This window comes from uncultured Campylobacter sp. (genome assembly GCF_937981295.1).
Taxonomy (GTDB): Bacteria; Campylobacterota; Campylobacteria; order Campylobacterales; family Campylobacteraceae; genus Campylobacter_B.
Window position 1 is genome coordinate 1 of the sequence record NZ_CALJPC010000077.1, and the last position, 46193, is coordinate 46193.

Genomic DNA, 46193 nt, shown 5'->3' on the forward strand with positions numbered 1-46193 from the left:
AATATCACTGACGATGATGTGCCATTTGGCAAAGATGAGGACGATAACGTCTGCATAAAAACGGTGCTTGAGCCAACTAAATTTGACTTTACGCCAAAGGAGCACTGGGAGCTAGGCGAGAGCCTTGGCTGGCTTGACTTTGAAAGGGGCGCAAAGCTCTCAGGATCTCGCTTTACCGTGCTTCGTGGCATGGGAGCAAGGCTTAGTAGAGCGCTCGTTAATTATATGATCGACTTTAACAGCGCGCGTGGCTTTGAGCTTGTAAATGTCCCTTATCTAGTAAGCTCAAACACACTTTTTGGCACCGGTCAGCTGCCTAAATTTGAAGAGGATCTTTACAAGGTGCGCGACGAGGACCTCTACCTCATCCCAACTAGCGAAGTGCCTGTGACAAATTTATACAACGACACGATCATTGAAGCTGAGCAGCTTCCTATAAAGATGACTTGCTACTCAGCATGCTTCCGCCAAGAGGCAGGCTCAGCAGGACGTGACACAAGGGGCATGATACGCCAGCACCAGTTTGAAAAGGTCGAGCTCGTCGCCATCACGCGCCCAGAGGATAGCGCAAAGATGCTTGAGGAGATGATTTCATGCGCGAGCGATCTACTAGCTAGCCTGGGCCTTCCGCACAGACACATGCTGCTTTGCAGCGGCGATCTTGGCTTTAGCGCCGCAAAGACCGTGGATTTGGAGGTTTGGCTGCCGGGGCAGAACCAATACAGAGAGATCAGCTCGATCAGCAACTGTCGCGATTTTCAGGCGCGCAGAGCCAAAATCCGCTTCAAAGACGGCAAGAAAAACAGCCTCGTTCACACGCTAAACGGCTCCTCGCTCGCAGTCGGCCGCACGCTAATCGCGGTAATGGAAAACTACCAGCGCAAGGACGGCAGCATCGAAATCCCGCGCGTTTTAGAAAAATATATGTAGGCGGCCCGTGCGAAAGCCTTACAAAAACCCAAATTCTAACGCCCGATTCGCAGCCACTGGGTCTTGCGCGGAAAAATTTAAAAAGCGCGGCGTTAAATTTTTCGTGCTGCAAAACACAGGATTTTTTGCAACAAAATTTGGTAGCACGAAATTTTGCGGCGCAGAGCCCAGGGCTCACGATGCCGCGGAATTTACGGCGAAGAGCGAGAAATTTTGCGGCATGAAACGGCGCGGAGCGGGTGCGTGAAAATCGCGCTTTTCGGCGGCAGTTTCGATCCACCGCACGCAGGGCACGACGCCGCGGTAGGGGCGATCTTATCAAGCCTAAAGCCCGATTTGCTGGTCATAATGCCGTCGTTTCTAAACCCGTTTAAAAAGAGCTTTTCGGCGCCACCGCAGCTGCGGCTTAGATGGTGCCGTGCGCTGTGGAGCGACGCCCCGCATGTGGAAGTGAGCGATTATGAAATTTTGCAAAACCGCTCGGTACCCACTATACAAAGCGTAAAATTTCTGCTCGAAAAATACGGCGGAAACGGCAAAATCGCGACGGAGACGACAGGCGGAACGGGTGAAACCCCGGTAGCCGTAACGGATAGAGCTTTACCTAATGGCGCAAATATTGCGAATAAAATTTCTACCAGTGCCTATACTCTAGGCAGTGCAGACGAAATTTTACCCGAGAAGACGAACGGGACTTTGTCGTGCGATATAGGTAAAATTCTAGGCGGCGACGCCTGCTCCGCCGATAGCACGGGTGGGACAAGTATCGCCGCTAACGCAAAAAACGAAGCTCTGCGAGGTGGCACGGCGGATCAAATTTCGGTCGGCAGCGAAAGCGAAACGGGCGGGATTTCACAAAGCAAGGCGGGTGAGATTTCGGCCGACGGTAGAAATAAGGCGGGTAGCGCAAACGATGCGAGTAAAATTTTAAACGCGGACAAAATTTCAAGCGCAAGCGAAATTTCAAGCGGCAATGCAAATTGCATTGCTGATACAGGTGATGTAAATGACGCAAATGGTGTAGGCGGCACAGGCGGCGCAGATGACGCGGATGACGCGAGCGATGTAAGCAGTGCAGATGAAGCAAGCAAAGCAAATAGTGCAAGCGGCACGGATACAGTCTCAAAGTTCTACATCGTCGTGGGTGCCGACAATTTAGCCGAGCTTCATAAATGGCGCGATTTTGGCGAGTTGCAGAAATTAGTGGAGTTTGTAGTGCTTACGAGGCCCGGTTACGAGATCCCGCGGCAGTGGGCGAGCTTAAGGCGGATCGAGGTTGCCGTGGATGCGAGTTCAAGCGGTTTTAGGCGAGATTTCAAAGGCGAAATCCCGCCCAAGATCGCAGCAGAGGTCATAAAATTTTATAAAAGGAAAGATATGCAAGATCCAAAGCAAAGGGCGGAGCGGATCGCCGAAATTTTAAACGAAAAGAAAGCCGAAGACGTCCAGATCATCGATATGGAGGGGCGCGAATACATCGCGAAATTCGTAGTTATTGCCACTATGCTGACCGCCCGCCACGCAGCCTCGCTCATCGAGGAGCTAAAAAGCGTGCTTAAGCCGCTCGGCGAGGAGTTTTTGGCTATCGAAAGCGGCGATGAGTGGAGCGTCGTCGATCTCGGCGACATCATAGTCCATCTCATCAGCGAGACTTACCGCGCCAAATACAATATCGAGGACTTCCTCGACAAGCTCAAAAAAGAGCAATTTTAAGGAGGGAGCGTGCCGAGACAGACCTGGAGCAGCAAGCTCACATATATCTTAACCGTCGCGGGCGCCACGATCGGCTTTGGCTGCACGTGGCGGTTTCCGTATTTAGTTGGCGAAAATGGCGGTGGCGCTTACGTTCTCATATTTTGCATCGCAATGATCGTGCTTGGAATCCCGATGATCTTGGTAGAAAACGTCATCGGACGTCGCGCACTAAGAAACTGCGTCGATGCCTTCACGGCGCCTAAAAAGGACGGCTCGCGCATAAAGCCCGCATGGAAGATCGTAGGCATCATGGGCGTAATCGGCGCGTTTGGAATTTTGGCCTACTATATGGTCCTTGGCGGCTGGGTGCTAACCTACATAGTAAACATCGTAAGCGGCAACTTCGACCTCTCCGCGCGGATCACCGACCCCGCATTTACGCAGAAATTCTACTCAGATCACATCGAAAATAGCCCGCTCGGCGTCGGAGCTTACACGCTCGTTTTCATAGCGATCAACTGGTACATTTTGAAAAACGGCATCATCGAAGGGATCGAAAAATTCGTAAAATTTCTAATGCCCGCGCTATTTTTGTGCTTCATCGCCGTAATTCTTACAAATTTAACGCTTGAGGGCGCAAAGGAAGGCGTGAAATTTTATCTCAGCGTCGATTTTGCCAAGATCACGCCCAAGCTTTTGATCGACGTTTTGGGTCAGGTCTTTTTCGCGCTCTCGCTCGGTTTCGGCGTGATGATCACGCTGTCTAGCTTCCTCAACAAAGACGAGAAGCTGATGCAAACAGCCACCATCACCGCAGTCGTAAATACCCTCATCGCCGTGCTTGCGGGCTTTATGATCTTCCCATCGCTCTTTAGCGCGGGGCTTGAGCCGAGCAGCGGCTCGTCGCTGGTTTTTAAGAGCTTGCCGATCGCGTTTTCGCACATGCCGTTCGGCAACGCCGTCGCGGTGGTCTTTCTCTCGATTTTGCTCATCGCCGCGCTTACGACGTCAATCACGATCTATCAGGTCATCATAAATTTCGTCGAGGAGCGCTTCGGCTTTTCAACGCTAAAGGCGGTAAATTTAACGCTCGGCGGCGTCTTCGTGCTCGGCAACCTGCCCTGCATACTCTCAAGCAGCGTGCTTGCGGACGTTAAAATTCTGGGGCGCTCAGTTTTCGACGCCTTCGACTTCGTAAGCGCGAACGTATTTTTCGTGCTAACGGCGCTTCTGTGCTGCATCTACGTGGGCTGGGTGCTGAAAAAGGACGCGATCTACGAGCTCACCAACGAAGGCGATCTGAGCGCAAGGCTCGCGGGAGTTTGGTTTTTGTATGTCAAATTTATCCTGCCGCTTATCATCGCGGTGATCTTCGGGTACGGGATTTTCGGCTAAATTTAAAGCCGCAAGAGTTTTAAATTTTAAATTTGCCCGCGGCGGTGCGATAGAATTTTAAAATTTCATTCGCTGCCTTACCCACACTGCGGCGTGAGTTTTTACTCGGTGCGACACATTGTATTGAAACTTGCGGCACGGCGGTCTTGCGACTAGGTGCAAGACACTGCACCGCAGTTATAATATAAATTCAGCGCAGGCGTAGCCTGCCCCTTGTAAAGCGTCGTCGGGGGTTAGGTGGGGTTTGGGGCAGGAAGGGGAGCAACCTCGCAATCCAAGCCCCCTTCCCGCCCTATAGAAAGCTTTGACGCGTCTAGCGAAGCGGACGTCAGAATTTTAAAATTTTATCTACGCGCACCGTGCAAGCGTGATGACAAGCGCAAAAGTGCGCGGCGGAATTTTAAAATTTATTCGTTGCCGCGCGATAAAATTTCTGCGGCAGGCGCGCGATAAATTTAAAATTTAGCCGCAATTTAGGGGTTTGCAATGCTTCTGTTTTTCCTTACGATCTTTCCGATATCGCTGATGCCGGGCATCAACATGACCTACGCGCTAAATCTCGGCATCTCGCGCGGTTATCTTAGGGCGCTGCCTGCGTTGCTCGCGCAGGTGCTGGGCGTCGCAGCCGTGGCGCTCGCTTGCATATTCGGCGTCGCAGGCATTCTGCTTGCGCACCCTGCGGCGCTTAGCGCGATTAAAATTTTAGGCGGCGCGTACATTTTCTATCTGGGCGTCGCGACCTTTTTAGCGCGCGGAAATTTTAAGCTGCAAAAACAAAAGCACAGCGAAAATATCTTCCTACAAGGCTTCGTAGTCGCGGTCTCAAACCCCAAAGCGTGGATATTTTTCACCGCTCTCTTTCCGCCGTTTTTGGACGCGGACAACCTTTTCGGCGCGCGCACTTTCGCCCTCGTCGCTACGCTGTGCGTAAGCGAAAGTATATGTCTTAGCATCTACGCGCTGGGCGGAGCGGTGCTAAAAAATCTGCTGAAAACCCACCTGAAATACCTCGAAATTTTCTGCTCGGTGCTGATGTGCGCGATCGGGCTGTGGATGATTTTGAGCTAAAATTTTGATTAAATTTAGCGCCCTGGTTTTAATGAAATTTTAAATTTAAAAGATAGATTGAAAGTGGTATTGCTGCGGCTAATCTCAAGAAAAGCCCTTAAAATTTAGCCGCTAGCTTTGAATTAAAATTTTAAGCGATCGGTCGCGTGCGCTAAACGCGGCGGCTACCTCTGCAGCGGGCCTGCATCTATAGCAAATCCACGGTGCGTCTAAGCGATTTGCGGGCAGCGATTATCATCGGTAGCGAACTCACAGCGAACATACGAGCGCTTAAGAGATTTCAGCTTTGTGTACTGCACGAGCCGTATCTGCTCTACTCGGATTATGCGTTTAAAACGGATTTTAGCTCTGCGGATAGCACCGCTTCCGTTTGTGACGAGCCCGCGCAAATTTAAAATTTACGCAAGCAAATCGCGACGGGCCCAGATTTTATATCGCCGCGTGCGCTTAAATTTTAAAATTAATCTCTGCCGTGAAGCTCGCCCATATAAAATTTCACCGAGCCGAGACCCTCTTTTTTAGCCCATTCGTAGGCGCTTGAGACGAACTCCCAGTTGATGCCTGCGTAGAATTTCTCCAGATATTTCGGGCGCGCGTTGTGCTCGTCGATGTAATACGCGTGCTCCCAAACGTCTACGACTAGAAGCGGCACGAGCCCTTCGGCCACCGGCGTGGCGGCATTTTGGGTCGCTTTAATGCAAAGCTTGCCCGATTTCGGATCGTAAGCGAGCCACACCCAGCCTGAGCCGAAATGCGCCGTAGCCGCAGACAAAAACTCGCTTTTAAAATCCGCAAAATTTTCCGCCAGCGCCGATTTTAGCTCCGTAGACGGCTCGCTAGGCTTTGCGATGCAATCCCAGTAAAAATCGTGGTTGTAAACCTGCGCTGCGTTGTTGAAAAGCCCGCCGCTAGCGGCCGTTACGATCTCGTAAAGCCCCTTGCCCGCGAACTCGCCCGATTCGGTAAGTTTATTTAAATTTGCCACATAGGTCGCGTGGTGCTTGCCGTGGTGATAATCACAGGTTTGCTTGCTTACGACCGCGTTATGCGCCGCATCGAACGGCAACTCTCTAAGTTTAAACATCTTTCTCTCCTTGAAATGATTTAGAACGATTATAGCCAAAAATTTCTAAACAAATAATAAAATTTATTATTTAGGATTAATTTTAAGGCGAATTTCAATCTAAGCCGTCGTAATCGCGCTTTAAATTTAAAATTTAGGCGGTTTATGAACGCCAAAGCTTTGCTTTACCCTCATCGGAGCGCTTTTTGTGTACGACCGGGCGTACGGGCTCAAACGCGCTGCTAGTGCGCACGAGCGGCTACTTGCCGTCATCTGCGCGATTGCGAACTTTTTATATTTATGCTTGCTTTTAAATACATAGCGCTGCGCTCGCATACGTCCTATACACGGGATCGGCACAATCGGCGCCGTGATCCTAGGCGTATTCATCCACCGCGAGAAAATTTCTGCGCGCAAAGCGCCTGTTATTTCTCATAATTTCAAGCGCCGTGATGCTGAAATTAATTTAAAATTTTGGCGAATTTAGCTAAGCTTAGCGCTAAATTTAACGCAAAGGAAAACCATGAAAATCATCGAAGGCTCGCTTGCTCTTAAGGGCAGCGAAAAGATCCTAATCATCAACGCCCGCTTCAACCACATCATCACCGATCGCCTAGTCGAGGGGGCGCACGATGCGTTTTTGCGCCACGGCGGCAAGGAGGAAAATTTAAGCCTGATGCTGGTGCCTGGCGCTTTTGAGATCCCGCTTGCGCTTGAAAAGGCGCTAAGCTCCAAGCTCTACGACGCCGTCGTCTGCCTAGGCGCGGTGATCCGCGGCTCTACTCCGCATTTTGACTACGTAAGCGCCGAAGTAAGCAAAGGTATCGCAAACACTATGCTAAAATACGGCGCACCCGTGACTTTCGGCGTGCTGACTACCGATAATATCGAGCAAGCGATCGAGCGTGCAGGCGCAAAGGCCGGCAACAAGGGCTTTGAAGCAATGAGCGGTGCGATCGAGCTTCTAAGCCTATTTCGCAACATAAAGGCGTAAAATGGCCACCAGACACCAAGCCAGGCTCGCTGCGATCTCGCTGCTCTACTCCCAGGATATGAACGGCGGCGGCGAGGACTTTGCGGACGAGTATTTGGAGGAGAAGCGCATTCGCAACGAGCAGCGCAACTGGACGCTGGCACTTCTGCGCGGCGCTAGCGAAAATCTCGCCGCGGTCGATGCGCTGATAGATGAAAATTTAAAGGAATTCAAGCTTGCCGAAATTTCGGCTCTGGAGCGCGCGATACTGCGGCTCGGGGCGTATGAGCTGCGCTTTACGGACACCGACGCGGGCATTGTCATCAACGAAGCGATCAACTCCGCCAAGGAGCTTGGCATCTCGCCAAGATTTATAAACGGCGTGCTGGATGCGCTAAAAGATAGCCCCGTAAACATCGCGGCGGATAAAATTTCTAAGCCGAATACAACGGCAAGCGTAAATTCCGAGCTATCCACAGCGACAAGCGAAAATTTCAAGCCCGCTGCGGCGGAAAGCTCCGCCGTTTCGGACAGCGACGATACGGCGAAAAATTTCATTCCCACAGGCGCGAACGGCGAGACGAAAAATTTTACGAGAGCAAAGAGGGGCGGCGCGCCGAAAAATTCTACGGCGAGTAGAAGCAGACCGTCTAAAAAGCCCGCTAATATGAAAACTCGCAGCGCATCCGTAAAAAAATCCGAATCTACCGCGAGCAAAAAATTTAAAACGGAGAAAAATTTTAAGACCGGAGATAAATTCAAGACGGAGAAAACGGGCAAAAATTTCAAAGCTGGCGAGCGAGGTAAAAATTTTAAAGCAGGCGAACGAGGCAAAGACGCCGCGCCGAAAAAAGAGGGCGCGGATAGAAATTTCAAAGTCGGCAAAAACGCGGTACCAAAGAAAGGCACTGCGGGTAAAAATACTGCGCCGAAAAGTAGCGCGGGGCGCAAAATCTCTACCGCGCTGAAAAAATCCGCGGGCGGCAGAGGCACCATCTCAAAAAGACCTGCGGACAACAAAGGCGCAGTACGCGGCAAGGATAAACGGTGAAGCTATGCGTCGCGCTTGATCTGGGCTCAAAGCAGCAGTGCTTACAGCTAGCGGGCGAGCTTGCAGACTTTTCGGATAAAATTTGGCTCAAAGTTGGGTTGCGAACTTATTTGCGCGACGGAGCGGGCTTTGTGGAGGAGCTAAAAAAGCTTGGAAATTTTAAAATTTTCCTCGATCTAAAGCTCTACGACATCCCAAACACGATGGCAGACGCCGCCGAGGAGATCGCTAAGCTCGGCGTCGATATGATAAACGTGCATGCAAGCAGCGGCAAGCGCGCGATGGCGACGGTGATGGAGCGACTGGGCAAGCTAGCTTCGCGTCCGCTAGTGCTTGCAGTCTCTGCGCTAACGAGCTTTGACGAGACCGAATTTAGCGCGGTTTACGAGCAAAATTTAAGCGAAGCCGTGCGCAAATTTGGCGTGATGAGCTACGAAGCGGGGCTTGACGGCATGGTCTGCTCGGCGTTCGAGAGCCGCCTGATAAAGGACGCCACGAGTGCAAATTTTATTACGCTCTGCCCGAGCGTAAGGCCGTTTGGCGAGAGTGCAGCAGATCAAAAGCGAGTAGCAAATCTGGATATCGCGCGCGAGGCAAGGGCGGATTTTATCGTGGTAGGTCGGCCGATATATCAGGCACAAAACCCGCGCGAAATTTGCGAGCGAATTTTAGATCAAATTTAGCGCCAAAGCTTGCGTAAAATTTGGTGAAAATCATTTTAAGCGTGGTTTCCGCGCGCAAGAAATTTTAATCAAAATGCGCACAAAGGCGGCTTGGATGACGTCGAAGCGCCGCCGTCATCTTTTTACAAAATCCGTTGGGAATTGAAACTTAGTTACGTAGCTGTCATAGACGTTGTTCCCTGTGAGTAGAATTCCATCCCGTTGGAGTTTGAAACAAACGTATCATATTTTTGCATTTGGCGCAAGGCGGAAGCGTAAATTTACTCCGTTGGGGATTAAAAACGTTCAAACTTTGCCGCGCCCAAGCTTCCCTGCTAGCTTGCGGATAAAATTTCCGATAACGAGCGCGGCGGCGGACGTCTTAACACTAAAAAGCGGCGCGCATAAGCGCGGCAGCTCGGCGGCGAGGTAAAATTTTAAAAATTTTTCGCACCGCGTGGATAAAATTTTAAAACTTGCCTCGCACGAGTGAAATTTTAAAATTCCGCACTCTCAAGGGGCTTTAAAATTTTATCCAAATGGCGAGCCAAGCGAAATTTGAATAAAGATTGGAGTAAAATTTGAGTAAAGGCGCGAGCGATTTTAAGAAAATCCCATATGTCGGCGAGGCGACAGAGGCTGATCTGTTGGCGCTGGGCTACACTGACATCGCTTCGCTAAAGGGCGCAGATCCGGACGAGATGTTTGAACGCACAAAGGCGCTCGGGCGCGGCAGCGACAAGTGCATCCTCTACGTTTACCGCATGGTTTGCTACTACGCAAATACTCCGCACCCAGACAAAGCCAAACTTAAATGGTGGCTTTGGAAGGATTGAATTTACGAATTTGACCCGCGGCAAGTCGTTAAAAGCGGATCCATTTAAATTTGAGCGGATTTACTAACGACCGATAAGGCTGTATTTGCAGCACAAAATAGCGCCGAGTAAAAAGCGTAAATTTAACAAGCGTTTTAATGGCGACGGCACAAATTTTATGCGCGAGCTTTACGGGCGGCGCGTAAAAACGTAAATTTAACGGGCGCGGCGTAACGGCTAGTGCGAAGTACAAACATAGCCGCAATATGAAATTTTGATTTTATTCACAGGCATGCTTTGCGACGAAGCGGTCTGTACGAAATATAAAATCGCCAATTTCTGGCAAGCGCGCGCCGAGCCGTATATGCGTCGTAAATATAAAAGCGGCGACAGTCGGTGTCTTTGGCGAGCAAGGCGGTCTTTCACGACGGTAAGGAGCGGCGGCTGATATTTAATCGCGCTATGGAGAAAATGAAATAGGCGGCGCGAGTTTACTTTTTATGGTAAATTTTACGAACGCGGCGCAGATTCCCGCACGAGCTTTGCGAGCACAATGCGATAAAGCGACGCAAAGAGCGTAAATTTCACGGGCGTCGTATGATGGGGCACCGCAAAGCGAAAGGACGATAGGGATGAAATTTTTTGCTATTTTGATTTTATGCGTGAGCGCGCTTTTCGGCGAGACGATCAGCGCGAAATATGAAATTTCGTTCGGCATTTTCGGCGCGGTCGGCAGCGCAAATACGCGGCTCGTGCGGCAGGGCGATCGCTACGAGATCGTCATGGACGCCATTGCGCAGGGCGTCGCGGGCAGCCTAAGCGGGCAAAGGCGCGAGAGCTTCCGCTCAAAGGGGCGCGTCGTGGCGGGGCTTTTGATGCCCGATCTCTACGTCCACGAAGTCTCGCGCAAAAAGGGCAAAACAGCGAAAAACGAGCGCAAAACCTACACTTTCGACTACGCGCGCAAAACGATAAAATTTCAAAAGTTCAAGGGCACGGGCGGCGAGCTACAGCTCGTAAGCGACGAAATTTTGCCCTATTTTGCGACGAACGACCTGCTGAGTTTGTTTTTCAATTTCTCTAAAATCCCGCACTCGGGCGATAAATTTTTCGTCCGAGCCGCAGGCGCAAAAAGTGCCGACGGAAGGATCGACATTGAAAGGCCGCGCGGAAGCGCCGCCGCAAATATCGCGAGCGAGCTTGGCGTCGCGCCGCCTAGCGATGAGGATACAAACTCCGGCGCAGCGGCAAGCGCGAAACCTAGCGGAGCAGATACGAAAACCGGCACAACGGACGTAAATTTTAAAGGGCGCAGCACGGGCGCGGATAAGCAGGCTGCGGTGATTTACGTGGTTTTCATCAACCAGCCGATATTTTCGAGCAGCCGAGGCGAGCTGCACCTGAGCCTAAACGAACGCGGTTACGCCGATCGCGCCGTTTTGAAGGACGTGCTGCTCTTCGGTGACATCCGCGCGCGGCTCGTGGAATGAGACTTCGTAAATTTACGAGGTAAAATTTTGTTCAAATTTATCCCTGCTCGCTTCAAACGTCATCGTTTTCATGTCGCCGAAAAAGGGCAAATTTAATCGATCATAATTTAAGATAAATTTCAAATAGAGTCCGCTTTTATGATCTATACAAAAATTTGCGGCGGGATTTTATCTAAATTTTTCCCTATTTTTAGTAGAAAATAGGTCTTTAATTCCCTGTATTCTTTGTTGCTTAAAAACGAAACCTCTATAAAAGAACTTTTGTCATATATCAATATGCTGTCATTTATAATATCAAAGCCTAGCCCGTTAAAAAGCCTATATAGCAATAAAGGAAAGAAGCTAATAGGTATAATTACCGCAAAAATTATCCAAAAATTTTCCTCCCTTCCGTCTATCACTACCGCTACGAAAAAAACTAAAAGCAAGTATATAAAAGCAAATAGCAGCATAAGGCATTTTGTCTTTTTTGATATTTCGGGGTATGACGGTCCCGTGGTTCGTTTGATACAAGTTATATCTGAAATTTTGGTCTCGTATAAAACGGCTTCCGTCTTTTTAGAGTATAGAGTTATATCGTCATTTTTAAAGCATATATAGCACTTGCCGAAATTTGAGAATTTATTTAATGCTCTGAGCGGAAAATAGCAATCCAGCAAAACGAGAAATAAAATTTGCTGGGCAGAAAATTTACCGCATATCGCCATCAATATCGTAGTAATGATATAGATCGCGCCGATGATAGCATTTAAAATTATAGCGTGATCTTTTATGATTATCGGCTCTTTGTCGTAATCACGAGTTTTAGCGCCCCGCGATGAAATACCACCCGGGTTTAAATTTTGAAATTTTATCTCATCTTTTGAGTTTAAATTCATGTCGTTTAAATTTTTATCTCGGAAATTTGCGCCGCAAAGATGATCGGGTTGCGATTCGGGGTCTGTTTGATTAAAATTCGCATTTTTAAAGCTTTTACTACTCAAATTTGCATCGTTTAAATTTAATGATCTGCGATCCGTTGCATCGCTTAAATCCGCATCGTCAAAGATGTCAGCGCTAGCGCCTTTTCAAAGCTTTTGCTTGAAAGTCCGACGTCGTTCGTTTAGAGGCTTTTTAGATTCCTCAAGCAGCACTTTATCCAAAAAATATCCTTAAGCTTAAACGCTCGTATTTTATAATTTCAGGCTTAAATCGCAATAAATCGCGCCCATTTCGTGAGCTTTTGATTTTATTAAAATATGTGTTTTTGTGTCGCACCGCATGCAGCGCAATGACGGCGGCAAGGCGCGGCAAAAGAAACGGACCATATTTTCGGATCGATTCATTTCTTAAATTTTCTTATGAAATCGCTCGCGTCCCACGTCGCCATCGCTGAGCTCATAACAGCGATCCTGTCGGTTCCCGCGCGTAGGACGGAAGCGAAATTGCGCGGCGTTATGCCGCCCAGCGCATAGATTTCGCCCGCAAAAAACTCCCGCACGGCGCGGATCAAATTTAGCCCCCTCGGCGCTAGCCCCGCCTTGCAATCGGTCGCAAAGATGTGGCTCAGGCAGATCGCGCTCGCGCCCAGCTCCAGCGCCTCGCGCGCCTCCGCCTCGCTGTGGCAGGAAGCGACCAGTTTTTTGAAATTTGCGCGCAAAAACTCCGCGCCGCGCGCCGCGCTGAAGCTCCGCAAAACCCCGAGCGGCAGCCATAAATTTCTCTCGCCCGCCCGCAGCGCAAAATCTGCAAAATTATGCACAAAGATCGCGGGCAGGTGCCTTGCCCTCTCTGCGCTCTGCGCGCCCTTCGCATTCTCTGTCTCTTTCACGCTCTGTGAATTTTCTACACCCTCTATACTTTCCGTGTACTGCGCGCTCCACGCACTCCCCGCATTTTTTGCACTATGCACATCATTCGCATTTTCTGTACTTTGCGCACCCTGCATACTTTCCGCATTTTCTGCGCTCCGTACGCCTTCAACCGCGAGTTTTGTTTTGCATACGGCGCCGCGAAGCGAAATCTCGCCCGACGCACCATCATTCGCGCAATTTGCAGCGTCGATAAAATTTTCAGGCAAAATTTCATCTAAAACGCAAGCGGAATTTTTAGACCGTATCTCATCTGTAGCGGCACCGTGACTGCGAGCCCCATCCGCACAGGCCGCGCTCGCGTTCAATCCGCCCGCAAAAGCTTGGGTTTCGCCAAATTTAGCGGCACTAGCTTCATTTGCAAAAATTCCGACCGCACGGGCCGCATCCGCGCAAAGCTCGCTCTTGCAGGCGAGTAAAATTTTACCAAACAGCGCCGCATAGGCCGCTTCGTCTAAATCCTTCTCGCGCACGACGATCTCGCCTACGCCCGCCGCAGCAAAATCCGCTATGCGCGCGAGCAGCGCCGCCTCACCGCCGCAGAGCGAGCGATTTGTAATGATCGTAATGCGCGAAGCAAGCTCTAAATCTAGCATGCGCCCGCTCCCTTAAGCCCAAAATCCCTGCCCGTGGACGGCGCCGCGCTCAAATTTAAAATTTCGCCTGCGATGCTAGAGATTAAAATTTTACTTGCTAGGGCGAGCGCCGAAATCCCCGCCATCACGCTATATTTAAAAATTTCGCCCGCCGAAACAAGGTCTAAAATTTCCGCCGCAGCGCTAAGGCTCAAAGCGTTCGCCCAGCTCCTCGATTTTAGCGGCTTTGCGTTGCCGCCGCATAAGAACCTGAAGCTCGTGCCGTTTTTAAATTTAAAATTTATGTCGCCCGCGGGCTCGGAATTTGCGTCGCCTTTAAATTTTAAATCCGCGTATGTGTTCCTAGGTCTTAAATTTACGTACGCATTTTGTATCTCAAAATTTCCCGCGCCAGCTGACACGATATCGAAAATTTTATCATCTGCCATAGCGCCATAAATTTTATCGCCGTGTGCGGCGTTGCAAAATTCCGCGCCGTATTTTACGCTACAAATTTTACTTCTGCGCTGGGCGGCACTAAATCCGCCCTCGAGCCCGACGCTGAAAATCTCGCGTCTAACGCCGTAAATTTCATCCACGCACGCGGTAAAATTTCGCGCCTCACACATAGATATACTCGCTCATCAGCGGCTGCAGCCCGCCGTCGCGGATCGCCTCGCAGACCTCGCTTACGCTACGCGCGTCGCTGATCTCGAACTGCTCGTCGCCCCTCTGCTCGCTGTGCCCGCCGATACCGACGCTTACGCCCGCTGAAATTTTACTCGCCGCGATCCTGATCGCATTGTCGCGGAAGCCCGCCCTCTCGCGCGTGGAGATCGTGATCTGTGCACTTGGCAGCAGCAGCCGATACGCGCACATCACCTGCAGCAACTCGCGCTCGCCGACGTCTTTCGGGTTTATTTTGTCGTTGTTGATAATCGGGCGCAGGCGCGGCACCGAAAAGGCAATCTCGGCGCGCGGGTACTTGCGCTGAAGCAGCCACGCGTGCACGCCCGTGGCAAAGGCATCGCGGCGGAAGTCTCCGAGCCCCAAAAGCGCCGCGAAGCCCACGCCGCGCATACCGCCTCTGATCGCGCGCTCTTGGGCTGCGAAACGATACGCAAAAACGCGCTTGTTGCCCGCAAGATGCAGCTGCGCGTAGCGCGCGGGATCGTAGGTTTCTTGAAAAACGGTGACGAAATCGACGCCGCAAGCGTGCAAATAGGCGTAATCAGCGGAGTTTAGCGGATAAATTTCGACGCCGATCACCTTAAAATACTGCCGCGCGAGCTCGCAGGCGCGCCCGATGTAGCGTACGGGGCTGTTTTTCTCGCTCTCGCCCGTGAGGATCAAAATTTCTTCCAGCCCGCTCGCCGCTATCGCCTCAAACTCCGCCTTTAGCTGCGTCTCATCGAGCCTTGCGCGCGCGATTTTGTTTTTGCAGTTAAAGCCGCAGTAAACGCAGAGATTGTCGCAGTAGTTTGAAATGTAAATCGGCGTGAAAACGGCAACGTTGCTGCCGAAATGCGCCGCTTTTTCGCGCGCCGCAGTACGAGCGATCTGCTCCAAATGCTCGCCCGCGCGCACGCTTAGTAGCGCGGCAAAATCGCGCAGACTTCTGTTTTTCGCGCTGATCGCCCTTTGCACGTCAGCCTCGCTCGCCTCCTCGCAAAAGCCCTCGCGCAGAGCAAGCGTGCGCTCCATCATCTCGCTTCCGATATCCTCCATGCCCGCTAGATAGCCGGTTTTCATCATCTTTAAAATTTTCCTTTTAAATTTTCATTTAAATTTCACACGGCACGTTTTTGCGTGTAAATTTATGCGGCGCAAATTTTAAAATTTCATATTTGCGCCGTGCCGTGCGAAATTTTAAAATTCCACGCCATGTCTATCGGCCGCTATGTCGAGCTTGCGCGATATATAATCCGTACAAACCCAAGAGAGGCAAATTCCGCGCAAAAAACACAACTCGCACAACCAAGCCGCGTTTAAAATTTTAACCGCTAGCGCAAAAATCCCGTTAGCGGCGAGCTTGCGCAGGCCGTTTTGCAAACGGCGCCGAGCCCCGCCAGATAGGCATCGCGCCCCGCCTGCACGCCGAGCGCAAACGCCCGCGCCATCAGCGCCAGATCCCCGCTCGTGGCGATCGCCGTATTTACCATCACCGCAGCGCAGCCCATCTGCATCGCCTCGCAGGCCTCGCTAGGCGCGCCGAGCCCCGCATCTACGATGATCGGCACGTCGATTTCGTCTAGTAAAATTTCGATCATCCCACGCATCATCAGCCCGCGGTTGGAGCCGATCGGCGCGGCCAGAGGCATCACGGCGGCAGCCCCTGCGCTTACCAGATCGCGAGCTACGCACAGATCGGCGTGCATGTAGGCAAGCGGCACGAAACCCTCGCGCGCCAGGGTCTCGCAGGCCTTGATCGTCTCGGCGTTGTCGGGCAGAAGGTATTTACTGTCGCCTATGATCTCGATCTTTACGAAGTCGCCGCAGCCAAGCTCGCGCGCGAGCCGTGCGATCCGCAGCGCCTCCTCGGCGTTTCGCGCGCCGCTGGTGTTTGGCAGCAGCGTGACGCCGCGAGGGATGAAATCCAAGATATTGCGGCTCTTGCTTTCGTTCACGCGGCGCAGCGCAAGCGTGACGATCTCGCAGCCCGCATGCCGCACGCAGGCGTCGATCATCGCGTGATCAAACTTGCCCGAGCCCATTATCAGGCGCGAGCTAAACTCCCTGCCGCCTAAGATCAGTTTATCGTCCATTCTATCCTCTTTAGTTTAAATTTTCGTTTTTATGCGCGCTGCGAATGGCACATATCGGCGCACGCACGGGTGCATTATACACAGCGCGAGATTGCGGCACAGATATGCGCGCCTTGCTTCTATCCGTCGCTTTACGCGCCGCGAGGCGCTGCGCCCGAGCTTTAAAATTTCTCGTCAAATTTTACGCCACGACACAAAATTTTAAAATTTCACGTGCAGACTGCGGCCCACTTCGCTGCACGAAATTTTAAATCCTACGTCCAAAAGTAGCTCGCTTGCGCCGAATAAATTTTAAAATTCTACCTGCCCGCTAGCCAGGCACGGCAAATAGTTTAAATTTCATCGTTTAAATTTAAATCTCGCGGCTAAATTCCGCGGCTAAATTTACGCGGCGCGCGGTAAATTTCACGCCGTCTTAAAAACGCGCTGTATGCCGCCGAAACGCTCTATACTTTTCAAAAATAATCGTGCGAGGCTTAAATTCAGCGACAATACGCAAAGGTGCGTAAATTTAAAAACGCCGAAGCGCGCGATTAGCGCCGAGCCTAGCTTTCCTCGCCCAAAATCAGCCTAAGCGCGACGTTTGCCTGATGAGCGGCGCAGATCGCCACGCGCGGCGCGAGCAGCCCCACGCCCTGAGCCGCGGCGCTTTTGCGGTCGCCGCAGACGAAGACGTTGCTGCCGAGCCGCGTCGTGCGGATCTCGTTGGCGCCGCCGCTGCCTGCCATGCCGCTAGCGCAGATCAAAAAGCGATCCGTGCCGCCGAGCGCGTCGAAAAGCATCGATTTCGCCGCCGCGTCATCGAAGCACTCGCAAATTATACGCTCGTTTTTTAAAATTTCGGCTACGTTTTGCGCGGTAAGTCGCTCGTTTAAGGTTTGCACGCGCACGAACGGGTTTATGCGCGCGATTTTTTCGCTCAAAGCGACCGTTTTGGGCTTGTAAAGATCGCCGATCTCGTACTGCTGGCGGTTCAGGTTGGTCGGCTCGACGACGTCAAAGTCGATCAAAAAGAGCTCGCCCACGCCCGCGCGCGCAAGCAGGATCGTGACGTTGGAGCCGAGCCCGCCGAGCCCGCAGATCGCCACGCGCGAGCCTTGCAGCGCCTCGTTTACGGCGGGGGCGTTGCGAGCAAGCATCAGCTCGCGAAGCTCCTGCGGCGCCAGATCAGCACCGCGCGAGAGTAAAAATAGCTCGTCGCCCGCCTTCAGTTCGCAATTCTGCGTGCTCGCATAGCCGTTTATCACGGCGATCTCGCCGCTAAATTTAACCTCGCGCTTCAGCCCGTCAAGATCGCTCGCGCCCGTTTCGTAAGCTTTGCCGTTTAATTTTATCTGCATTTTGATCCTAAATTTTATCTTTTTGCGCGCCCGAGTCTCGCCGCGCTCAAATTCCAATCCCGCGCCTCTTTTGCGTCGCGCAAAGCCGCAAATTTTAACGATTTTACGAGCTGTAGCGCGCATTGCTTGCTTCGCACCATGGCGATTTATCCTAAGGCGAATTTGCGCGGTCTTGATGGCCGAAGCTTGACCCGCCGCCATGATTGAGCCAAATTAACCAACGCGCCCGCACTCGGGCTCAACGCCAGTACGCTTTAGCTCGCGCCTCGCAAAGAGCGATGATCAATCGCGCGCAAATCCCGAAGCAAGCTTGATCGATAAAATTTTGACGCCGTATCGTGCGCTTTGTTTTGAGCAGCCTTAAGCTTTTTAAATTTATCGCGCCGCGCAAATTTCATCGGCGCAAGCCGCTTGTTTTACCACGCGCCGCACAACCAAGTCGCATTCCCGCTCTTTTTTATGTCGCAGTATCGTAACGCGGCATATCGATATATCTCCGAATCAATCCGTTAATTTTACGCACTGCGGCGTGCCGCCGAACGCGAAATTTTATGTTTAATACAAATAGATCACGCGGCACATACCGTGTTTATGAGCTAATTTAGCGCGCTCGCTGGCAAAATTTGCGCGTCGGGTGCCGTTACTGAGCGCGACGCAGCGAAATTTTAAACCGTACGCTCAAACTTTACAATACCGATACGAAATTTTAAAACTCCTGCGTTCGGCCGCCGCGGGTTCGCTCGCGAAATTTAAAAGCTCTCCGCAGGCGCCGAGCTACCGCGGCTTCCTCATAAATTTAAAAATCCAAACGCTGCCGTGTCGCTACGCCATGTCGCCGTATCGCTTAAAATTTTAACGACGCGTGCGCAAATTTTAAGCCCCGGCCGCTGTGTCGCCGTACCATTTAAAATTTAGCGGCCTCCGCGCGGATTTAAACCTCGGTCGCCGCAATTTTAACATAACCCAAAGCTCCGACCTCAGCCGCCGCCTACGAACTCGACGATCTCATATTTTTTGCCGCTTGAGATCTGCGTGCGCTCCCACGCCTCTTTTTTTAAAATTTCGCCGTCGCGCTCGAGCGCTACTAGGCGCAGATCGTGTCCGCGCCGACGCAAAAACTCGCTCACGCTCATATCCTGCGCCAGCTGCAGCGGCTCGCCGTTTACGCAGATCTCAATCATCGCTCGCTCCCAAGCTCTCGCGATACTCCTCGTAAGTGCCCCTAAAATCGATGATTTCGGCGTCTCCTTTGAGGTGCAAAATTCTATTTGCAAACGCGTCGATAAGCTCGCGGTCGTGGCTCACGCAGATCGCGCAGCCCGCGAAGTTATACAGCGCCTCGCCAAGCGCGATGATCGCCTCAAGATCAAGGTGGTTGTTGGGCTCATCGAGCACTAGCAGGTTCGGGCGTTGCAGCATTAGCTTGCTTAGCATCACGCGGTGTTTCTCCCCGCCGCTTAGGCTGCCCACGCTTTTCTCCTGCTCCGCGCCGCTAAAAAGCATACGTCCAAGGCATTTGCGAATTTCATCAAGATCCCTATTTTGCGGGCTTTGCAGATATTCGTAGAGCTTGAGCTCGCCTGAAATTTTATTATTCGTATCCTGCGCGAAGTACCCGGGCTCGATCGTGGCGCCCATGTGAACCTTGCCGCGCTGCGGCGCGAGCTCGCCCATGATGATCTTGCAAAGCGTACTTTTGCCCACGCCGTTTCGACCGATAATCGCGATCTTATCTCCGTGAGCGAGCTTGAGGTTAAAATTTTTCAGAATTTTAATCTCGCCGAAACTCATATCTACGCCGCTTAGCTCCAAAATTTCATTGCCGATCTCGCGCGCGGGCTTGAATAAAATACTAGGCTCCCTGCGCGAAGAGGTCGCAAGCTCGCTAAGATCGAGCTTGTCGAGCTGTTTTTGACGGCTCGTGGCCTGCTTTGCTTTGCTTGCGTTGGCGCTGAAGCGAGCGATAAATTTTTCAAGCTCAGCCTTTTCTTTGAGCTTTTTCTCGCGCTCGAACTGCGCCTGTTTGGCTATGAGATTGGACGCGATGAACCAGTCGTCGTAATTGCCGCTAAATTCGCGTACCCGCTTAAAATCCACGTCGAGGATGTCCGTGCAGACGCGGTTTAAAAAGTGGCGGTCGTGGCTGATGACTACGAGCGTGCCGGTGTGGCGATTTAGCTCAAACTCAAGCCACGAAATGGCGTCGATATCGAGGTTGTTCGTAGGCTCGTCCAAAAACAGCACATCGGGGCGCGGGAAGAGCACCTGAGCAAGAAGAACCTTAAATTTATCGCTCGTCTCGATCTCGCTCATCTTTTTATCGAAGTCGTTTAGCCCTAGCGAGCTTAAAATTTTCTCGATCCGCGTTTCGTACTCGTAGGCGGGATCCTCCTCCGCACAGATCATCTCAAGCTCGCCGAGGCGCTCGTTTATCTCGTCGTTAAACTCGCCCGCCTCGTAAAGCTGCGTCTTTTCGCGCACGGCGTCATAAAGGCGCTTGTTGCCGTAAAGCACGGCGTCTTTGACGCTGAAGCTTTCAAAGGCGAATTGATCCTGCCCCAAAACGCCGATTTTAAGCCCGCTTTCGATCAAAATTTCGCCGCTGCTTGCTTCGATCTGCCCGCTTAAAATTTTAAGTAGCGTCGATTTACCCGCGCCGTTTGCGCCGATGAGGCCGTAGCGCCTGCCCTTATCGAGGCTTAAATTTACGTTTTCAAAAAGCAGCTGTTTGCCAAAGCGCATCGTTAGATCTTTGATTTCAACCATATTTTTCCTTTTAAATTTCTATTTGCATTGCCTTGCGCGTAGGCTTCTGCTAAGTTTTGCGCGTAAATTTCATCTCGCGGTTTATTGCAGCTTTTGCGCCGCGCGGAGCCGCGATAAATTTCTCCTATTGTAGCTTAAAATTCTGAAATTTCGCCGAAGGAGCGCGGGCGGGCACGATTAAATTTAAACCGCTAGAGCAATTTAAATTTTAGCCGCTGTAATCGCTATCGCGAGTGATGATGAGCGTGTAGTTCGGATACGCCGCGCGCACCTGCTTGCAGACCGCACGAAACGTCGCCTCCATATCGGGTGCTGCGAAATCGACGATAACATCAAAGCTGATTGAGTGTTTTGGCTCGTCGAGATAAAATCCATGTATCTGCGAAACGAACTCGTGCGATAGCGCCATCTGCTTGATATGTTCGCGGATCTCGGCGGCGCGCGGATCGTTCTTGTTAAAAGCGTAAATTCCTACGGTGTCTAGGATGATATTAAATTTCGCAAAAACGGCGTTTTGGATGCGGCGCGTAAGAGCGTCGATCTGCGCTGCGGTCGTATCGCTTGCGACCTCGATGTGGATGCTGCCGACCATCTTATCGGGCCCGTAGTCATGAAACATCAGATCGTATGCGCCGATGACGCCCTCAAAGCCGCGCACGACGTCGTAAATTTCATTCGTCAGCTCCAGACTCGGACGCGAACCCAAAAGCTTGCTGATCGTATCGCGTAGAATTTCATACGCCGTTTTTATCAAAAGCGCCGAAATTATCGCACCCAGATACGCCTCCAAGCTCAGTCCGAAAATAAGCGAAATCAAAGCCGCTACGAGAGTGGCTAGCGATACGAGCGCATCGTATTTGGCGTCCACGCCGCTTGCGATGAGCGAGTCAGAATTTACGCGCTCGCCCGTCTTTTGCGTGTAGAGCCCCAGGCTAAATTTCGCCGCGACCGCTACGGCGATGATGGCGAGCGAAACCGCATTATAATTCGCCGCTTGCGGATGGATGATCTTTTTGATCGATTCTACGAGCGAGACGCCGCCGGTGTAGAGGATGATGACGGCGATTACGATCGCGCTTAGATACTCAATCCTGCCGTGTCCGAAGGGGTGCGCGCGATCGGGCTGCTTGCTAGCAAGATGCACGCCCACGATCGTAATGACGGATGAAAGTGCGTCGCTTAGGTTGTTTACGGCATCAAGCACGATCGCGATCGAGCCCGAAATCAGCCCCACGACGCCCTTAAATGCCGCTAAAATTACATTTGAAACGATACCGATCGCACCGGTGCGAATGATGATTTTATCTCTGCTATACGCCGCTTGAGGCACTTCCATTATCTCTCCTTTGAAATTTTATTCCAAGCCGCAATCGCTGCGCGTGTAGGTCAGATCGGCGATTTTTTCGCCGCTTTGCAGAAATTCTCGTACGCCTATGCGATTTAGACTGCCCGCTTTCATCATCGCGCAGACGTCCTTTTGCCTGTTAGCGCGCAAAATGCTTTCAAAATTTTGCTTGATCTTAGGGTCTACTTTATCCCAAATTTCATTTTTTAGAATCGTGGGAATTACAAATTTATCGCCCTCGCACGCAGCCGCGCTCAACTCTATATTTTTAGTCGCGGGGTGACTGTGCCCATTTACGGCGTCCGCCAAAGCCTTGCAGCGCTCAGCATCGGCATCTCCAGCAAGCGCTGCGCTGCAGATAAATACGCCAAACAGGGCGAGTATAAATTTTTTCATTTTAGCCTCCTAATTTTATTTGAAATCTATCATATTAAAATTTTAAATTCAATCTATTTTTAAAATTTAAAGACTTATTTGCGCGGCACAAATCCGCTAGCCGCCAAAATTACTTGCGTTAAAATAGCGGCGTAAATTCCATAAATCACCGCTAGAAATTTTCTAAATCGCGGCAAAAATTCTTTAAATTCCGCCTAAGATTCTATGAACGGAAATTTTTGCGACAGATCGCGTGCGCTCGCTCAAAGCGGCGTGCGGCGAGATCGTCCGTATCTTTTTCAAACTCGCCGTTTAAGTTATAGATTTAACGCAGTTTAAAAAAAGCTCCAGCCAATCCGCGCCCGCCGTTTAAATTTATAAATTTAATGCAGTTCCGCGTTGAGTTTGATCGCGCGCTTGCTAACGCTTGCCGTAATCTGCCCGCTTTGGCTGTTTTGTCGGAAGTGCAGTCCGCTAAGCCCGGCAAGCTCAAGCCCTTTATAAATTTCACGATCGAACGCAAAGCCTGGATTTAGCGCTGCTAGCGCCTCGCGATCCTTTTGCGCGATGAAAACCTTCGTGCCCTCAAGTACCGCGATGCCGGCATCCACGATGCAGCGGTCGCCTAGCGGAATGCCCGTTACGGAGTTTGCGCCCAGCAGGCAGTGCTTGCCGATGCTCACGGCATTGCCGTTGGTGCCGCTTAACACACCCAAAATCGACGCGCCGCCGCCTATGTCGCTACCCTCGCTCACGACGACCGAGCTGCTGACGCGCCCCTCGATCATAACGCTGCCGATCGTGCCTGCGTTGAAATTTACATACGCAGCACCCGGCATCACGGTCGTACCTGCGGCGATATGCGCACCCAAACGCACCTTCGCATCGTCTAAAATCCGAACGTTTTGCGGCGGTACGACGTGGCTTAGGTAGCGCGGAAATTTATCGACGCTGATGATGCGTGGATAGCGACCTTGCATTTTTAAAGAGATTTCGTTTTCACGCAGCCACCAAAGCTCGATCGGGCGGGCGTTTTCGTCCCATGCGACGTTCGGAGGTACGCTAAATGCGCCGTCTAGATTGAGCGTGCGCGGCTCGCAGAGATTTAGCGAAAGCGCGTAAAGCTTGAGATAGACGCTCTCGACACTTTTTGGCGCGGCGTCCTCGAAGACGAAGCTGGCGCAAAAGCTCGTGTGCTCGTCCGATTTCATCGCCTCTTTAACCGCAAGCAGCACCTGCAGATTTTTGTGCGCGCCCTCTTTGGCGTCTGGCTGTAGAAATTTTAAAGCCTCGATCGCCTTTTTTAGGGCTTTGTGCGTTAGCGGAAGGACGCACTCACTACCGCTAAAATCCACGACCTCACCGCATTCGGCTAGAGCATGGATTAGCACTGCTGCGCTTGTTAGCCCATCTTTAAAATTTACGTGCGCATAATTTACACTTAAGCTTTTGTGCCCCTCTGCACGCCCCTTAAATACGCGCCCGATCGCCCACATGATCGGATCGCGGTAGCCCTTTTTGGCGCGAACTTTATCCGTAAAAGCCTGAAGCTCGCTTAGGCTTTTAATCTCTTTCATATTTAATCCTTGATCGCAAAATTGCGCGGGAGTATAGCTAAATTTAATTTAAAAGGGGATTTGAAAAGGCGCATGAATGGAATTTAAAAGCGAAAACACGCGCTTTTAAATTCTTGATTATTTTGTTTTATATTGCTTGGCTTCTTGTAGTTTTATTTCGGAACACTTGCTTTAGTATTTTTTTAACTTTGGTAATAATGCTAACGTCCTCGCTAGGAACTTTCTTTCTTATAGTTTTAATGCAAGAATCGCCGACATCGCCGCAATTGCTAACCGTGCGGTCAAATTTCACATAAGCATATTTGCCATCGTCAAAAATCAGTTCGCCGTTAATGGATTCATTTTTATCTTTTAGATAAATTTCAACATGATCGGAAGCTAAGTTGATAGACTTTAAAATTTTTTTGTAAATATCATTAAGTAATTCGGGGTATAGAGCTACGATTAGTGGAAATAATATATAAGAGGTACCAATAAATATCGCGCTAAGCGTTGCAAACCATCTTTTGATATCTAAAGCTGTATATGAAATGGCAATTATTAAAATTTCGAAGAAAAGAAAAAAAGAAACAAATAACACGACCTTAAAACCAAATTTTTCAATAAAGCAAATAAACAAGACTATATATACTATTAGAACAAATAAAGCAAGCTTTACTATTTTGCATTTTTGATAAAAGCAAATAATTAATACAATAATAGACAATATAAAAAATGCAATCAAGTTAAATTTCACAAAAATGGTATTATTATATAACTCATGACAATATTTCAAAAATGCAAAAACCATAATAAATGCGTTTGCAATAATGCAAATATGATTCCAAATTTTAGACGATTTATATGTACGTAAATATATACCAACAACATAAAGTCCGTGAATAACTATTAACAATATACCCAGTGATATACCCAGTGATATACCCACAAGTAAGAAAATCCACATAAAATTTATACTAAAAATTTCATAACTAAAAAAGCCATTATCTCTCATATATGTCATAGCAAATGTAAAGCTTATAATACTATAGAATGCGGATGCTATTAAGGAAGTCAATTTTACAATCGGCGAAATTTTCTCATAAAATTCTTTTAGCTCGTCAATAATATTTTTAGAGTTTTCAGGCATATTTCTAGGATTTTCAGATATATCTTTCGTATTATCAGCCATATCTTTCTCCCATAAAATACAAATCAATCAAAAAATTATATAAAATTTTACTCATTTTTTCCTCCAAATTTTAAATTTCATCCTATCTAAACACATCATCCATCGGCGTACTTTCGCATTTCTTGCGGTCCGCTTCTACCGAGAGTAGGCGAGCTTTGCTTTCGTCTAAAATTTTTGGTGTAATAACAAGCCCCGGCAAATCTAAGGAATTTACGGCGTGCTTGCCGGCAAATGCCCCCAGGCCTCTGCCAAATATCCCGTTTACGCGCCCGTTCATATCATAAATCTCGCTGCCGTCGCAGTGAAAGACATTGCCGGAGATGCACTCGCATTTAAGCCCATCCGCAGCCTCTGTGTATCTGTAATCCTCGACGTAAAGCGCACCGCTTACACCACGGACGCTACTAATGGGATTGTAAATTAACACGGCTAGAATTTCATTCTTTTGCGGATTTGAGATCTCCCACTCCACGGCGCGATATGAGCTAAGCAGCAGCACGATGGGCTTATCGGATTTGGCTAAATTTAGCTTGACGCGATTATTCATCTGCGCGCTTTCGTAGATCGCGCCCAGCCACAGGTCGTAGTCCTTATCCGCAGGGATCTTAGCTACGGCGTCCTTTTGACGATAAAAGGGCTCTACATCTTTAAAATCCACGAAAAGCTCGCTAGAATGCGCGTCATTTAAAAACCACGCTTCGATCTTGTGCTTGCCCTTGCTAAATTTATACGTAAGCGGGCGCTTTTGATTGCTAGATGTCCCACCCAGCACGTCCGTGCCATCCACGGCGATTACCAGCGTAGACCAGCCGTAATCTCCTAGCACCATCTTTTCGACATCTGCGTCGAAATTAAACTCACCGACCCAATACGCCATAAGATTTGGAGATGGAATTTCATGGAAGGAATTTCCTTCGTAATTGACGCTGATGCGATCGACGTTTTCAGAGAAAACCACCTTTTTAGGCTCATCTTTATTCAGATAAAACGCCAAAAACTTATCCTGCGGGATCTGCGCGTCCGCGGTAATCTCTTTCGCCCATTTTTGCATATTGCTCTCTTGCGCGAATGCCGCAAATGCAAGCACCAAAATAATCAAAAACCTCATTACCGACCTTTCTTATTTCGTATAAAAGTAAAATCCCTAAACCTAAAAGCCCTGGGCTTAGGGATTTTGCCGCTTTAGCTCCCTGCCTATACGAATAAAATTCCAACTGCTTAAATGTCAGCTGCACGAGAAATTTCCTTCCGCAATCACTACAGATAAAATTCCATCCCGAATAAGCTCTACAGAGGCTTTCGCAGATAAGCTCCACCGCCATAAAGCCCGGCGAAATAAAATTTAAACCAGTGCAATGCTACGGCTACCGCTAAAAAGCTAGGCGCGATAAAATTTCAAGCCTAAAATTCATATTTTAAAGCCCCATCTTAAAATTTTAAAACAAAGTTTTAGCGATAAATTTTGCATTTTGAAATTCCGCGGCAAAGCTTTATGCTTAAAATTTTACATTTAAAACTCCAAGGCGGAATTCTACGGCAAATTTTACCTCGTTGAATTGCGCGTTTGGAATTTAACTTCCGCCGCAAAATTTCACGCTTAGAATTTTATATAAAATCTCACGCAACGAAGCTTGGACAAAATTTAGCTCGAAATTTCAAGCTTTAAAATTTAATGCTACAACCTCTGCACGAAATTCTATACACAAAAATTTTACTGGCGCCATAAAATTTCGCGGCAAAATCGCAGCGAAATTTTAACGCAGAATTTCGAGCTATAAAATTCAGCGTGAAATTTTACCCGCTAAATTTACGGGCAAAATTCTATGACGGATTGCATATCTGAATTTTGCGAGCATTATAAAATTTGCAGCGAAATTAGGCGTGAAATTCCAAACTATTAAATTCCACGTTGAATTTCAATCTGCAAAATTTACGAGAAATTCCACGCGAAATTTGACGCCGCACCCGCCAAAGCCCTAATTCGAGCAGGCGCTCTTGCCGTCCATCACCGGCTGGATCGCGGAGTTGTCCGCCAGATCCTCGCGATCGATCTTTTCGATCTTTTCCCACAGCTTGCGCGCGGCATCTTCGTAGCGCTTCGCACTTAAAGAATCGGGCGCGTAGAAGCTTACCGGCTTGCCGCTGTCGCCGCCCTCTCGGATAGCGATCTCGATCGGGATCTCGCCGATTACTTCGGTGTTGTATCGCTGCGCCAGCTTTTGCGCGCCGCCGCGACCGAAGATATCGTACTCCTTGCCGTTATCCGGGCAGATGAAGCCGCTCATATTCTCGATAAGGCCTGCGATCGGGATGTGGAGCTTTTCGAACATATCAAGCCCGCGCGCGCTGTCGTCCAGCGCGACCGTCTGCGGCGTCGTGACGCACACGCCCGCCGTCACCGGCACGCTCTGAGCGAGCGTAAGCTGCGCGTCGCCCGTACCCGGAGGCATATCCAAAAACAACACGTCCAGATCGCTCCACGCCACGTCTTTTAGCAGCTGCTCGATCGCCTTCATTATCATCGAGCCGCGCCAGATGAGGCTCGCGCCCTCCTCCATCAGCACGCCCATGCTCATCATCTCCACGCCGTGGCTTAAGATCGGCTTTAGCTTCTGCCCCACGACGCTTGCTTGCGTCTTATCCTCGCCCAACATTCGCGGCAGATTCGGCCCGTAGATATCGGCATCCAAAATCCCCACTCTCTTGCCGAGCTTTGCCGTGCTGATGGCTAAATTTAGCGTCGTCGTGCTCTTGCCTACGCCGCCCTTGCCGCTGCTGATCATCACGAAATGCTTGATCTGCGGCGCGATATTTTTGCCGCTGCGAGAGTTGCTCTTTTCCTCGGCAATCTTGGGCTGTTTGATTAAAATTTCCACGTCCGCCCCTAGCGCCTTTTGCGCCGCCGATCTGAGCTCTGCGGCGATCTCAGGCTTGGCGCTCGGGATTTCGATCCCTACGAAAATTCTATCGCCGATCTCGACCTCTTTTACAAATCCAAAATCCACGATGCTTTTAGAAAAGCCCGGATAGATCACGCTTTTAAGCAAATTTAAGACTTCGTCTTTACTCATTCTTTCTCCTTATTTTCGGTTAAATTTCTACTGATTTTATATGCGCAAAATTTCGGCCCGCACATCGAGCAAAACTCCGCGCCCTTGTAAATTTCATCACCCAGGCTCTCGTCGTGCAGCTCGCGCGCATGATCTGGATCGAAGCTAAGCTCAAACTGCCTGTTCCAATCAAAACCATACCTCGCGTCGCTCATCGCGTGATCGCGCTCTATCGCGCCCGCTTTGCCTAGCGCGACGTCCGCGGCGTGAGCGGCGATTTTATGCGCGATGATGCCCTCTCTGACGTCGCTTGCATTGGGAAGCCCCAAATGCTCCTTGGGCGTTACGTAGCAGAGCATACTGGCGCCGCAATACGCAGCCATCGTCCCACCGATAGCCGAGCTGATATGATCGTAGCCCGCGCCGATGTCGGTGGGAAGCGGCCCCAGCACGTAAAACGGCGCGTCGCGGCAGATCTTGCGCTCTAGCTGCATATTAAGCTCGATCTCGTTAAACGGAATGTGCCCCGGACCCTCGATCATCACCTGCACGTTTTTTTCATTCGCGCGCAGGGCTAGCTCGCCTAAAATTTCAAGCTCGCTAAGCTGCGCCCTATCGGTCGCATCGTATAAGCAACCGGGGCGCAAGCCGTCGCCCAGAGATAGCGATACGTCGTAAGCGGCGCAGATATTGCAAATTTCATCAAACGCTTCGTAGAAGGGGTTTTGCTTGTGAAATTTCATCATCCACGACGCTATCAGCGAGCCGCCTCTGCTTACGATACCCATCTTGCGACGGGACAGCAGCGGCATAAACTCGAGCTTAAAACCCGCATGGATCGTGAAATAATCCACCCCCTGCCGCGCCTGCTTCTCGATCGTGCTAAGAATAGCGCTCGTTTTTAAATTTTTAATATCGCCCAGCTCATGGATCATCTGATAGATCGGCACCGTGCCTATGGGTACGGGCGAGCGCTCGATTATCGCGGCGCGGATCTCGTCCAAATCGCCGCCCGTGCTTAGATCCATTACCGTATCGGCGCCGTATTTTAAGCAGGCTTCGAGCTTTTCCAGCTCGCCCTCGATATCGCTCGTCGTGCCCGAGGAGCCGATGTTTGCGTTGATCTTGCACCGCAGCGCACGTCCGATGCCGATGGGCTTTAAGCTTTTGTGATTAACGTTTGCGGGGATGATCGCTCTTCCTTGCGCGATCAGATCGCACAAGGCCCGCACGTCCATGCGCTCGCTTTGCGCGACCTCTCTCATCTGCGGCGTCAGCTCGCCTTTTTTTGCAAAATAGATCTGCGTTACGCAGCTTTCGGTCATTTTCGCCTCGCTTACTTAAAAATGCGCGTATAATATAACAAATTTCATTAATCCTTACTTTTCTTTTGCCGTTTATTTTCGTAACGTAGGATGAAATTTTACCGTCGTGCCGCGTAAATTTATGCCTAAGCTTAAGATATTTCAGCGCGCAAGCCGCAATTAATTTTGCTTTCATTTTTAATACGTATAATTTCGTAACAAAATTTCAAGGATAAAATTTGAAAGATATATCGCTGATTTTGCTCGCCGCGGGCGATTCGAGCAGGTTTGAGCTGAGCGTCAAAAAGCAGTGGCTGCGCGTGGGCCAGCTGCCGCTTTGGCAATACGTCGCGCAGAGCATTGCGCGGGCGCACCCATTTAAAAAAATCGTAATCGCCGTAAACGAGGAGGACGTGAGCTATTGCGAGCGCCTCTATGCCTGCAGCCTGGCCTCGGCGCGCGGCGAAAGCGCGAAGTGCGACACGAGCGAGTATAAATTTCAAAGCAAGCAGGACGGGATCGAATGCAGCGCAGACGATCTAAACGACGCAAGCAAGCCGCGGGGCGCGGAAAATTTTAAAGCTCAAGTCGAATGCGACGCAGATGAATGTGGCTCTGCAAATTTAAAATTTCACTTCGCCCCCGGTGGTGCAAATCGCCAAAGCTCGCTAAAAAACGCGCTGCAGCTCGTAGATAGCGAACTCGTGCTCGTAAGCGACGTAGCCCGCGCGCAAATTTCGCCAGGGCTGATCTCCTCGCTGATACGAAATTTAGGCAGCGCGGACTGCATCAGCCCCTATCTTGGCGTAAACGACACGACCTATCTCGGCGAGGACGTAGTTAAGAGGGAGGAGCTACGCCTCATCCAAACGCCGCAGCTTTCGCGCACGGCGCTACTTAAAAAGGCGCTTGAAGGAAGCGAAATTTTTACCGACGACAGCGCGGCAGTCGGCAGCGCAGGCGGACGGTTGGAATTTATAAAAGGCGAAGCGGGCGCGCTTAAGATCACGCGAGTAAGCGATCTGGCGGCGTTAAATTTAAAACCCTGCTCGCGCGATATTTTTTGCGGTACGGGTTACGACGTGCATGCGCTTGAAAAAGGCGCGGGCATCGTGCTCGGCGGCGTGCAGATCCCGTGCGAGTTCGCGCTGATCGCACACAGCGACGGCGACGTAGCGATCCACGCCCTAATCGACGCTATTTGCGGTGCGGCGATGCTGGGCGATATCGGCGAGCTCTTCCCAGACAGCGACGCTAAATTTAAAGGCGCGGATAGCAAGGAGCTGTTACGAAATGTAATGCGGCGCGTCAGAGGCTACGGCTATGAACTCGTAAACGCCGATATTACGATCATCGCGCAGCGCCCGAAGATCGGTGCTTACAAAGCGCAGATGCAGGAGGTTTTAAGCGAAATTTTAAACTGCGCCCGCGTCAATGTCAAAGCGACCACGACCGAAGGGCTGGGATTTGCGGGCAGAAGCGAGGGCATCGCCGCGCAGGCTGCGGTAAATTTAAAATTTTACGACTGGCAAAAGCACGCAGCAAAGGCGCAGGACGTATGAAAATTTTAATCATCGAGAGCGAAAGCTATCTTGCTCAAAGCATCGCAAACAAGCTCGGCGCGCTGGGGCATGAATGCACTAACGCGGCGAGTTTGGCGACCGCGGCGGGCCTTGCGGAGGAGTTTGAGGCGGTGCTGCTCTCTACGAGCTGGAGCGGCGCGAGCTTTTATCCGCTGATCGAGAAATTTAGGCGCTCGATTATAATTTTGATGGTCGCCTACGTCGATAGCGAAACGGTGCTAAACCCAGTAAAAGCGGGCGCGACGGATTATATCCAAAAGCCATTTATGATAGAGGAGCTCATCAAAAAGATCGAGCACTACGCGCAGTTTCGCTCGCTAAAATCGCAAAACGAAGCCTACGAAGCACTGCTTAAAGAAGCCTCCCTTTCGTGCGAAATACCGCATACGCGTTTGGCGCAGATAAAATTCCCGCTTCTTTTACGCGGCGATGCGGCAGCGCGAGCTGCGGCGGTATTTAAGATCGCACTCGCGCTAAAATCGCGCCTTAAAATTCTATCCGCGCAAAGCCCTGAGCCGCTAGAACGCGGCGCGGAGATTTTTTACGCACCAGATTTTGATAGCCTAAGCGGCGCACAGAAGGAAAAATTTCTAAGCAAAACCAAATCCATGCGTATAATCGCCGGATCCATCGGCGCGCAAAAGGGCTTTAACGACGAAATTACGCTTGGCAGCAGCAAAGAACGCAGTGAAATTTTAAGCATCGAAGAATACGTAAAGCTCACGATCGTAGCGCACCAAGACGAGTATTTCGACTCCGATCTGGCGGCGGCACTTGGGATTTCGCGAAAATCGCTTTGGGAGAAAAGGAAAAAATATGGCATCGCAAGAAAAAAATAGCCGCGCGCGCTCGACATGGATCGCAGACGGGACAGAAATTTCACGCGATACCGGCAATTTAAACGAAATAAAACCGCTTGAAAGCGAAGGAATTTTAAGCGGCACAAAACCTCTAAACATCGCAAAAGCTTCGAGCGACGCGGCGCTAAATTTAAAGGCAAAGCAAAATTTAAAAGCATCGCAGAACTCAAAAGCAAGACAAAATTCAAAAGCAAAGCGCAATTTAAAAACGATGCGAAATTTAAAAATGTCAAAGGCGAGCAATGCCAGAAAAGATGAGGCGCAAACTAAAGGCTCGGCAAGGAATTTAAAAGCAGAGCAAGCCGAAAGCGAGAGCAAAGGCGCAAATAATAGCGCAACGCAAATCCGCAAGATAGAGATCTCGCGCTCCGACCTAAACGTCCTGAGCCTGCTCGCAAACGGCGCTTTCGGCAAGAACTGCGAGCTACTGCGCCCAAGTAAGCTAAGCGTATGCGGTATAAATTTCGTTTTTTCCTGCGCGGACGCAAAAAAAGGCGATATTTTGGAGCTTTATCTTAGCAAGGACGGCATAGCCGAATGCGCCAAAAATTCGCTTAGCGGCGAAAGTGGCGCGTATTTGCTAGCCAAAGGATCACGCAACTTGCAGGAAGAGGTTTCTGCCGCGGCGCAAAACGAGCAGAGCTTTGCGAAAAGCGGCACGGATTTCGCGCGCACTGCAAGTACGCAAAGCGCTATAAACGCCACAAGCGAGGGCTTAGACCATATAGAAAGTCTTGCTGCGTGCTATGATCAAACTTTTACTTGCAGCGCAGATACAAAATCTGCGAAAAACGCCACTTTGGATTTGGCGAAAAGCTCTAGTGAAAATTCTGCGGTAAATTCCGCGCGGAGCATTGCCGAAAATTCTGCGATAAATCGCGTTTGTAGCGCAGATGCAAAATCCGTAGCAAATTCGGCGGGAAATTTTATCTCAAATTCCACCGAAAATTTCATCAAAAATCCCGCTGCAAATCCCGCCTATTGCGAGCTTGTCGCGCGCATAGACGTTAGCGACGTTTATGCCCCAAGCGCAAGCGAAGTCGCAGGCTCAATATTTCAAAACGCGTACGCAGAGCAAACTGCGGTGCAGGGGTGCATCACGCTGCTAAAAAATGAGCTTGCAGAGCAAATCGCGCGCATAAAAAAAGTCGCAAGCTCGCTTGCCGCGCCTAAAATTTCAGCGTTTTTTACCTGCGCCGATCCGATCCACCGCGTGCATGAGCGGCTGATTAGGCATATGATCGATAAGGCGGATTTCGTGGTGATTTTTTTAACCGGCACGAGCAGCGCGGATGCCCTGCCCTACGAGCTACGCAAAAAAACGCTAAGCTATTTGCTGCAAAATTTTTTGGTCGCGCAACGCGCCATGATGATCGATCTGGGCTCGCTTGCGATTTTTGACGACAAGCCCGCCCTGCAGTGCGCGATCGCAAAAAATTTAGGTATAAACAAAATAATTTTTGGGCAAAATCACGCAAATATAGAGCTGTTTTTCGAAGGAGGTGGCGTGCATTCGGTGCTAGACGAGTATCAAAAGCGCGGCGAAATCGAGATTTTGCTGATGCCCGAATACGTCTATTGCGAGAAGTGCAAGGTGCTAGTAAGCACCAAAAACTGCCCTCACGGCGCTCATCATCACGTGCATTACCGTACGCAAAATCTCAAGGCACTGCTGCGCGCGGGGATCTTGCCGCCCGCGATTTTTATGCGTAAAGAGATCTCGGCGATGATTTTAAGCGAGCTTTTCCCCGCGCGATTTTCGGATCTGCAAAAGCTCTACGACGAGCTTTTTCCAAACAGCGGGATCTTACAGAGCCACGGCGAGAGCGAGTTTTACGAGCAGCTGATGCAACTGTATCAAACCAGCGCGCTAAAGACGTAGCTCTCGAGGGTGCAACGCAAAAATGACGTGGAATTTGCGGCATCTAGGCGAGAGTAAAATTTCGTGGTGTTAGAATTTACGGCGGCTAGACGTAAAGTAAAATTTCATAGTGCGGAAAGAAAGGACTGTGCGGAATTTTATAGCATAAAGAGCGGCAGATGCAGAATTTGGCGTAAAATTTTGTGGTGCGACGAAGCTAAATTTTTAGAGCATTAGCAGCGGTACGATAAAACGAGCTTTAAATTTTAAAGTCTTGGCTTCGTAGCAAATTTATAACGGCGCAGTAAATTTTGCGGCGAAGCGGATTTAAAATTTTAAGGCGTGATGGATGTATAAATTAGAAGTGCGGCGGATCTAAATTTTAAGCTTGCGACAAGCGAGCTTAAAATTTTAAAATTAGGCGGTCGCTGCGAGTTACAGCGCAAAACTCGGATGCAGCGCAACGACTGCTCGCCCACGCAAAATGCCGTGCGTTTGCGGACGGGTTTGAAAACTCCACGCAGGCGAGCAAAATTTTAAAATTTTTACGCAAATGAGTAGAAATTTAAAATTCCTACATTAGCGAGCGAGTAGAACTGATTTCGTGTAGGCGGGCGAAATTTAAATTCTATATGCACGAACAAAATTTAAAATTTCCTCGCACGCGCGAACGAAATTTAAAATTTCTGTGCGTGAGCGAATGCTCTAATTAAAATAAGCGGTAAAATTTTAAAAAGTAAAATTTAAAAGGAAAATTATGGATAAAATTTTCGTTACATTTTTCGGCGCGGGGCTACTAAAGCCCGCACCGGGCACCTGGGGCAGCATCGCAGGCTGGATAGTGGGGCTGGTGGTCTTGATGCTCGCGGGCGAGGTGACGCTGTTTTTGTGCGCCGGTCTCGTCTTTTTCGTCTCGCTTAAGATCGTAAGCGATTACGAAAGGCGGGTAGGCGCGCACGATAACAGCGAGATCGTCATCGACGAAGTCGTGGGGGTCTGGATTGCGATGTGCGCCGCCGCGCCCGTAGGCGAAATCTTTTCGCTGCCGCTGCGGGAGCTGATCGCGGGCTTTGAGAGCAGCAGGATATCGATCGTCGCGATGATTTTAGCGCTGCTGTTTTTCAGGGCGTTTGACATCCGCAAGCCATCGATCATCGGGCGCGTGGATCGCGACGTACCAGGCGGGCTCGGCGTGATGCTGGATGACGTGCTGGCGGGCTTTTTCGCGGGGCTTGGGGTTTTGATAGTTATCTCTTTAGGGGTCAAGTTCGGCGCCGCGGGATTGATTTTTTAAGCTTTTTGGATGTGCTCATGGCAAACACAGCGCGATTACGAGCACTATCAAGCACCGAAATTTTAAAAACCGTATCCTGAGCGCGGCTTATGAAATTAGTGCAAATTTTAACTTCTGAGGCGTGAGCCCGCTTGAAATTTAAAATTTAAGCGGTATTTATTCGCGACTCGCGTAACCTGCAGAATTCTAAGACATAAAAATTTAATTGCGCTGCAAGAATCAAAATTATGCCGCCTGAAATTTCGTGCGGCTAAATTTAAAACAAAGCGGCAGGCGCAGCTCGCGCGTAAAATTTTAAAATTTATCGCTAATCGCAGACAGTCTAGCAGGGCGTGCTATTAAATTTTTAGCAATACTTATTACTCAAGTTTGCGACGTTGCCGCAAAATGCAGGTATCGACGCAAAAAATTTAAAGGAACGAAAAATGCAAAAGAGCGCGATTGAGATACGCGGTATTCCCGCCGCCGTTTGGGGAAACCGCTCGAAAAAGGTTTATATCTACGCTCACGGGCAGGACGGCAGTAAGGAGGATGCAGAGCTTTTGGCTTCCGTCGTTTGCAAGCAAGGCTGGCAGGTTATTAGCTTTGACCTGCCCGGGCACGGACAGAGGCGGCACGAGCCCGCTTCTTGCAATCCGCGGCGCGCTATTTTGGAATTTCGCGAAATTTTATCGTATACAAAGAAGCGCTGGGACGAGGTCGCGCTATTTGCCGTTAGCCTAGGGGCATGGCTCGGTCTGCAAAGCTTCCGAGACGAAAGGCTTAGCAACTGTCTCTTCGTCTCGCCGATACTTGATATGAAATACGTTATTTCAAATATTATGCGTAGGGCCGGCATCAGCCGGGAGCGATTGAAGCAAGAGCGGATGATTTTGACTCATGTCGGGCAACCGCTTTTTTGGGAATATTGGAGTTTTGTTTTGAATAATCCGATCACCAAATGGGAAACGCCTAGCCAGATTCTATACGCAGAAAACGACGATATGATGCCTTTGAAGATCGTCAAAAATTTTGCGCAACAATTTAGCTGCACCTTAAGCGTTATGAAAAACAGCGAGCATTGGTTTCATACGCCGCAGCAGCTAGATTATTTACGCAGATGGATCAAATCGGCGGTTGAGAATCGGCGATAAAATTCTATGAGAGATTTTAAAACTCACGCCCAAGCCCGTGCTGATAAAATTCCGCGCGTCTTCGGGGTGCGAATTTCATAAATTTAAGATAATCTTAATATTTTGCTTTAATACGCTTGTTTTATAAGGCGCTTTTGCAGATCCAGCCACAGCTCTCATCGCTGTCACGCGAGGGGCATAGCTTCAAAGCACCCATCTCATAAATTTAACCGCAATGGCATAAATCACGACCGATATAAATTAAAAACTAAAATATGATTAGAATTTAACCGATAGGCTGTCAATACAAATGCAAAAATGCCGATTTTAAAGCTAAATTTTAAAAAATGTCTATAAAGATGAATTCTTGAGATCTTAGCATGCTTTTGGCACGAGGTGCGAGCCAATGACAGCTTATCGCACTTCACTAGCACTATCGCGCTTTTGCTGCACGGACGCTTTACGAATCCATAGCAGTCGCGCGATTAAATTTTAAAAATTATTTGCCTATTCTAAAGCCATTTAGCTTCATATAAGTCGTATCTTTATGAAATGCTTCGCATCGCTCCCTGTTGCGATTGATATTCGAGGTCTCGAAAAAATATCCATCACTATCTTGACGCAAGGTGATCGTCGCGCAAAAGATCATATCGTTTTTGAGTTTCGGTCCTACTCCGTAATCAAAGGATTGATTTAAAGTGACGGTTTTTTCTAGATCGCTATCACTAAACTGCCTGGAGCCCGTCATACTTTTAAGCATTCTAAATCCACCTTGATTGAGGTAATCTCTTTGTATATCCTTAAATACACCTTCAAGCTCGACTGCGTAAGCTTTTACTAAAACCTCATCCTTAGCACCGCTTAATTTTGGATATATTATTTTTACTATCACGAAGATTATAATAGCTAAAAATATTATCCCACTTACGCCGCCGCCTACTGCCGCACCTTTTCTCATTTTCATCATTTTACTCCTTCGTCAATGTCCTTTACCAAGGCATCTATTTTTTTATTAAGCATGAAATTTTCATAGCTTTTTTGGATATAGGCTTCAAGTAGTTCGCCCGCATCCAGATGATCGCTGCCGCGAGTTAAAATCCGCCAATCCCTACCGAAGACCTTCGCAAAGTCATCATCCAGGCTTATCGCGTATTTTTTCGTCAAAGACTTACTCGTCAGCTGAACGGAAATTTCTTTCATTTCTCGCCTAAATTATCGCCTGCCAAAATATCGTCGATCTGCTTGCTTAGATCCTCATCGCTCATCTTGCGATACGCCAGATCGTTTTCAAGCGTGCCAAGCTGCATTCCCAAAGCCTCGTTTTGCGCCTTGACCGTAGCTAGTTCGGTACGTAGCTTTTCGTTTTCGTCTCTAGCCTCGGTGTATCGTCTAATCAGCTCAGCTACTTTATTGCTTAAGCCCTCGACCTTTTTTTCTTCGTCAAAGATTGATTCCATTATTTCGCCTTTTCTGATATAATTTAAATAAAAATATTACCCAATTTTGGCTTTAAAAAAGGAAAAATTTTGCAAAATTTTAAAATCGAGAGCAAATTCTCCCCGAGCGAGGATCAAGAAAAAGCGATCGAAGGCATCGTCACGGGCTTTCAAAGCGGCAACAAATACCAAACTCTTCTCGGAGTTACCGGCTCGGGTAAAACATTTACCATGGCAAATATTATTAAGAGGCTTGGAATTCCAGCACTCGTAATGACGCATAATAAATCCCTCGCGGCGCAGCTTTATAGCGAATTTAAGGGCTTTTTCCCGCAAAATCACGTCGAGTACTTCATCAGCTACTACGATTATTATCAGCCCGAGGCCTACATCCCCAGGCAGGATCTTTTCATCGAAAAGGACAGCGACGTAAACCAAGAGCTCGAGCGCTTGCGGCTAAGCGCCACGGCGAGTTTGCTGAGCTTCGACGATGTCATCACCGTGGCGTCAGTTTCGGCAAACTACGGCCTGGGCGATCCCGCCGAATACAAAGGCATGGTGCTGTTTTTTGAGATTGGATCAAAATTTAGCACTAAATTTTTACTTCGCAAGCTCGTCGATATGGGCTACAAACGCAACGACGATTTTTTTGATCGCGGGAATTTTCGCGTAAACGGCGACGTAATCGACATCTACCCTGCATATTTTAACGACGAGGCGTTTAGGATCGAGTTTTTCGGCGACGAGATAGAGGCGATGTATCATCTAGACGTGCTGGAAAACAAAAAGACGCAAAGCGTCAAAAAATTTATTCTCTACCCGACGAGCCAGTTCATCGTGGGCGAGCAGCGCCTAAAATCGACGATCAAAGGGATCGAGGAGGAGCTTGAACAGAGGCTGAAATTTTTCGAGGACGCGGGCAAGCTCGTCGAGGCGCAGCGGCTGAAAGGGCGAGTGGAATTTGACCTTGAGATGCTGGGCGCTACGGGGATGTGCAAGGGGATCGAAAACTACGCGCGCTACCTGACCGGTCAAAAGCCGGGCGAGACGCCCTATTCGCTCTTTGATTACTACGAGAGTAAGGGCAAGGACTACCTCGTCATCGTCGATGAAAGCCACGTGAGCCTGCCGCAGTTTCGCGGTATGTTCGCAGGAGATCGCAGCCGTAAAGAAACGCTCGTGCAGTACGGCTTCCGCCTGCCTAGCGCACTTGATAACCGCCCGCTGATGTTTGATGAGTTTATCAATAAAAAAGCTAAATTTCTATTCGTCTCCGCAACGCCCAATGATTACGAGCTTGGTCTTAGCCACGGGGCCGTATATGAGCAGATATTGCGCCCGACGGGACTACTCGATCCGCAGATTATTTTAAAAGACAGCGACAACCAGGTCGAAATTTTACACGATATGGCAAAGGATGTCATCGCGCGCGGCGAGCGGATCTTAGTAACCGTACTAACCAAAAAGATGGCGGAGGAGCTGAGCAAATACTATCTGGAGCTTGGGCTTAAGGTCAAATATATGCACTCGGACATCGATGCGATCGAGCGCAACGAGCTCATCCGCGGCCTGCGCAGCGGCGAATACGATATGCTAATCGGTATAAATCTGCTCCGCGAGGGGCTCGATCTGCCCGAAGTAAGCCTTATCGCGATCATGGATGCCGATAAGGAGGGCTTTTTGCGCTCTCGCACCAGCCTCATTCAGACGATGGGGCGAGCCGCGCGAAACGTGAACGGGCAGGTCGTGATGTTTTGCAAAAAGATCACCGCCTCGATGCAAGAGGCGATCGACATCACCCAAAAGCGCCGTAAATTTCAAGATGAATACAATCGCGCTCACGGCATAACGCCGCATTCTGCGAGCCGCAATATCGAAGAGAGCCTAAAGATCGAGGACGGCACCGAAATTTTAAGAAAGGGCGCCAATTTAGAGAAGATGCCCGCTGCCGAGCGCGCCAAGATCGTAAAGGAGCTTCGCAAGCAGATGCTCGACGCCGCGGCCGCGCTGGAGTTTGAAAAGGCCGCTGCACTGCGCGATGAGATCGCGAAGCTTAGGAAGTTGTAAATCGCAAGGCTTAAAAGCGCCGTGAAATTTGCGCGTTAAATTCCACTTGGCAGAGCGTAAAATTTGCACGCGTAACACAGAGCGAAATTTGCGCGCCGAATGCTGTCAGACAGAGCATTAAATTTGCGCGATCTACGCGTTAAATGCTGCGAGAGCAGTTTTAAAATTTGCTCGTTAAATTTAAGATGATTTACGCACGAAATTTACACATTGATTTTCTCGCCAAATTTACACTCCGCCCCCCCTACCGAGCCGGATGCCCAATCCGTAAATCTACGCGCCGAGCTTTTGCTCTCGCTAGCTTTCTTATCCGCAAATTTATACAAGAAATTTGCGCGCCGAGCTTTTTGTTTCAGCCCGCTTTTGATCCGCAATTTGCGAGCCTGATTTGCGGCAGTCGCACTACCCCACTCTATACCGCCGCGCGCCTTTACGCTTTTTTTGCATCTCTCCGCACCCATCTTCGACTTTTTCCCGCGCGCGCCCCGCGTTTAAATTCTGTCGCTTCGCTCGCTCAATCCGTAGCGGCTACGAGCGGACATGCACTCAGACGCCGAGTTTGCACGTACTTTTTACTCGCCGTTGTGCGCGGATACTTTCAAAATTTTACGTAGAATTCCAAGCCTACCCGCACCTACATTCGTGCCGCAGTAATAAACGCTCACTTTGAGGATACGAACGAAGTATTTACGTGACACGGCGCGGAAAATGAAATTTAGACGCCGCCTTGTCAAAGCGTATCTTAGCCGCTGCAGTGCGCCGCAAAATTTCAAAACGACAACGAGCCGCGATTAAATTTATCCGCGGGAGCGCGCCATAATGCGCCGATTTGCGCGCTGCGTAAATTTTAAAATTGCCTCTAAATTTAAAATTTTATCCGCTGTTAATACTCTCTGCTAAGCTCTAAATTTTCCACGCGCAGCGGTCTTTCGCCCTCAAAAATCACCCCGATGCCGAAAGGCTCGCAAATATCAAGCGCGCCCTCGGCAAACCTCAGTAGCCACTGCGTATCGCACGCGTAAAACGTGCATTGCGGCAGCCCGAACGGCAGATCGCAAACGGGCACGTCAAGTAGCCTAAGCTCATCCTCGCCCAAACAATACTCGCGTCTAAGCTCGTCTCGCAGGAAGACAAGAGCGTCTTTTACATACCGATCGATGTCTCGGGCGATGCGCTGCGCGAGCAAGACCCCTCATCGTCCACATCCGCCGTATCCGCAGACACGAGGCAAAACGGCACCTCGCCGAAGCTTTCGCTTTTTAACCCCAGCTCCGCATACCAAATAAAGCCCTCGTCCGTCGCGACTTTTTCAAGCTCGCCAAATTCCCAAGCCATTTTTTGCATTTTATTTCCGCCTCATATTTTCGCGTCGTCTTTTAAAATTTTGACGCTACGCCTGTTTTTGCGCGCTGTATTTAATCCGCGCCGAAATAGAATTTCGCCGCTTTATTAAGCGGACGAGCAATGATAACGAAACAGGTTGCTTTTAAATTTTAAAATTTTAATGCAAGCCGCTTTAAAATTTCAAAAGACCCGCCGCTGTCCGCCGCAAGCGGCGATAAAATTTTAACGCCTCGTCTTGCGACGAAATTTTAAAATTTTAGCTCGCCGCGGGGATCGCGCGCCGTAGAGGCAACGCGTCGTAAAATTTCACGCCGAAATTTCACGTCCGTAGCGCAAAATTCAGAGCTACTTCAGCCGCGACGCCGTAAAATTTACCCGCTAAATTTTATAAATTTTACGCACTTTTAATCCGCAAATTTAATACGCCTTTACGAGCCGTAAATTTTTTAGGTATATGACGCCGTCAAAAACGCCGCCTCCATTCGGCGCAGGCCAAGAAATGGCAATTCTTTTCGGCTCCTCGTCGTATTTGGGCTCGCAATAATTCTTTGAGCAGTCTATTTTAAATACCTCTTTATCGTTGCTATCGAAATCCGTCTGAGTAGAATTTTTAGGAATTTCCAGCGTGTGGATTATACGATACGGCTCGCCCTCTTTTGTGCGGGCGGACGTTATTTTTATTAGCGTGTCTCCGCTGCCGTCCGAAGTCCTATAAACCCCGTCTTGCCCCAAGCCTGCCAGCTCGAATTTTTTCTCCTTGCTATAAAATGCCGAGATTATGGAGCAGCCGCTAAAAAGCAAGGCCGCCGCAAATAACGCAAACGCTCTCATTTTCCCTCCTTAAACGTGTTAAATTTAGTTTTTAAAACTATGAATAGGAGCCGGTATCTGGCCGCCGCGAGCGATGAAGTCGGCGGACGAGTTTTTATTTACACTCATCACCGGCGCACTGCCGAGTAACCCGCCAAATTCCAGCGTGTCGCCCTCTTTGCCTTTTGGGATGATACGCACGGCGGTCGTTTTTTGATTTATGACGCCGATCGCGGCCTCGTCGGCTATGATCGCGGCGATCGTCTGCTCGGGCGTATCCTGCGGGATCGCGATCATATCGAGCCCCACTGAGCAGATCGCGGTCATCGCTTCGAGCTTTTCCAAATTTAACGAGCCTGCGCGCACTGCAGCGATCATACCCTCGTCTTCGGAGACGGGGATAAACGCGCCGCTAAGCCCGCCTACTTGGTTGCACGCCATTACTCCGCCCTTTTTTACCGCGTCGTTTAGCAGCGCGAGCGCAGCCGTCGTGCCGTGCGTGCCGACGCGCTGCAGCCCCATCTCCTCAAGCACGCGCGCTACCGAATCGCCCACCGCCGGGGTTGGAGCTAGCGAGAGATCGACGATACCGAATTTCACGCCTAGCCGCTCGGACGCCATTTGACCGACGAGCTGTCCGATGCGCGTGATCTTAAACGCAGTCTTTTTCACGGTCTCGGCGACCACGTCAAAGCTCGCCCCGCGCACCTTCTCAAGCGCGCGCTTAACGACGCCGGGGCCGCTGACGCCCACGTTTATGACGACCTCAGCCTCACCCACGCCGTGAAATGCGCCCGCCATAAATGGATTATCCTCGACGGCGTTGGCAAACACGACTAGCTTTGCAGCACCAAGACCCGAAAGCCGCGCCGTCTCTTTTATCACGCGCCCCATGTCGGCGACCGCACTCATATTTATGCCCGTCTTGGTCGAGCCGATATTTACCGACGAGCAGACCTTCTGCGTCGCGGCTAGCGCGGCGGGGATGGAGTCGATTAAAATTTTATCGCCCTTTGCGTAGCCCTTTTGTACGAGCGCCGAAAAGCCGCCGATAAAGTCGATACCGACCTTTTGCGCCGCCTCGTCCATCGCCCTAGCAAGCGGCACGTAGTCAGTAGCGTTCGTCGCTGCGCCGATGATGGCGATAGGCGTTACGCAGACGCGCTTATTTACGATCGGGATGCCGAGCTCTGCCGAAATTTCATTGCCGACCTTTACTAGATCGCGCGCCTTATCGGTGATTTTTGCGTAAATTTTCTCCGCGGCTTTGTCGATATCGGGATCGATGCAGTCAAGCAGGCTGATGCCCATCGTGATCGTGCGGATGTCGAAATTTTGCTCCTCGATCATCGCGATCGTTTCGGTTACGTTTTTGATGTCCATTTGTGCGCCTTAGATGTTGTGCATGGCGTCAAATATCGCCGAGCTTTGGATGTTGATTTTAACTTTTAGCTTTTCGCCAAGCTCGTTTAGCTCCTCGCGTAGAGCCGTAAAGTCCTGCTTTTCGTCGCTGGAAACCACCGCCATCATCGTAAAAAACTCGTCCAAAACCGTCTGGCTGATGTCGTCTATGTTTAGCCCAAGCTGCGCGAGCTTAGCCGAAACGCCCGCCACAATGCCAACCTTGTCTTTGCCGATCACCGTTACGATCGCTTTCATTCTTACTCCTTTTTAAAATTTAGCGTTTTTGAGCGCGGAAGCCCTTTAAAACGACTAAGCCTTGCCGCCGTTTGAAATTATCAGCGCAAACACGATTGCGACCAAAGCGTAAAATATTACCGCGAGCCATATCGCCCATCTATTCACGCCGCCGCCCTTTCTTAGGGCTTCGTCGTCCTGTTTATCCAGCAATGAAACAAAACTATCGCAAACGTAATATTTCGCCATAGTCCCGCTACTGACGCTAATCGCCATTCCTATACTTCTATCATATTCATCCAAAAACGGAATAAAGCAAGAAATTACCACAACGGCAAATAGGGCTGCGGCAATTTTATACTCCTTGCGGTACAGAAAAAAGAACAGCGTACCGAAAAAGGCCCACCAGCTCCACGTGCTTACGTAAGTTAGTTCGCGCTGCTTGCCCGCGGCGAAAAATTTCTCGCAGGCGCGTGCGTAAATTTCAACCTTGCTAGGAGTTTGCAAGAAAATTTCCAGCTTCTGTCGAAGCAACTTGCCGTCAGATAAAATTTCTCTAGCATAATCCGTCATCTCACTCTCCTTAGCGATAAATCCCCACGGCGGCGCGAACCTTTTGCATCAATGAAGCAGCCGTCGCAGCCGCTCTTTGCGCGCCCTGTCTTAGCATCTCATCCAAAATTTCGCGGTGGCTTTGATAGTATTCGAATTTATCTCGCGCGTCTTTAAAGTAGCCAAGCACGAGCTCGTTCAGATACGCCTTAAAATGCCCATGCCCCTCGCCTCCGCGCTCGTAGCGAGCCCGCAGCTCCGCCTGCTCCGCTTCGCTTAAAAACAGCTTCGCGATATTATAGACATTACACCCCCGCCACTGCTTAGGCGCCTCTAGCGGCTCGGAGGTCGTTACGATACTTGAAATTTGCTTCTTTAGCGTTGCGGCATCTGCAAAAATATCGATCGTATTGCCATAGCTCTTGCTCATCTTGGCGCCGTCCGTGCCCGGCACGATCGCCACTTCATCATTTACGCGCGCTTGCGGAATAGTTAAAATTTCGCCGTGGGCGTTGTTAAATTTAAGCGCGATGTCGCGGGCGATCTCGACGTGCTGGATCTGATCTTTGCCCACGGGTACGACCTCTGCGCTGTATAGCAGGATGTCCGCCGCCATCAGCACGGGGTAGCTAAATAGATCATGCTTGCTCTCAAAGCCCTTGGCGATCTTGTCTTTGTATGCATGCGCTCGCTCGAGCAGCCCCATCGGCGTATATCCGCTTAAAATCCAGTAAAGCTCCAGCACCTCTTTCACGTCGCTTTGCACCCAAAACACCGTCTTTTTCGGATCGATCCCGAGAGACAAAAACGCCGCGGCGGCCTCGTAGGTGGAATTTTTAAGCTTTGCGCCGTCGCTTACGGACGTGAGCGCATGGTAGTTTGCGATAAACATAAACATCTGCTCTCCCGCGTTTTGCGCATCCACCATCTGCTTGATGCTCGCGAAGTAGTTGCCCAAATGCAGCTTGCCGCTGGGCTGAAGACCCGTTAAAATTCTCATCGTTGCTCCTTTAAATCAAAATCAGATCGCCGTCCACAAAACCCACGGCAACGTGCTTGCACTTAAAAATTTTAGCGCTAGGCATCTGCTCTCGCAGCTCGCGCAGAGCCTGCACGAGCATTTTTAAAACCTGTCGCCACGAAAGCTCATTTAAAAATTCAAGCTGCAAGCGTGAATATTCGGGATAAAACTCATCCTCGTCCTCGCACGCCCAGTCGTCGTCATCCGCATCGTAACTGCTCGATCCTGCTAGCTGCAGCGCGTAAGGCTCGTAAAGATCGAAGTGCCACGCGATCACCCGCTTTGGAATTTCCTCGCGCTCTAAGCCCTCCAGTAGCTCACGCAGCTTTTGCTTTAGCGCCTCTTTCTTTTCAAGCTTATCGCTTTTGCTCTCTTTGCCGCGCGGCTCGGAATTTTTGCCGCCGCCGGAGCGCTTTTGTTTAGACATCTTTTTCCCCTTTAAATTTAGCCCGTCGCAGGCGGAGCAAATTTCTTTTACGATCTTTTTTACGCTTTTATTTTCGACGTCGATTACGATGTCGGCCTTTTTTTCATACGCCCCGTCTCTTTGAGCGTGCAGCGCCGCGGCCTTTTGCAGATCCGCTAACAGCGGGCGCTTGGCAAATTTTTTCTCCGCGTTTTCGCTATTTTTTAAGCGATTAATGATCCCCTCAAAGCTTGATTTCAGATACACGACGGTGCCGATTTTATTTAAATTTTTCACGGCGTAAAAGCCGCCGCCGGTGGAGATCACGGCGCAGCGGACAGACTTTTCTAAAAATTTTGCAAGACCCTCTTCCATCTTTCTAAAGCTCTGCTCGCCCTGCTCTTTAAAAATTTGCCCGATCTTTTTATTGGCGTAGCTTTCGATCATATCGTCGCAATCAAGCGCAAACATCCCGCTTTGCGCAGCCAGAGCCCGCGCTACCGTGCCCTTGCCGACCCCCATAAAGCCGATGAGCACGATGTTACCGCTCTTCATCGCTCTCACCTTTTTTGCGCGGTAGCAGCACTAGCGGACTTCCCGAAAGAGCGAAGCTCGCGCGCAGCCTGTTCATCAAATAGCGCTTGTAGCTAAAATGTAGCGCTTGCGGGCGGTTCATTACAAGAGCGATCTTCGGCGGCGCAAAGCCGATCTGCGCGGCGTAGTAAATTTTAACCGATTTGCCCCGCTCGCGAGGTATCGGATGCGCCTTTATCGCGGCTTCTACCGCCTCATTGATCCTTGCGGTGCCGAGCTTGCGCGTGAAATTTGAATAAACCTCCAAAATGAGCGGGTAAATTTTATGGATCCGCTTCCTGTCCGTCGCGCTGACGCTGATGATCGGCGCGTAGGAAAGAAATTTAAACCTATCGCGCAGATCGCGGCAAAACTC

General features: G+C 49.9%; 43 protein-coding genes and 3 pseudogenes. 17 read left to right on the forward strand and 29 right to left on the reverse strand.

Annotated features, from left to right (window positions below):
• From serS to Q0135_RS07065, 6 genes are all read left to right on the forward strand, one after another.
• On the forward strand, nt 1–930 hold a 930-nt coding region (gene serS / locus Q0135_RS07040; protein ID WP_297989448.1), incomplete at its 5' end, for a serine--tRNA ligase.
• 7 nt (nt 931–937) lie between these two features.
• On the forward strand, nt 938–1177 hold the full coding sequence (locus Q0135_RS07045) for a hypothetical protein (protein ID WP_297989450.1): 240 nt from the start codon (nt 938–940) through the stop codon (nt 1175–1177).
• Complete coding sequence (rsfS, locus tag Q0135_RS07050) at nt 1174–2643, forward strand: ribosome silencing factor (protein ID WP_297989452.1); 1470 nt, start codon at nt 1174–1176, stop codon at nt 2641–2643. The genes Q0135_RS07045 and rsfS overlap by 4 nt, the downstream gene beginning before the upstream one ends.
• A 9-nt stretch (nt 2644–2652) precedes the next feature.
• Nucleotides 2653–4020 (forward strand): sodium-dependent transporter, encoded by a 1368-nt coding sequence (locus Q0135_RS07055; protein ID WP_297989454.1) that lies wholly within the window; start codon nt 2653–2655, stop codon nt 4018–4020.
• A gap of 486 nt (nt 4021–4506) precedes the next feature.
• Nucleotides 4507–5088, forward strand: a complete 582-nt coding sequence (locus Q0135_RS07060; RefSeq protein ID WP_297989456.1) for a LysE family translocator — start codon at nt 4507–4509, stop codon at nt 5086–5088.
• 218 nt (nt 5089–5306) lie between these two features.
• Entirely contained in the window at nt 5307–5483 is a 177-nt protein-coding gene (locus tag Q0135_RS07065) for a hypothetical protein (protein WP_297989458.1), read from the forward strand.
• Between the two features lie 65 nt (nt 5484–5548).
• Here Q0135_RS07065 and sodB read toward each other — a convergent pair whose 3' ends face one another.
• Complete coding sequence (gene sodB, locus Q0135_RS07070) at nt 5549–6172, reverse strand: superoxide dismutase [Fe] (RefSeq protein WP_297989460.1); 624 nt, start codon at nt 6170–6172, stop codon at nt 5549–5551.
• A 502-nt stretch (nt 6173–6674) separates the two neighbouring features.
• Between sodB and ribH the strand changes: the two genes are divergently transcribed.
• From ribH to Q0135_RS07095, 5 genes and pseudogenes are all read left to right on the forward strand, one after another.
• The gene (gene ribH / locus Q0135_RS07075; RefSeq protein WP_177388134.1) at nt 6675–7145 is read left to right on the forward strand and encodes a 6,7-dimethyl-8-ribityllumazine synthase; all 471 of its coding nucleotides are present in this window, start codon (nt 6675–6677) and stop codon (nt 7143–7145) included.
• 1 nt (nt 7146) lies between these two features.
• Nucleotides 7147–7521: pseudogene (gene nusB / locus Q0135_RS07080) on the forward strand (transcription antitermination factor NusB); the annotation flags it as partial.
• A 650-nt stretch (nt 7522–8171) separates the two neighbouring features.
• Nucleotides 8172–8858 carry an orotidine-5'-phosphate decarboxylase gene (gene pyrF / locus Q0135_RS07085; RefSeq protein ID WP_367272147.1) on the forward strand — a complete coding sequence of 229 codons (687 nt, stop codon included), beginning with the start codon at nt 8172–8174 and terminating at the stop codon, nt 8856–8858.
• 560 nt (nt 8859–9418) lie between these two features.
• On the forward strand, nt 9419–9673 hold the full coding sequence (locus tag Q0135_RS07090) for a helix-hairpin-helix domain-containing protein (RefSeq protein ID WP_297989463.1): 255 nt from the start codon (nt 9419–9421) through the stop codon (nt 9671–9673).
• 611 nt (nt 9674–10284) lie between these two features.
• On the forward strand, nt 10285–11142 hold the full coding sequence (locus Q0135_RS07095) for a DUF3108 domain-containing protein (RefSeq protein WP_297989464.1): 858 nt from the start codon (nt 10285–10287) through the stop codon (nt 11140–11142).
• A gap of 143 nt (nt 11143–11285) precedes the next feature.
• Here the strand turns inward: Q0135_RS07095 and Q0135_RS07100 are convergent, their stop codons facing one another.
• The 15 genes from Q0135_RS07100 to thiC all read right to left on the reverse strand — a co-directional run bounded on the left by Q0135_RS07100 (nt 11286) and on the right by thiC (nt 29281).
• Nucleotides 11286–12125: a hypothetical protein gene (locus Q0135_RS07100; RefSeq protein WP_297989465.1), complete on the reverse strand. Its 840-nt coding sequence runs from the start codon at nt 12123–12125 to the stop codon at nt 11286–11288.
• Between the two features lie 338 nt (nt 12126–12463).
• Nucleotides 12464–13588 carry a thiamine phosphate synthase gene (locus tag Q0135_RS07105; RefSeq protein ID WP_297989466.1) on the reverse strand — a complete coding sequence of 375 codons (1125 nt, stop codon included), beginning with the start codon at nt 13586–13588 and terminating at the stop codon, nt 12464–12466.
• The gene (locus tag Q0135_RS07110) at nt 13582–14196 is read right to left on the reverse strand and encodes a hypothetical protein (RefSeq protein ID WP_297989468.1); all 615 of its coding nucleotides are present in this window, start codon (nt 14194–14196) and stop codon (nt 13582–13584) included. The genes Q0135_RS07105 and Q0135_RS07110 overlap by 7 nt, the downstream gene beginning before the upstream one ends.
• Nucleotides 14189–15322, reverse strand: coding sequence for a 2-iminoacetate synthase ThiH (gene thiH / locus Q0135_RS07115; protein WP_297989470.1), 1134 nt, complete (start codon nt 15320–15322; stop codon nt 14189–14191). The genes Q0135_RS07110 and thiH overlap by 8 nt, the downstream gene beginning before the upstream one ends.
• Nucleotides 15323–15570: 248 nt before the next feature.
• On the reverse strand, nt 15571–16332 hold the full coding sequence (locus Q0135_RS07120; RefSeq protein WP_297989472.1) for a thiazole synthase: 762 nt from the start codon (nt 16330–16332) through the stop codon (nt 15571–15573).
• A 545-nt stretch (nt 16333–16877) separates the two neighbouring features.
• Nucleotides 16878–17672 (reverse strand): sulfur carrier protein ThiS adenylyltransferase ThiF, encoded by a 795-nt coding sequence (thiF, locus tag Q0135_RS07125; protein ID WP_297989474.1) that lies wholly within the window; start codon nt 17670–17672, stop codon nt 16878–16880.
• Between the two features lie 977 nt (nt 17673–18649).
• The gene (gene thiS / locus Q0135_RS07130; protein ID WP_177388158.1) at nt 18650–18853 is read right to left on the reverse strand and encodes a sulfur carrier protein ThiS; all 204 of its coding nucleotides are present in this window, start codon (nt 18851–18853) and stop codon (nt 18650–18652) included.
• Complete coding sequence (locus Q0135_RS07135) at nt 18846–20438, reverse strand: ABC-F family ATP-binding cassette domain-containing protein (protein WP_297989475.1); 1593 nt, start codon at nt 20436–20438, stop codon at nt 18846–18848. The genes thiS and Q0135_RS07135 overlap by 8 nt, the downstream gene beginning before the upstream one ends.
• Before the next feature lie 208 nt (nt 20439–20646).
• Nucleotides 20647–21774 carry a cation diffusion facilitator family transporter gene (locus Q0135_RS07140; RefSeq protein WP_297989477.1) on the reverse strand — a complete coding sequence of 376 codons (1128 nt, stop codon included), beginning with the start codon at nt 21772–21774 and terminating at the stop codon, nt 20647–20649.
• Nucleotides 21775–21792: 18 nt separating this feature from the next.
• Nucleotides 21793–22179 (reverse strand): hypothetical protein, encoded by a 387-nt coding sequence (locus tag Q0135_RS07145; protein WP_297989478.1) that lies wholly within the window; start codon nt 22177–22179, stop codon nt 21793–21795.
• A gap of 362 nt (nt 22180–22541) precedes the next feature.
• Nucleotides 22542–23735, reverse strand: coding sequence for a tetrahydrodipicolinate N-succinyltransferase N-terminal domain-containing protein (locus Q0135_RS07150; RefSeq protein ID WP_297989479.1), 1194 nt, complete (start codon nt 23733–23735; stop codon nt 22542–22544).
• Between the two features lie 127 nt (nt 23736–23862).
• Nucleotides 23863–24906, reverse strand: coding sequence for a hypothetical protein (locus Q0135_RS07155; protein ID WP_297989480.1), 1044 nt, complete (start codon nt 24904–24906; stop codon nt 23863–23865).
• An 82-nt stretch (nt 24907–24988) separates the two neighbouring features.
• Nucleotides 24989–26014 (reverse strand): hypothetical protein, encoded by a 1026-nt coding sequence (locus Q0135_RS07160; protein WP_297901187.1) that lies wholly within the window; start codon nt 26012–26014, stop codon nt 24989–24991.
• Nucleotides 26015–26882: 868 nt separating this feature from the next.
• Nucleotides 26883–27977 carry an Mrp/NBP35 family ATP-binding protein gene (locus Q0135_RS07165; protein WP_297989482.1) on the reverse strand — a complete coding sequence of 365 codons (1095 nt, stop codon included), beginning with the start codon at nt 27975–27977 and terminating at the stop codon, nt 26883–26885.
• Nucleotides 27974–29281, reverse strand: coding sequence for a phosphomethylpyrimidine synthase ThiC (thiC, locus tag Q0135_RS07170; protein ID WP_297989483.1), 1308 nt, complete (start codon nt 29279–29281; stop codon nt 27974–27976). The genes Q0135_RS07165 and thiC overlap by 4 nt, the downstream gene beginning before the upstream one ends.
• Before the next feature lie 218 nt (nt 29282–29499).
• Here thiC and ispF point away from each other — a divergent pair, with 218 nt between their 5' ends.
• The 5 genes from ispF (at nt 29500) to Q0135_RS07195 (ending at nt 35991) form a co-directional block, all read left to right on the forward strand.
• Complete coding sequence (gene ispF / locus Q0135_RS07175; RefSeq protein WP_297989484.1) at nt 29500–30822, forward strand: 2-C-methyl-D-erythritol 2,4-cyclodiphosphate synthase; 1323 nt, start codon at nt 29500–29502, stop codon at nt 30820–30822.
• Nucleotides 30819–31682 carry a response regulator gene (locus tag Q0135_RS07180; protein WP_297989485.1) on the forward strand — a complete coding sequence of 288 codons (864 nt, stop codon included), beginning with the start codon at nt 30819–30821 and terminating at the stop codon, nt 31680–31682. Before ispF ends, Q0135_RS07180 begins: the two co-directional genes overlap by 4 nt.
• Nucleotides 31660–33585: a hypothetical protein gene (locus Q0135_RS07185; protein WP_297989486.1), complete on the forward strand. Its 1926-nt coding sequence runs from the start codon at nt 31660–31662 to the stop codon at nt 33583–33585. The genes Q0135_RS07180 and Q0135_RS07185 overlap by 23 nt, the downstream gene beginning before the upstream one ends.
• A gap of 736 nt (nt 33586–34321) precedes the next feature.
• Nucleotides 34322–34858, forward strand: a complete 537-nt coding sequence (locus Q0135_RS07190; RefSeq protein WP_297989487.1) for a phosphatidylglycerophosphatase A — start codon at nt 34322–34324, stop codon at nt 34856–34858.
• A gap of 425 nt (nt 34859–35283) precedes the next feature.
• Nucleotides 35284–35991, forward strand: coding sequence for an alpha/beta hydrolase (locus Q0135_RS07195; RefSeq protein ID WP_297989488.1), 708 nt, complete (start codon nt 35284–35286; stop codon nt 35989–35991).
• 478 nt (nt 35992–36469) lie between these two features.
• On the opposite strand, the gene Q0135_RS07200 is transcribed toward Q0135_RS07195, so the two are convergent.
• The 3 genes from Q0135_RS07200 to Q0135_RS07210 are packed head-to-tail and all read right to left on the reverse strand — an operon-like array spanning nt 36470 to nt 37427.
• Complete coding sequence (locus Q0135_RS07200; protein WP_297922228.1) at nt 36470–36937, reverse strand: hypothetical protein; 468 nt, start codon at nt 36935–36937, stop codon at nt 36470–36472.
• Entirely contained in the window at nt 36934–37170 is a 237-nt protein-coding gene (locus Q0135_RS07205; protein WP_005871317.1) for a hypothetical protein, read from the reverse strand. Before Q0135_RS07205 ends, Q0135_RS07200 begins: the two co-directional genes overlap by 4 nt.
• A complete protein-coding gene (locus Q0135_RS07210) occupies nt 37167–37427 on the reverse strand; it encodes a hypothetical protein (protein ID WP_005871316.1) in 261 nt (86 codons plus the stop codon). Before Q0135_RS07210 ends, Q0135_RS07205 begins: the two co-directional genes overlap by 4 nt.
• A gap of 69 nt (nt 37428–37496) precedes the next feature.
• Here Q0135_RS07210 and uvrB point away from each other — a divergent pair, with 69 nt between their 5' ends.
• Nucleotides 37497–39473 (forward strand): excinuclease ABC subunit UvrB, encoded by a 1977-nt coding sequence (gene uvrB, locus Q0135_RS07215; RefSeq protein ID WP_297989490.1) that lies wholly within the window; start codon nt 37497–37499, stop codon nt 39471–39473.
• A gap of 203 nt (nt 39474–39676) precedes the next feature.
• Here uvrB and Q0135_RS07220 read toward each other — a convergent pair whose 3' ends face one another.
• The 10 genes and pseudogenes from Q0135_RS07220 to Q0135_RS07265 form a co-directional block, all read right to left on the reverse strand.
• The gene (locus Q0135_RS07220) at nt 39677–39934 is read right to left on the reverse strand and encodes a hypothetical protein (protein WP_297989492.1); all 258 of its coding nucleotides are present in this window, start codon (nt 39932–39934) and stop codon (nt 39677–39679) included.
• Nucleotides 39935–40356: 422 nt separating this feature from the next.
• Nucleotides 40357–40659, reverse strand: coding sequence for a hypothetical protein (locus Q0135_RS07225; protein WP_297989494.1), 303 nt, complete (start codon nt 40657–40659; stop codon nt 40357–40359).
• Nucleotides 40617–40817: a hypothetical protein gene (locus Q0135_RS07230; RefSeq protein ID WP_297989496.1), complete on the reverse strand. Its 201-nt coding sequence runs from the start codon at nt 40815–40817 to the stop codon at nt 40617–40619. Before Q0135_RS07230 ends, Q0135_RS07225 begins: the two co-directional genes overlap by 43 nt.
• Nucleotides 40818–41234: 417 nt before the next feature.
• A complete protein-coding gene (locus tag Q0135_RS07235; RefSeq protein ID WP_297962435.1) occupies nt 41235–41648 on the reverse strand; it encodes a hypothetical protein in 414 nt (137 codons plus the stop codon).
• Nucleotides 41649–41672: 24 nt separating this feature from the next.
• Nucleotides 41673–43010, reverse strand: coding sequence for a PFL family protein (locus tag Q0135_RS07240; RefSeq protein ID WP_297989498.1), 1338 nt, complete (start codon nt 43008–43010; stop codon nt 41673–41675).
• 9 nt (nt 43011–43019) lie between these two features.
• A complete protein-coding gene (locus Q0135_RS07245) occupies nt 43020–43286 on the reverse strand; it encodes an ACT domain-containing protein (RefSeq protein WP_002944456.1) in 267 nt (88 codons plus the stop codon).
• 54 nt (nt 43287–43340) lie between these two features.
• A complete protein-coding gene (locus tag Q0135_RS07250) occupies nt 43341–43838 on the reverse strand; it encodes a DUF2628 domain-containing protein (protein WP_297989500.1) in 498 nt (165 codons plus the stop codon).
• A 10-nt stretch (nt 43839–43848) separates the two neighbouring features.
• Nucleotides 43849–44817 carry a tryptophan--tRNA ligase gene (trpS, locus tag Q0135_RS07255; protein WP_297989502.1) on the reverse strand — a complete coding sequence of 323 codons (969 nt, stop codon included), beginning with the start codon at nt 44815–44817 and terminating at the stop codon, nt 43849–43851.
• Between the two features lie 487 nt (nt 44818–45304).
• Nucleotides 45305–45799: pseudogene (locus tag Q0135_RS07260) on the reverse strand (shikimate kinase); the annotation flags it as partial.
• A pseudogene (locus Q0135_RS07265) lies at nt 45786–46193 on the reverse strand (ribosome biogenesis GTPase Der); the annotation flags it as partial. The pseudogenes Q0135_RS07260 and Q0135_RS07265, both read right to left, overlap by 14 nt.

Coding starts and splice junctions, on each gene's coding strand:
- Q0135_RS07060 (WP_297989456.1), top strand. CDS start 4,507: ATGCTTCTGTTTTTCCTTACGATCTTTCCGATATCGCTGATGCCGGGC.
- sodB (WP_297989460.1), bottom strand. CDS start 6,172: ATGTTTAAACTTAGAGAGTTGCCGTTCGATGCGGCGCATAACGCGGTC.
- ribH (WP_177388134.1), top strand. CDS start 6,675: ATGAAAATCATCGAAGGCTCGCTTGCTCTTAAGGGCAGCGAAAAGATC.
- Q0135_RS07095 (WP_297989464.1), top strand. CDS start 10,285: ATGAAATTTTTTGCTATTTTGATTTTATGCGTGAGCGCGCTTTTCGGC.
- Q0135_RS07105 (WP_297989466.1), bottom strand. CDS start 13,588: ATGCTAGATTTAGAGCTTGCTTCGCGCATTACGATCATTACAAATCGC.
- Q0135_RS07110 (WP_297989468.1), bottom strand. CDS start 14,196: ATGTGTGAGGCGCGAAATTTTACCGCGTGCGTGGATGAAATTTACGGC.
- thiH (WP_297989470.1), bottom strand. CDS start 15,322: ATGATGAAAACCGGCTATCTAGCGGGCATGGAGGATATCGGAAGCGAG.
- Q0135_RS07120 (WP_297989472.1), bottom strand. CDS start 16,332: ATGGACGATAAACTGATCTTAGGCGGCAGGGAGTTTAGCTCGCGCCTG.
- thiF (WP_297989474.1), bottom strand. CDS start 17,672: ATGCAGATAAAATTAAACGGCAAAGCTTACGAAACGGGCGCGAGCGAT.
- thiS (WP_177388158.1), bottom strand. CDS start 18,853: ATGATTGAGATCTGCGTAAACGGCGAGCCGCTGCAGCTGGCGCAGGAT.
- Q0135_RS07135 (WP_297989475.1), bottom strand. CDS start 20,438: ATGGTTGAAATCAAAGATCTAACGATGCGCTTTGGCAAACAGCTGCTT.
- Q0135_RS07140 (WP_297989477.1), bottom strand. CDS start 21,774: ATGGAAGTGCCTCAAGCGGCGTATAGCAGAGATAAAATCATCATTCGC.
- Q0135_RS07145 (WP_297989478.1), bottom strand. CDS start 22,179: ATGAAAAAATTTATACTCGCCCTGTTTGGCGTATTTATCTGCAGCGCA.
- Q0135_RS07150 (WP_297989479.1), bottom strand. CDS start 23,735: ATGAAAGAGATTAAAAGCCTAAGCGAGCTTCAGGCTTTTACGGATAAA.
- Q0135_RS07155 (WP_297989480.1), bottom strand. CDS start 24,906: ATGGCTGATAATACGAAAGATATATCTGAAAATCCTAGAAATATGCCT.
- Q0135_RS07160 (WP_297901187.1), bottom strand. CDS start 26,014: ATGAGGTTTTTGATTATTTTGGTGCTTGCATTTGCGGCATTCGCGCAA.
- Q0135_RS07165 (WP_297989482.1), bottom strand. CDS start 27,977: ATGAGTAAAGACGAAGTCTTAAATTTGCTTAAAAGCGTGATCTATCCG.
- thiC (WP_297989483.1), bottom strand. CDS start 29,281: ATGACCGAAAGCTGCGTAACGCAGATCTATTTTGCAAAAAAAGGCGAG.
- Q0135_RS07180 (WP_297989485.1), top strand. CDS start 30,819: ATGAAAATTTTAATCATCGAGAGCGAAAGCTATCTTGCTCAAAGCATC.
- Q0135_RS07185 (WP_297989486.1), top strand. CDS start 31,660: ATGGCATCGCAAGAAAAAAATAGCCGCGCGCGCTCGACATGGATCGCA.
- Q0135_RS07190 (WP_297989487.1), top strand. CDS start 34,322: ATGGATAAAATTTTCGTTACATTTTTCGGCGCGGGGCTACTAAAGCCC.
- Q0135_RS07195 (WP_297989488.1), top strand. CDS start 35,284: ATGCAAAAGAGCGCGATTGAGATACGCGGTATTCCCGCCGCCGTTTGG.
- Q0135_RS07200 (WP_297922228.1), bottom strand. CDS start 36,937: ATGATGAAAATGAGAAAAGGTGCGGCAGTAGGCGGCGGCGTAAGTGGG.
- Q0135_RS07205 (WP_005871317.1), bottom strand. CDS start 37,170: ATGAAAGAAATTTCCGTTCAGCTGACGAGTAAGTCTTTGACGAAAAAA.
- Q0135_RS07210 (WP_005871316.1), bottom strand. CDS start 37,427: ATGGAATCAATCTTTGACGAAGAAAAAAAGGTCGAGGGCTTAAGCAAT.
- Q0135_RS07220 (WP_297989492.1), bottom strand. CDS start 39,934: ATGGGTGCGGAGAGATGCAAAAAAAGCGTAAAGGCGCGCGGCGGTATA.
- Q0135_RS07230 (WP_297989496.1), bottom strand. CDS start 40,817: ATGCAAAAAATGGCTTGGGAATTTGGCGAGCTTGAAAAAGTCGCGACG.
- Q0135_RS07235 (WP_297962435.1), bottom strand. CDS start 41,648: ATGAGAGCGTTTGCGTTATTTGCGGCGGCCTTGCTTTTTAGCGGCTGC.
- Q0135_RS07240 (WP_297989498.1), bottom strand. CDS start 43,010: ATGGACATCAAAAACGTAACCGAAACGATCGCGATGATCGAGGAGCAA.
- Q0135_RS07245 (WP_002944456.1), bottom strand. CDS start 43,286: ATGAAAGCGATCGTAACGGTGATCGGCAAAGACAAGGTTGGCATTGTG.
- Q0135_RS07250 (WP_297989500.1), bottom strand. CDS start 43,838: ATGACGGATTATGCTAGAGAAATTTTATCTGACGGCAAGTTGCTTCGA.
- trpS (WP_297989502.1), bottom strand. CDS start 44,817: ATGAGAATTTTAACGGGTCTTCAGCCCAGCGGCAAGCTGCATTTGGGC.